Source organism: Streptomyces gottesmaniae, assembly GCF_031845845.1.
Classification (GTDB): Bacteria; Actinomycetota; Actinomycetes; order Streptomycetales; family Streptomycetaceae; genus Streptomyces; species Streptomyces akebiae.
The window spans coordinates 57,672-115,342 of record NZ_JAVRFJ010000031.1 but is presented as its reverse complement, the minus strand read 5'-3'; the positions used below and the strand labels follow the sequence as shown (position 1 = coordinate 115,342).

Annotated in this window: 39 protein-coding genes (2 of these 39 cut by a window edge); 14 read left to right on the top strand and 25 right to left on the bottom strand. The window is 72.1% G+C overall.

Annotated elements, in window-relative coordinates; genetic code table 11:
* Both hpf and RM704_RS30400 read left to right on the top strand, forming a co-directional pair.
* Nucleotides 1–105, top strand: partial view of a ribosome hibernation-promoting factor, HPF/YfiA family gene (gene hpf / locus RM704_RS30405; RefSeq protein WP_398683335.1) — the 3' portion only. Its footprint begins 588 nt before the window's first position; 105 of the gene's 693 nt are visible here — the last part of the coding sequence; its start codon lies off the left edge, out of view; it ends in the stop codon at nucleotides 103–105.
* Between the two features lie 205 nt (nucleotides 106–310).
* Nucleotides 311–1,060, top strand: coding sequence for a response regulator (locus RM704_RS30400; protein ID WP_033524936.1), 750 nt, complete (start codon nucleotides 311–313; stop codon nucleotides 1,058–1,060).
* Here RM704_RS30400 and RM704_RS30395 read toward each other — a convergent pair.
* Both RM704_RS30395 and RM704_RS30390 read right to left on the bottom strand, forming a co-directional pair.
* Nucleotides 1,057–2,247, bottom strand: coding sequence for a winged helix-turn-helix domain-containing protein (locus tag RM704_RS30395; RefSeq protein ID WP_033524937.1), 1,191 nt, complete (start codon nucleotides 2,245–2,247; stop codon nucleotides 1,057–1,059). The two genes, RM704_RS30400 and RM704_RS30395, sit on opposite strands and share 4 nt — an antisense overlap.
* 89 nt (nucleotides 2,248–2,336) lie before the next feature.
* A complete protein-coding gene (locus RM704_RS30390) occupies nucleotides 2,337–2,906 on the bottom strand; it encodes a GNAT family N-acetyltransferase (protein WP_033525032.1) in 570 nt (189 codons plus the stop codon).
* Between the two features lie 303 nt (nucleotides 2,907–3,209).
* On the opposite strand from RM704_RS30390, the gene secA reads away from it, so the two are divergent.
* The gene (gene secA, locus RM704_RS30385) at nucleotides 3,210–6,056 is read left to right on the top strand and encodes a preprotein translocase subunit SecA (RefSeq protein ID WP_033524938.1); all 2,847 of its coding nucleotides are present in this window, start codon (nucleotides 3,210–3,212) and stop codon (nucleotides 6,054–6,056) included.
* 138 nt (nucleotides 6,057–6,194) lie between these two features.
* Here the strand turns inward: secA and RM704_RS30380 are convergent, their stop codons facing one another.
* Nucleotides 6,195–6,728 carry an Rv3235 family protein gene (locus RM704_RS30380; RefSeq protein WP_033524939.1) on the bottom strand — a complete coding sequence of 178 codons (534 nt, stop codon included), beginning with the start codon at nucleotides 6,726–6,728 and terminating at the stop codon, nucleotides 6,195–6,197.
* 349 nt (nucleotides 6,729–7,077) lie between these two features.
* Here RM704_RS30380 and RM704_RS30375 point away from each other — a divergent pair, with 349 nt between their 5' ends.
* Nucleotides 7,078–7,593: a DUF6912 family protein gene (locus RM704_RS30375; protein WP_033524940.1), complete on the top strand. Its 516-nt coding sequence runs from the start codon at nucleotides 7,078–7,080 to the stop codon at nucleotides 7,591–7,593.
* Between the two features lie 103 nt (nucleotides 7,594–7,696).
* Entirely contained in the window at nucleotides 7,697–8,365 is a 669-nt protein-coding gene (locus RM704_RS30370) for an HAD family hydrolase (protein WP_033524941.1), read from the top strand.
* A 54-nt stretch (nucleotides 8,366–8,419) separates the two neighbouring features.
* Here the strand turns inward: RM704_RS30370 and RM704_RS30365 are convergent, their stop codons facing one another.
* Entirely contained in the window at nucleotides 8,420–8,986 is a 567-nt protein-coding gene (locus tag RM704_RS30365; RefSeq protein ID WP_033524942.1) for a DJ-1/PfpI family protein, read from the bottom strand.
* Between the two features lie 594 nt (nucleotides 8,987–9,580).
* Between RM704_RS30365 and RM704_RS30360 the strand changes: the two genes are divergently transcribed.
* Complete coding sequence (locus tag RM704_RS30360) at nucleotides 9,581–14,554, top strand: NAD-glutamate dehydrogenase (protein WP_033524943.1); 4,974 nt, start codon at nucleotides 9,581–9,583, stop codon at nucleotides 14,552–14,554.
* 67 nt (nucleotides 14,555–14,621) lie between these two features.
* Here the strand turns inward: RM704_RS30360 and RM704_RS30355 are convergent, their stop codons facing one another.
* Nucleotides 14,622–16,610, bottom strand: a complete 1,989-nt coding sequence (locus RM704_RS30355) for a serine/threonine-protein kinase (RefSeq protein WP_311591379.1) — start codon at nucleotides 16,608–16,610, stop codon at nucleotides 14,622–14,624.
* A 231-nt stretch (nucleotides 16,611–16,841) separates the two neighbouring features.
* The gene (locus RM704_RS30350) at nucleotides 16,842–17,885 is read right to left on the bottom strand and encodes a serine/threonine-protein kinase (RefSeq protein WP_192829538.1); all 1,044 of its coding nucleotides are present in this window, start codon (nucleotides 17,883–17,885) and stop codon (nucleotides 16,842–16,844) included.
* Between the two features lie 145 nt (nucleotides 17,886–18,030).
* Between RM704_RS30350 and RM704_RS30345 the strand changes: the two genes are divergently transcribed.
* On the top strand, nucleotides 18,031–20,994 hold the full coding sequence (locus RM704_RS30345) for a bifunctional glycosyltransferase/CDP-glycerol:glycerophosphate glycerophosphotransferase (RefSeq protein ID WP_052145792.1): 2,964 nt from the start codon (nucleotides 18,031–18,033) through the stop codon (nucleotides 20,992–20,994).
* On the top strand, nucleotides 20,991–22,085 hold the full coding sequence (locus RM704_RS30340; protein ID WP_192829539.1) for a glycosyltransferase: 1,095 nt from the start codon (nucleotides 20,991–20,993) through the stop codon (nucleotides 22,083–22,085). The genes RM704_RS30345 and RM704_RS30340 overlap by 4 nt, the downstream gene beginning before the upstream one ends.
* Nucleotides 22,086–22,105: 20 nt before the next feature.
* Here the strand turns inward: RM704_RS30340 and RM704_RS30335 are convergent, their stop codons facing one another.
* Both RM704_RS30335 and RM704_RS30330 read right to left on the bottom strand, forming a co-directional pair.
* Nucleotides 22,106–22,843 carry an ABC transporter ATP-binding protein gene (locus RM704_RS30335; protein WP_107072198.1) on the bottom strand — a complete coding sequence of 246 codons (738 nt, stop codon included), beginning with the start codon at nucleotides 22,841–22,843 and terminating at the stop codon, nucleotides 22,106–22,108.
* A 112-nt stretch (nucleotides 22,844–22,955) separates the two neighbouring features.
* Nucleotides 22,956–23,888, bottom strand: a complete 933-nt coding sequence (locus RM704_RS30330; protein ID WP_033524947.1) for an ABC transporter permease — start codon at nucleotides 23,886–23,888, stop codon at nucleotides 22,956–22,958.
* A 200-nt stretch (nucleotides 23,889–24,088) separates the two neighbouring features.
* On the opposite strand from RM704_RS30330, the gene RM704_RS30325 reads away from it, so the two are divergent.
* Complete coding sequence (locus RM704_RS30325) at nucleotides 24,089–24,727, top strand: TetR/AcrR family transcriptional regulator (protein WP_033524948.1); 639 nt, start codon at nucleotides 24,089–24,091, stop codon at nucleotides 24,725–24,727.
* Nucleotides 24,728–24,811: 84 nt separating this feature from the next.
* Nucleotides 24,812–25,312 (top strand): DUF6174 domain-containing protein, encoded by a 501-nt coding sequence (locus RM704_RS30320; RefSeq protein ID WP_033524949.1) that lies wholly within the window; start codon nucleotides 24,812–24,814, stop codon nucleotides 25,310–25,312.
* 34 nt (nucleotides 25,313–25,346) lie between these two features.
* Here the strand turns inward: RM704_RS30320 and RM704_RS30315 are convergent, their stop codons facing one another.
* From RM704_RS30315 to RM704_RS30280, 8 genes are all read right to left on the bottom strand, one after another.
* Nucleotides 25,347–26,423 (bottom strand): ADP-ribosylglycohydrolase family protein, encoded by a 1,077-nt coding sequence (locus RM704_RS30315; RefSeq protein WP_192829540.1) that lies wholly within the window; start codon nucleotides 26,421–26,423, stop codon nucleotides 25,347–25,349.
* A gap of 2 nt (nucleotides 26,424–26,425) precedes the next feature.
* On the bottom strand, nucleotides 26,426–27,076 hold the full coding sequence (locus RM704_RS30310; protein WP_192829541.1) for a hypothetical protein: 651 nt from the start codon (nucleotides 27,074–27,076) through the stop codon (nucleotides 26,426–26,428).
* Nucleotides 27,077–27,079: 3 nt separating this feature from the next.
* Entirely contained in the window at nucleotides 27,080–28,105 is a 1,026-nt protein-coding gene (locus tag RM704_RS30305) for a hypothetical protein (protein WP_033524950.1), read from the bottom strand.
* On the bottom strand, nucleotides 28,102–30,621 hold the full coding sequence (locus RM704_RS30300; RefSeq protein WP_311591378.1) for a hypothetical protein: 2,520 nt from the start codon (nucleotides 30,619–30,621) through the stop codon (nucleotides 28,102–28,104). Before RM704_RS30300 ends, RM704_RS30305 begins: the two co-directional genes overlap by 4 nt.
* On the bottom strand, nucleotides 30,618–31,052 hold the full coding sequence (locus RM704_RS30295; RefSeq protein WP_033524952.1) for a DUF6507 family protein: 435 nt from the start codon (nucleotides 31,050–31,052) through the stop codon (nucleotides 30,618–30,620). The genes RM704_RS30300 and RM704_RS30295 overlap by 4 nt, the downstream gene beginning before the upstream one ends.
* A gap of 197 nt (nucleotides 31,053–31,249) precedes the next feature.
* Nucleotides 31,250–32,233 carry a UDP-glucose 4-epimerase GalE gene (galE, locus tag RM704_RS30290; protein ID WP_033524953.1) on the bottom strand — a complete coding sequence of 328 codons (984 nt, stop codon included), beginning with the start codon at nucleotides 32,231–32,233 and terminating at the stop codon, nucleotides 31,250–31,252.
* A gap of 54 nt (nucleotides 32,234–32,287) precedes the next feature.
* Nucleotides 32,288–33,907, bottom strand: a complete 1,620-nt coding sequence (locus tag RM704_RS30285) for a glycosyltransferase family 2 protein (protein ID WP_033524954.1) — start codon at nucleotides 33,905–33,907, stop codon at nucleotides 32,288–32,290.
* A gap of 133 nt (nucleotides 33,908–34,040) precedes the next feature.
* Nucleotides 34,041–34,556: a MarR family winged helix-turn-helix transcriptional regulator gene (locus RM704_RS30280; protein ID WP_033524955.1), complete on the bottom strand. Its 516-nt coding sequence runs from the start codon at nucleotides 34,554–34,556 to the stop codon at nucleotides 34,041–34,043.
* Nucleotides 34,557–34,685: 129 nt separating this feature from the next.
* Between RM704_RS30280 and RM704_RS30275 the strand changes: the two genes are divergently transcribed.
* Complete coding sequence (locus RM704_RS30275; RefSeq protein WP_033524956.1) at nucleotides 34,686–35,099, top strand: organic hydroperoxide resistance protein; 414 nt, start codon at nucleotides 34,686–34,688, stop codon at nucleotides 35,097–35,099.
* A gap of 49 nt (nucleotides 35,100–35,148) precedes the next feature.
* Here the strand turns inward: RM704_RS30275 and RM704_RS30270 are convergent, their stop codons facing one another.
* The 9 genes from RM704_RS30270 to RM704_RS30230 all read right to left on the bottom strand — a co-directional run bounded on the left by RM704_RS30270 (nucleotide 35,149) and on the right by RM704_RS30230 (nucleotide 53,277).
* A complete protein-coding gene (locus RM704_RS30270) occupies nucleotides 35,149–36,786 on the bottom strand; it encodes a hypothetical protein (RefSeq protein ID WP_033524957.1) in 1,638 nt (545 codons plus the stop codon).
* 39 nt (nucleotides 36,787–36,825) lie between these two features.
* A complete protein-coding gene (locus RM704_RS30265) occupies nucleotides 36,826–38,220 on the bottom strand; it encodes a hypothetical protein (protein WP_052145793.1) in 1,395 nt (464 codons plus the stop codon).
* Nucleotides 38,217–40,457, bottom strand: coding sequence for a bifunctional glycosyltransferase/CDP-glycerol:glycerophosphate glycerophosphotransferase (locus RM704_RS30260; RefSeq protein WP_033524959.1), 2,241 nt, complete (start codon nucleotides 40,455–40,457; stop codon nucleotides 38,217–38,219). The genes RM704_RS30265 and RM704_RS30260 overlap by 4 nt, the downstream gene beginning before the upstream one ends.
* 4 nt (nucleotides 40,458–40,461) lie before the next feature.
* Nucleotides 40,462–42,633 carry a bifunctional glycosyltransferase/CDP-glycerol:glycerophosphate glycerophosphotransferase gene (locus RM704_RS30255; RefSeq protein WP_033524960.1) on the bottom strand — a complete coding sequence of 724 codons (2,172 nt, stop codon included), beginning with the start codon at nucleotides 42,631–42,633 and terminating at the stop codon, nucleotides 40,462–40,464.
* A gap of 142 nt (nucleotides 42,634–42,775) precedes the next feature.
* The gene (locus RM704_RS30250) at nucleotides 42,776–45,019 is read right to left on the bottom strand and encodes a bifunctional glycosyltransferase/CDP-glycerol:glycerophosphate glycerophosphotransferase (RefSeq protein ID WP_033524961.1); all 2,244 of its coding nucleotides are present in this window, start codon (nucleotides 45,017–45,019) and stop codon (nucleotides 42,776–42,778) included.
* A gap of 142 nt (nucleotides 45,020–45,161) precedes the next feature.
* Nucleotides 45,162–46,085, bottom strand: a complete 924-nt coding sequence (locus tag RM704_RS30245; protein WP_033524962.1) for a carbohydrate ABC transporter permease — start codon at nucleotides 46,083–46,085, stop codon at nucleotides 45,162–45,164.
* Entirely contained in the window at nucleotides 46,082–47,437 is a 1,356-nt protein-coding gene (locus tag RM704_RS30240) for a carbohydrate ABC transporter permease (protein WP_438828962.1), read from the bottom strand. Before RM704_RS30240 ends, RM704_RS30245 begins: the two co-directional genes overlap by 4 nt.
* A gap of 10 nt (nucleotides 47,438–47,447) precedes the next feature.
* Nucleotides 47,448–48,872 carry an ABC transporter substrate-binding protein gene (locus RM704_RS30235; RefSeq protein WP_033524963.1) on the bottom strand — a complete coding sequence of 475 codons (1,425 nt, stop codon included), beginning with the start codon at nucleotides 48,870–48,872 and terminating at the stop codon, nucleotides 47,448–47,450.
* A gap of 283 nt (nucleotides 48,873–49,155) precedes the next feature.
* Complete coding sequence (locus tag RM704_RS30230) at nucleotides 49,156–53,277, bottom strand: FHA domain-containing protein (protein WP_033524964.1); 4,122 nt, start codon at nucleotides 53,275–53,277, stop codon at nucleotides 49,156–49,158.
* A 506-nt stretch (nucleotides 53,278–53,783) separates the two neighbouring features.
* Between RM704_RS30230 and RM704_RS30225 the strand changes: the two genes are divergently transcribed.
* From RM704_RS30225 to prfB, 3 genes are all read left to right on the top strand, one after another.
* Complete coding sequence (locus RM704_RS30225) at nucleotides 53,784–55,520, top strand: serine/threonine-protein kinase (protein WP_078936910.1); 1,737 nt, start codon at nucleotides 53,784–53,786, stop codon at nucleotides 55,518–55,520.
* 245 nt (nucleotides 55,521–55,765) lie between these two features.
* Nucleotides 55,766–57,004 (top strand): serine/threonine-protein kinase, encoded by a 1,239-nt coding sequence (locus RM704_RS30220; protein ID WP_033524965.1) that lies wholly within the window; start codon nucleotides 55,766–55,768, stop codon nucleotides 57,002–57,004.
* Between the two features lie 271 nt (nucleotides 57,005–57,275).
* Nucleotides 57,276–57,671 carry the 5' end (the start) of a peptide chain release factor 2 gene (prfB, locus tag RM704_RS30215; RefSeq protein WP_033524966.1) on the top strand. The gene runs 708 nt beyond the window's last position, so only the first 396 of its 1,104 coding nucleotides appear in the window; it begins with the start codon at nucleotides 57,276–57,278; its stop codon lies beyond the right edge, outside the window.

The following is a 57,671-nucleotide window of genomic DNA, read 5'->3' as shown; positions in this document are numbered from 1 at the left end:
GTCTACCGGCGGCACGCCTACGACTACGGCGTCATCCACCTCAGCACGGACCCGATGGTCGCCCAGGCGCATGCGGACGCCGCGGGCGGCGCGCTCGGCGGCTGACCGCGCCGGGTGACAGCTGAGCCGGTGCCCCTGGAGCGCTTGTGCGCCCCCAGGGGCACCGGTGTGCGACCCCTCGTGGCCCGCTCTGTCACCGCAGTGTCGGCCGGGCATGAAATCATGGCCGAACCGGCCCCAACCGGCGGGCCGTTGCCTTGGATTGGCGATGGCACAGAAACACAGGCCACGGCCTTCAGGGGGAGGAACGATGGCGGACAGCAGCTTTGGACCGATGCGTGACGAGGGTGCCGACGAAGGCTCCGTCGGCATGGGATCCGCCGCGGGCTCCCCGCGCAAGGAACCGATCCGCGTTCTCGTGGTGGACGACCACGCGCTTTTCCGCCGCGGTCTGGAGATCGTGCTCGCCGCCGAGGAGGACATCCAGGTCGTCGGCGAGGCCGGTGACGGGGCGGAGGCGGTCGACAAGGCCGCGGATCTGCTGCCCGACATCGTGCTGATGGACGTGCGGATGCCCAAGCGCGGCGGTATCGAGGCGTGCACCTCCATCAAGGAGGTGGCCCCCAGCGCGAAGATCATCATGCTGACGATCAGCGACGAGGAAGCCGACCTCTACGACGCGATCAAAGCGGGGGCCACCGGTTATCTCCTCAAGGAGATCTCCACGGACGAGGTGGCCACGGCCATTCGCGCGGTGGCCGACGGGCAGTCGCAGATCAGCCCCTCGATGGCGTCGAAGCTGCTCACCGAGTTCAAGTCCATGATCCAGCGGACCGACGAGCGGCGACTTGTGCCGGCGCCCCGGCTGACCGACCGGGAACTGGAAGTGCTCAAGCTCGTGGCGACCGGGATGAACAACCGGGATATCGCCAAGGAATTGTTCATCTCCGAGAACACCGTGAAGAACCATGTGCGCAACATCCTGGAGAAGCTGCAGCTGCACTCCAGGATGGAGGCCGTGGTGTACGCGATGCGGGAGAAGATCCTGGAGATCCGCTAGGCGAGCGCTCGCTGCAGGGGCTCGCGTAGTTCCGGGGCGTCCACTCGTTCCACCCGTACGTCGGTGCAGTCGACCCAGGTCGCGGCCTCCAGGAGGGCCCGGGCGACTGCCGGGATCGCCTTGGGGCCGTCGAGGGTGACCTGTTTGGCGACCAGGGTGCGGCCGTCGCGGGCGGGGTCGACGCGGCCCACCAGACGGCCGCCCGACAGGACCGGCATCGCGAAGTAGCCGTGGACGCGCTTCTGTTTGGGGACGTAGGCCTCCAGGCGGTGGGTGAAGCCGAAGATGCGTTCCGTGCGGGCCCGTTCCCAGACGAGTGAGTCGAACGGGGACAGGAGCGTGGTGCGGTGGCGGCCGCGCGGGGGCGTGGCCAGGGCCGCCGGGTCGGCCCAGGCGGGCTTGGCCCAGCCCTCCACCGTCACCGGGACCAGACCTGAGTCGGCGACGACCGCGTCGAACTGCTCGCCCTTGAGGCGGTGGTAGTCGGCGATGTCCGCCCGGGTGCCGACCCCGAGGGCCTCGCCGGCCAGACGGACCAGGCGGCGTACGCACTCGGTGTCGTCCAACTCGTCGTGGAGGAGGTCCGCCGGGATCGCGCGCTCGGCGAGGTCGTACACCCGCTTCCAGCCGCGGCGTTCCACGCAGACCACCTCGCCGTACATCAGGGCGCGTTCGACGGCGACCTTCTCGCCGGACCAGTCCCACCACTCGCTGGTGAGCTTGGCTCCGCCCAGTTCCGTGGCGGTCAGGGGGCCCTCGGCGCGGAGCTGTTTGACGACGCGGTCGTAGGCGCCGTCCGGGAGTTGGTGGCCCCAGTGGGGGCGGGCCCGGTAGGCGCGGCGGCGGAAGGCGAAGTGGGGCCATTCCTCGATGGGGAGGATGCAGGCGGCGTGGGACCAGTACTCGAAGGCGTGGGGGCGTGCCGGAGAGGTGCCGGGGGAGGACGTCGACCAGTAGGCCCTGTCGACCGTGGCGCGGCCGACCGCGCCCAGGCGGGCGTACGGCACGAGCTCGTGGGAGCGGGCCAGGACCGAGATGGTGTCGAGTTGGACCGCGCCCAGGTGTCGCAGGACGCCGCGGACTCCGGATCTGCGGTCCGGGGCGCCGAGGAAGCCCTGTGCCCGTAGGGCGATGCGGCGGGCCTCGTCTGCGGTGAGTTCTGTGGTGGGGCGCGGGAGGGAGGTCATGCTCCGCAGGGTAGGGGAGGGGACTGACAGGTGGCGCTGAGCTGCGGGAACGGCCGCCCCGGCGGCACGACTGCCCGCAGGTGGGTCCGTCAGGGGCGGGCCGGTAGGTAGGGCGCCGTGGACGGGAGGCCCAGGTCTGAGGGGAGCAGGGAGGCGATCCAGCAGTCGCGACGGACTCCGTTGTTGTCGAGCGCGGAGCGGAGGGTGCCTTCGAGGGTGAAGCCGGTGCGTTCGGCGACCGAGCGGGAGGCGGTGTTGCCCACTTCGGCACGCCATTCGAGGCGGTCGAGGGCGAGGGTCGTGAAGGACCAGTGGGCGACGGCGTGGATGGCCTCCGCGATGTAACCGTGGCGCCGGTGCTCCTTGGCGGCCCAGAAGCCGATCTCGGCGGTGCCCAGGGAGCGCATCGTGATGCCGAGCATCCCCGCCAGTTCGCCCGAGGCCAGGAAGAGGCCGAAGGTGAACATCGTGCCGGTGGCCCAGCCCTCGGGAACAGCGCGTTCGACGAAACTCTCCGCGTGCTCACGCAGGTAGGGGGAGGGGATCGTGGTCCAGCGCTGGATGTCCGGGTCCTGCGCGGCCGCGTACACGGTGTCGGTGTCGCGCCGGTCCACGGTGCGCAGCAGCAGGCGCTCGGTGGTCAGGGTGACAGGGTCCATCGGGCGATTCTGCTCGGCGGAACGGAAGGGCGCCATGCCATTTCCATTGCGGCTGCCGCTGCGGCAGCGGGGCAGGCGGGCGCCACGGGGCGCTGAAAGGACGGTCACAATTCGCGCATTTCGGGGGTGGAAGGCGGCACCATCCGCAGCGCCCGCCCGTTGTCCTGGTAGCTGTCACTGCCAGACCTCCCGGCACGGCGGGGTCCTCGCTTACGATGGCCGTTGCTCAAGCTGTGATTGAAAACTGCCAACTGTCATTGAAACCGACCGTCCCAGGCCCGACCGGCAAGGAGACAAACCCCCGTGTCCGTCCTCTCGAAGATCATGCGTGCAGGCGAAGGCAAAATCCTGCGCAAGCTGCACCGCATCGCGGACCAGGTCAACTCCATCGAAGAGGACTTCGTCGACCTCTCCGACGCCGAGCTGCGAGCCCTCACCGAGGAGTACAAGCAGCGGTACGCCGACGGTGAGACCCTCGACGACCTGCTCCCCGAGGCGTTCGCCACCGTCCGCGAGGGCGCCAAGCGCGCTCTCGGCCAGCGCCACTACGACGTGCAGATCATGGGCGGCGCCGCCCTCCACCTCGGCTATGTCGCCGAGATGAAGACCGGTGAGGGCAAGACCCTCGTCGGCACGCTGCCCGCGTATCTGAACGCGCTGGCGGGCAAGGGCGTGCACCTGATCACGGTCAACGACTACCTGGCCGAGCGCGACTCCGAGATGATGGGCCGCGTCCACAAGTTCCTGGGTCTGAGCGTCGGCTGCATCCTCGCCAACATGACGCCGGCCCAGCGCCGCGAGCAGTACAACTGCGACATCACCTACGGCACGAACAACGAGTTCGGCTTCGACTACCTCCGCGACAACATGGCGTGGTCCAAGGACGAGCTCGTCCAGCGCGGCCACAACTTCGCGATCGTCGACGAGGTCGACTCCATCCTGGTCGACGAGGCCCGTACGCCGCTGATCATCTCCGGCCCGGCCGACCAGGCCACCAAGTGGTACGGCGACTTCGCCAAGCTGGTCACGCGCCTGAAGAGAGGCGAGCCCGGCAACCCCCTCAAGGGCATCGAGGAGACCGGCGACTACGAGGTCGACGAGAAGAAGCGCACCGTCGCCATCCACGAGTCCGGTGTCGCCAAGGTCGAGGACTGGCTGGGCATCGACAACCTCTACGAGTCGGTGAACACCCCGCTGGTGGGCTACCTGAACAACGCCATCAAGGCCAAGGAGCTCTTCAAGAAGGACAAGGACTACGTCGTCATGGACGGCGAAGTCATGATCGTCGACGAGCACACCGGCCGTATCCTCGCCGGCCGCCGCTACAACGAGGGCATGCACCAGGCGATCGAGGCGAAGGAAGGGGTGGACATCAAGGACGAGAACCAGACGCTCGCCACGATCACCCTGCAGAACTTCTTCCGCCTCTACAAGCGCCACGACCACAACGGCAAGGAACAGCCCGGCCTCTGCGGCATGACGGGTACGGCGATGACCGAGGCCGCCGAGTTCCACCAGATCTACAAGCTCGGCGTGGTGCCGATCCCGACCAACCGGCCGATGGTCCGCAAGGACCAGTCCGACCTGATCTACCGCACCGAGGTCGCGAAGTTCGAGGCGGTCGTCGACGACATCGTCGAGAAGCACGAGAAGGGCCAGCCGATCCTCGTCGGTACGACGTCGGTCGAGAAGTCCGAGTACCTGTCGCAGCAGCTCAGCAAGCGCGGTGTGCAGCACGAGGTGCTCAACGCCAAGCAGCACGACCGGGAGGCGACGATCGTCGCCCAGGCCGGCCGCAAGGGCGCCGTGACCGTCGCGACGAACATGGCCGGTCGTGGTACGGACATCAAGCTCGGGGGCAACCCCGAGGACCTCGCCGAGGCGGAGCTGCGGCAGCGCGGCCTCGACCCCGAGGAGCACATCGAGGAGTGGGCGCAGGCCCTGCCCGAGGCGCTCGCGAAGGCCGAGGAGGCCGTGAAGGCGGAGTTCGAGGAGGTCAAGGAGCTCGGCGGGCTCTACGTCCTCGGCACCGAGCGGCACGAGTCCCGCCGTATCGACAACCAGCTGCGCGGTCGTTCCGGCCGTCAGGGCGACCCGGGCGAGTCCCGCTTCTACCTCTCGCTGGGCGACGACCTGATGAGGCTCTTCAAGGCCCAGATGGTCGAGCGGGTGATGTCCATGGCGAACGTCCCGGACGACGTGCCGATCGAGAACCGGATGGTCACCAAGGCGATCGCGTCCGCCCAGTCGCAGGTCGAGCAGCAGAACTTCGAGACCCGGAAGAACGTCCTCAAGTACGACGAGGTCCTCAACCGGCAGCGCGAGGTCATCTACGGCGAGCGCCGCCGCGTCCTGGAGGGCGAGGACCTGCACGAGCAGATCCAGCACTTCATGGACGACACCATCGACGCGTACATCACCGCCGAGACCGCCGAGGGCTTCGCAGAGGAGTGGGACCTCGACCGGTTGTGGGGCGCCTTCAAGCAGCTCTACCCGGTGAAGGTCACCGTCGAGGAGCTGGAGGAGGCGGCCGGTGACCGGGCCGGGCTGACCCCCGAGTTCATCGCCGAGTCCATCAAGGACGACATCACCGAGCAGTACCAGGCGCGCGAGGCGCAGCTCGGCTCCGAGATCATGCGTGAGCTGGAGCGCCGGGTCGTGCTCTCCGTGCTGGACCGCAAGTGGCGTGAGCACCTCTACGAGATGGACTACCTCCAGGAGGGCATCGGCCTGCGCGCGATGGCCCAGAAGGACCCGCTGGTCGAGTACCAGCGTGAGGGCTTCGACATGTTCACGGCCATGATGGAGGGCATCAAGGAGGAGTCCGTCGGCTATCTGTTCAACCTGGAGGTCCAGGTCGAGCAGCAGGTCGAGGAGGTGCCGGTCGAGGACACGAAGCCGTCCCTGGACAAGAGCGACGCGGTGCCGGCGCAGGCGGGTGCGTCGCGCCCCGAGATCCGGGCGAAGGGTCTGGAGGCTCCGCAGCGGCGTGACCGTCTGCACTTCTCCGCGCCCACCGTCGACGGCGAGGGCGGCATCGTCGAGGGCGACCTCCCCGAGGACGAGCCGGTCCGCTCCGAGGCCGACGGCCTCACCCGCGCGGAGCGCCGCAAGCAGCAGGGGAAGACGAGCCGCCGCCGCAAGAAGTGAGCATGCGCTCCGGGAGGGGCGAGCGCGCTGCGAGGGCGTTCCGTGTGGGGCGCGAAGTGAGCAGCAGGCCGTGAGGCTGTGAAGGGCCGGGCATCTTCGGGTGCCTGGCCCTTCGTGTGTCTCGGCGTGGGCCGTGGCTCAGTCGTCGTCCGGGTGGGGGAGCCTCGGGCCGCCGAGTTCCACCGCTGTGCAGCGCCAGCGGTGGTCGGGGCCGTGTTCCAGGCGGAAGGCCATGGCGAGGATGCGCTCGCCCGCGCCGATGCGGGCGAAGACCTCCAGGGCGCCCTGGCCCGCCACGTAGTAGCCGATGTCCCGGACGACCGGGCGGGTGCCGTGAGGGCTGCGCAGGGGGCCGCGTTCGGCGAGCCAGGCCAGTTCGTCGTAGGCCCTTCCCGCCGTGTGGCGCAGCATGCTGTGGACCGGGCGGCCGCCGCTGAGTACGGCGAGGAGGAGGTCGGCGAAGCGGTCGGTGGGACGGGGCTGGGGGACGGGCCCCGTGAGGGGCGGGGTCGGGGGCGGCGTGGGTGCCGTGGGACCCGGGCGCTGGGGCGTGGCGAGGCGGCCGCCTCCCGGGGTCGTACGGGCGGGGGTGCGGCCGGGGCGGCGGGGGTCGTGGCGGACGGGCGGGCGGGTGCCGGGGTGGCGCTTGGTCCTGGTCATGACCTTGTTCATCGGGGATCCCCGTTCGTCGGTGAGGCCGCCGGGTACCAGTCGGTAACTTGGCGTTGGGGATCTTGTACGAGGACGGAGGGGGCGCTCGCAAGGGAGCGTCCGGGGCCGACGGGGGCCGCGAAATGTTCACCTATCAGGGTGACGGGGGCGGGGATCGGGCCCGGCGGGGCAAGGGTGTACCGGGTGAGGTGGCGGGCCCGGGGTGGACGCGTGCGGGGGGTCGGGTGGGGGCTCGAAAGGGGACGCCCGCACGTATCCTGAAGGTCCTTTGGAGGCTTCGCGAGGGCCGTCGACCTGCTCCGAGGTGCTCCGAGGCGAGCCGAGAACACGACTACGAAAGCGGACTGCCATGCGCGTCTACGTCCCCCTGACCCTTCCCGGGCTCGCCGAGGCGTACAAGACGGGTGAGCTGGGGGAAGGGGCGTTCGTCGCGTACGCCGTCACGCCCGCACTGCGGGAGTGGTATCTGTCCGACGACATCGAGGAACTGGAGTACGCGGCGTTGAACCGGGCGGCGCTCGCGTCGTTGCGGCTGGTGGCCGTGGATCCGGGGGCGGCTCGGCGGCGGGTCGTGGTCGCCGTGGATGTGGCCGACCGGGACGCGGTGGCCGACCCTGACCGGGGGCTCGATCCGGTGGCGCTGGGGGAGGTGCGGGTGGCCGGGCCCGTGTCGCTGAGCAAGGCCGCGGCCGTGCATGTCGACTCGGTGGAGGCCGAGGGGGAGATCGGGGAGGCCGCGGACGCGTTGGGGGCGGCGGACCAGGGGGACGACGACGCGCAGTTCATCGTGGACGGGGCCGATGACCATGAGCTGCTCTGGTACGCGACTCAGGAGATTCCGAACCTGGTGGGGTTGGGGGGCTGAGCTGTCCGGGGTGCGGTGAGCTTCTGGGCGGGATGGGTGCGCGGTGCCCGTTGCCGGGGCTGGGCAGGACTGCGTTGTCGGTGGTGAGGGGTACTTTCTCGGTATGGGGATGAACGGAGTCGGGGCGCATATCGTCTGGGACTGGAACGGGACCCTGTTCCACGACAACGAGGCGATCATCGGGGCGACGAACGCGGCCTTCGCGGAGTTGGGGATCGAGCCGATCACATTGGAGCGGTACCGGGAGCTGTACTGCGTACCGGTGCCGAAGTTCTACGAGCGGTTGATCGGGCGGCTGCCCACGGACGAGGAGTGGGAGGCCATGGATGTGGTCTTCCACCGGTACTACGCGGAGCACCGGGTCGGCTGCGGGCTGACCGAGGGTGTGCCGGGGCTGCTGACCGAGTGGCTTTCGGCGGGGCGCAGTCAGTCGATCCTCAGCATGTATGTGCACGAGGAACTGGTGCCGCTGGTGCGGGGGTTCGGGATCGAGCCCCATTTCGTACGGGTCGACGGGCGCACCGGGCCCTCCGGCGGCAGCAAGACCGAGCACATGGTGCGGCATCTGCGTCGGCTCGTGGGGGTGGAGCCGAGACGGACCGTGGTGATCGGGGACGCCGCCGACGACGCGGTCGCCGCCCGGCACGTCGGCGCGCAGGCCGTGCTCTACACCGGGGGTTCCCACAGCCGCGCCAGCCTGGAGGGGGTCGGCGTACCCGTCGTGGACACCCTTCAGGAGGCCGTCGCCGAGGCCGAGCGGCTCGCCGCCTAGCCCCGTCCCCGATCGCCCGACCCCCGGGCGCCCGGCGCGCCCGGGACATCCCGTCTACGTCACCGGCGCCTTCGCCCGCAGCACGGTGAGGAACTCCCGCATCCACCCGGAGTGGTCCGGCCAGGCGCGGGCGGAGACGAGGGTGCCGTCGACGACGGTCTCGGCGTCCTGGAAGGTGGCGCCGGCGGCCTGCATGTCGAGTTCGAGGGCGGGGTACGCGGTGACGCGGCGACCCGAGAGCGCGTCCACGGCGGCGGTGAGCAGCGGGCCGTGGCAGATCTGGGCGACCGGCTTGTCGGTGTCGAAGAACGACTTGAGGATCTTGCGCAGCTCGGGGTCGTTGCGGAGGTACTCCGGGGCCCGGCCGCCGGGGACGACGACGGCGACGTACTGACCGGGGTCGACCTCGGAGAAGGCCAGGTCGGCGGGCCAGGTGTAGCCGGGTTTCTCGGTGTAGGTGTCGTAGCCCGGTTCGAAGTCGTGGACCACGAAGCGGAGCGTCTTGCGGCTGGGAGCGGCGATGTCGACCTCGTACCCCTCCTCGCGAAGGCGCTGGTAGGGGTAGAGGACCTCCAGCGACTCCGCCGCGTCGCCGGTCACGATCAGGATCTTGGCCGTCATGGTGGGGCTCCCCTCGGTACCGCAGGGCTTCCTTCGTCAGGCTATGGCTTCCTGGGCAACGTGCATCCGGGGTGGAGGTTTGCCAAGGGGGTGTGCTGACGCGGAGTGCGGCGAAAGCGCGTATAAGCTCGGTTGCGCGGAGGTAAGCTCAAAAGTGCGCGACGGGTACTGTGCAGAACGTCAAAGTTCGACCCCCTGTTTTGTACACATACGGCTCATGACGTGCCCCCCGTCCGGAGGGATAGCCTTGTGGCGTGATCAGCGCGATAGTTCGCGGGGGCGTCGTCGTCCCTGCCCTGCGCCCGGTGAGCACGGACGACATCCGTGTCCGGGCGGCGGTCGCTGGTCCTCGCGGGCGGGAGGGAGCCACCAGGGCTTCCGGGACGCCAGGCGCACCCATGGGACGGACGGTGCCGAGAGCAGCGTCACACCCCTGCCGGGTGCCGAGAATGGCTGATTACCCCCCGCTCATCTCACCCTGCGGCATAGCGTCGAATCAGACCGGACACCCCGTGTCGTGGTGGCGCTTCGGAGGGGACGAGTTCGTACTTCCTTCTACGTCACGCAACGGCGCGCGACAGGAGCCAGAGGACAATGCAGACCAAGCTGGACGAAGCCAAGGCCGAGCTGCTCGAACGGGCCGCCCGGGTAGCTGAGAACAGCCCGGTCGGGGGGTATCTACCGACTGGGACGACGAGCGAGAGTACGTCCGACATCCCCGACCGGGAGACCGTGCTCGCGTTCCTCCAGCGCTACTACCTGCACACCGCCCCGGAGGACCTGAGCGGCCGCGACCCGGTCGACGTCTTCGGAGCCGCCCACTCCCACTACCGACTGGCCGAGAACCGCCCCCAGGGCACGGCCAACGTGCGGGTCCACACCCCGACCGTCGAGGAGAACGGCTGGACGTCCAGCCACTCCGTCGTCGAGGTCGTCACCGACGACATGCCCTTCCTCGTGGACTCCGTGACCAACGAGCTGTCACGGCAGGGACGCGGGATCCATGTCGTCATCCACCCCCAGGTCGTCGTCCGGCGGGACGTCACCGGCAAGCTCGTCGAGCTGATCATCGACCCCGCCGCCGTCGCCGCGGCGTCCGCCGCCGTGGCCGCCGGGGAGACGCTGCCGCACGACGCGCACATCGAGTCCTGGATCCACGTCGAGATCGACCGCGAGACGGACCGGGCGGACCTCAAGCAGATCACCAACGATCTGCTGCGCGTCCTGTCCGACGTCCGCGAGGCCGTCGAGGACTGGGAGAAGATGCGGGACGCGGCGGTCCGGATCGCCGACGGGCTGCCCGCCGAGCACACCGCCGACGACCTGCGCGAACAGGATGTGGAAGAGGCCCGCGAGCTGCTGCGCTGGCTGGCCGACGACCACTTCACCTTCCTCGGCTACCGGGAGTACGAGCTGCGCGAGGACGACTCCCTCGCCGCCGTCGCCGGTACCGGGCTCGGCATCCTGCGCTCCGATCCGCACCACGCCGGGCCCGACGACCACCCCGTCAGCTCCTCCTTCGAACGGCTGCCCGCCGACGCACGCGCCAAGGCCCGTGAGCACAAGATCCTCGTCCTGACGAAGGCCAACAGCCGCGCCACCGTCCACCGGCCGTCCTACCTCGACTACGTGGGCGTGAAGAAGTTCGACGCCAAGGGGAACGTGATCGGGGAGCGGCGCTTCCTCGGACTGTTCTCCTCCGCCGCCTACACCGAGTCCGTGCGCCGGGTGCCCGTCATCCGCCGCAAGGTCGACGAGGTGCTCGTCGGCGCCGGGTTCTCGCCCAACAGCCACGACGGCCGCGACCTGCTCCAGATCCTGGAGACCTACCCGCGCGACGAGCTGTTCCAGACCCCGGCCGACGAACTGCGGTCCATCGTCACCTCCGTGCTCTACCTCCAGGAGCGCCGACGGCTGCGGCTCTACCTGCGCCAGGACGAGTACGGGCGCTACTACTCCGCCCTCGTCTACCTCCCGCGCGACCGCTACACCACCGGCGTACGCCTCAGGATCATCGACATCCTGAAGGAGGAACTGGGCGGTATCAGCGTCGACTTCACCGCCTGGAACACCGAGTCGATCCTCTCCCGGCTGCACTTCGTGGTCCGCGTCCAGCCGGGCACCGAACTGCCGCACCTCAGCGACGCCGACAAGGACCGCCTGGAGGCCAAGCTCGTCGAGGCCGCCCGGTCCTGGTCCGACGGGTTCGCAGAGGCGCTCAACGCCGAGGTCGGCGAGGAGCGCGCCGCCGAGATGCTGCGCAAGTACGGCAACGCCGTTCCCGAGGGGTACAAGGCCGACCACAACCCCCGCGCCGCCGTCGCGGACCTCTGCCGCCTCGAAGCCCTCGAACAGGACGAGGACTTCGAGCTCAGCCTGTACGAGCCGGTGGGCGCCGCGCCCGACGAGCGCCGCTTCAAGATCTACCGCAAGGGCGGCTCGGTCTCGCTCTCCGCGGTGCTCCCCGTCCTCAACCGCATCGGCGTCGAGGTCATCGACGAACGGCCGTACGAGCTGCGCTGCGCGGACCGGACGACCGCGTGGATCTACGACTTCGGGCTGCGCATGCCGAGGGCGCAGGCCGGGAGCGTGGACTACGCCGGGGACGACGCCCGGGAGCGGGTGCAGGAGGCCTTCGCCGCCACCTGGACCGGGCAGGCCGAGAACGACGGGTTCAACGCGCTCGTGCTGAGTGCCGGGCTCACCTGGCGGCAGGCCATGGTGCTGCGCGCGTACGCCAAGTACCTGCGGCAGGCCGGGTCCACCTTCAGCCAGGACTACATGGAGGACACCCTCCGCAACAACGTCCACACCACGCGGTTGCTCGTGTCGCTGTTCGAGGCGCGGATGTCTCCGGACCGGCAGCGCGCCGGGCGGGAGATCGTCGACGCGCTCCTCGAAGAGGTCGACGCCGCGCTCGACCAGGTCGCCAGCCTCGACGAGGACCGGATCCTGCGGTCCTTCCTCACCGTCATCAAGGCGACGCTGCGCACGAACTTCTTCCAGGAGGCGGCCGGCGGCAAGCCGCACGACTACGTCTCCATGAAGTTCGACCCCCAGGCCATCCCCGACCTGCCGGCGCCGCGGCCGGCGTTCGAGATCTGGGTGTACTCGCCGCGCGTCGAGGGCGTGCACCTGCGGTTCGGGAAGGTCGCCCGAGGCGGGCTGCGCTGGTCCGACCGGCGCGAGGACTTCCGCACCGAGATCCTGGGCCTGGTCAAGGCGCAGATGGTCAAGAACACCGTCATCGTGCCCGTCGGCGCCAAGGGCGGCTTCGTCGCCAAGCAGCTGCCCGACCCGTCGGTGGACCGGGACGCCTGGCTGGCCGAGGGCATCCGCAGCTACAAGACCTTCATCTCCGCGCTGCTCGACATCACCGACAACATGGTCGCGGGCGAGGTCGTACCGCCGGCGGACGTCGTACGGCACGACGAGGACGACACCTATCTCGTCGTCGCCGCCGACAAGGGCACCGCGACCTTCTCCGACATCGCCAACGAGGTCGCCGAGAGCTACAACTTCTGGCTCGGGGACGCCTTCGCCTCCGGCGGCTCGGCCGGCTACGACCACAAGGGCATGGGCATCACCGCGCGCGGCGCCTGGGAGTCGGTCAAGCGGCACTTCCGGGAGCTGGGGGTGAACACGCAGGCCGAGGACTTCACGGTCGTCGGCATCGGTGACATGTCCGGTGACGTGTTCGGCAACGGCATGCTGCTCAGCGAGCACATCCGGCTCGTCGCCGCCTTCGACCACCGGCACATCTTCATCGACCCCAGCCCCGACGCGGCCACCTCGTTCGCCGAGCGCCGCCGCGTCTTCGAGCTGCCCCGCTCCAGCTGGGCCGACTACGACACCGATCTGATCTCCACCGGCGGCGGCGTCTTCCCGCGCACCGCCAAGGCGATCCCGATCAACGGCCACATCCGGGACGCCCTCGGCATCGAGGAGAAGATCTCCAAGATGACGCCGGCCGACCTGATGAAGGCCATCCTGAAGGCCCCGGTCGACCTGCTGTGGAACGGCGGCATCGGCACCTACGTGAAGGCGTCGACCGAGTCGCACGCCGATGTCGGCGACAAGGCCAACGACGCGATCCGGGTCGACGGCGCCGATCTGCGCGTCCAGGTCGTCGGCGAGGGCGGCAACCTCGGCCTGACCCAGCTGGGCCGAATCGAGTTCGCGCAGAAGGGCGGGCGGGTCAACACCGACGCCATCGACAACAGCGCGGGCGTGGACACCTCCGACCACGAGGTGAACATCAAGATCCTGCTCAACGGCCTGGTCACCGACGGCGACATGACCGTCAAGCAGCGCAACAAGCTGCTCGCCGAGATGACCGACGAGGTCGGCCGGCTCGTCCTGCGCAACAACTACGCGCAGAACACGGCGATCGCCAACGCCCTCGCCCAGTCCTCGGACATGCTCCACGCCCAGCAGCGCTTCATGCGCCACCTGGTCCGGGAGGGCCACCTCGACCGGGCGCTCGAATTCCTGCCCACCGACCGGCAGATCCGCGAGCGCCTCAACACCGGGCACGGCCTCACCGGCCCCGAGACGGCCGTCCTCCTCGCCTACACGAAGATCACGGTTGCCGAGGAGCTGCTGCACACCTCGCTGCCGGACGACCCGTATCTGCGCAAGCTGCTGCACGCGTACTTCCCGACCGCGCTGCACGAACGGTTCCCCGAGCACGTCGAAAGCCACCCGCTGAGCCGGGAGATCGTCACGACGCTGCTGGTCAACGACACGGTCAACACGGGCGGTACGAGCTTCCTGCACCGGCTGCGCGAGGAGACCGGGGCCTCGCTGGAGGAGATCGTCCGGGCGCAGACCGCCTCCCGTGCGATCTTCGGTTCGGGTGCGGTGTGGGACGCGGTCGAGGGCCTGGACAACAAGGTCGACGCGGCCGTCCAGACCCGGATCCGGCTGCACTCCCGCCGCCTGGTCGAGCGCGGCACGCGCTGGCTGCTCAACAACCGGCCGCAGCCGCTGGAGCTCAGCGGGACCATCGCCTTCTTCAAGGAGGGTGTGCAGCTGGTCTGGGGTGAGCTGCCCAAGCTGCTGCGCGGCGCGGACCTGGAGTGGTACCAGAAGATCTACGACGAGCTGACGGGCGCCGGGGTCCCCGAGGAGCTGGCCACGCGGGTCGCGGGCTTCTCGTCGGCGTTCCCCACGCTCGACATCGTCGCCGTCGCCGACCGGGTCGGCCGGACGCCGATGGAGGTCGCCGAGGTGTACTACGACCTCGCCGACCGGCTGCGTATCGCCCAGCTCATGGACCGCATCATCGAGCTGCCGCGCGCCGACCGCTGGCAGTCCATGGCTCGCGCGGCGATCCGCGAGGACCTCTACGCGGCCCACGCCTCCCTCACCGCCGAGGTCCTCTCGGCGGGCAACGGCTCCTCCACGCCGGAGCAGCGTTTCAAGCTGTGGGAGCAGAAGAACGCGGCGCTGCTGGGCCGGGCGCGCACGACCCTGGAGGAGATCCAGGGCTCCGACGCGTTCGACCTCGCCAACCTGTCGGTGGCGATGCGGACGATGCGGACCCTGCTGCGCTCGCACTCCTAGGGGTACGGCGAAGGGGGCGCCCCAGCCGCTGGGGCGCCCCCTTCCGCGTGCGTCGCTGTCGCCGGGGTTACTCGGTGATCTCCCAGAGGGTCAGCTTGCCCTGCACCGTGGGGACTTCCCAGCTGTACTCGCCCGGGGTCAGCCCGGTGATCTCGTACATGGCGAGGTTGCCCTGCTTGGTGATCGTGCAGAGCTTGACGCCCTTGTCGATCTCCGCGTCCTCGCCGAAGTGACCGGAGTCCATGCTGGAGGGCAGAACGTCCGTTCCCGTGCCCTCGGCGCACTCCTGCGGCGTCGTGCCCGCGCTCTTGCCCATCGTCGTGTCGAAGTACCAGAAGCTGTTGTCGAGGTACATGTCCTTCAGGGCGTCGACCATCTCGTCCTCGGTGTCGACCTCCGGCTTGTCGAAGTCGACGTTGACGTAGGACGAGCCCGCCGGGGTGCGGAGCGTGAAGGACTTGCCCTCGAAGATGGCGGTGTACTGGGCGTTCGCGGGGATCGTGGGGGACGCGCTCGGGTCCGTCCCGTTCCCTTCGCCGCCCTGGTCGCCCGAGCCGGAGCCGGAGTCCTCGCCGGTCCCGGTCGGGGACGGGCTCGGCGAGGAGACCGCCTTGTCGTCGGTCTTGTCGCCGCTCCTGCCGCCGTCCTCGCCGGCGCCGCTCGTCGAGGTGCCGCCGTCGTCGCCTCCGTCCAGCACGTACACGGCCGCGGCCGCGCCCGAGCCGGCCACGAGCACGAGAGCCAGTGCGACCAGGGCGGCCTTCAGGCCACGGCGGCTCTTTTTGGGCGCGGCCGGAGCGGGGGCGGGTGCCTGCGGGGTGAGGTTGTAGGTGTCGGGGGCCGGGGGCGGATAGCCGTAGCCGGGGGTAGGGGCCGGGGTCTGGCCCTGGGCCGGTGGGCCGAAGCCGGTCGGCGGCGGTGTCGGGGCCGGCTGGGGCACGCCCTGGGTGGCGCCCTGGGCGTAGGCGTGGCCCTGGGCCGCCGGGTCGTGGAGCGGGGCCGCGGGAGGCGTCGGAGCGGCGGTCGGGGGTGCCGCCGGGGGCGTGATGGGGGGCGCGGCCGGCAGCCGGGGTGCCGTCGGCTGGGGCGGGGCCTGGGCGGACAGTTCGCGGCGGGCGATCTCGGCGGTGAGCGGTTCCGGGAGCCAGCCGGTGAAGTCGCTGAGGCCCCGGCCCGCCGACTCCTGGCAGAGCGCGGCCAGTTCCTCGGTGCCGATGCGCTCGGCCGGGTCGGCGGTCAGGCAGCGTTCCAGCAGGGGGCGCAACCGGTCGTCGTAGCCGTCGAGCCTGGGCGGGCGGTGCGCGGTGTTGGCGATCTGCGCGGCGATGGTGATGGCGCCGCCGTCGCCGTACGGGTGGCGTCCGGTGGCGGCGACCGCCGCGATCAGGCCGAGCGAGAAGACGTCGGTGGCCGGAGTGACCTGCTCGCCGAGGGCGTGTTCCGGCGACATGTACTGCGGGGTGCCGATCAGGCCGCCGGACTGGGTCAGGTGGGTGGCGTCGGCGGCGCGTGCGATGCCGAAGTCGATGACGTACGGGCCCTGGGAGCCCAGCAGGATGTTGCTGGGCTTGAGGTCGCGGTGGATGACTCCGGCGGCATGGATGGAGGTGAGGGCGCGGGCCGCGCAGCCGACGAGCTGGAACACGGCGGGCAGGGGGAGCGGTCCGAAGGCCACGAGGGCGTCGTGCAGGGAGATGCCCGCGATGAACGCCGAGGCCAGCCAGGGGAGTTCGCCGGTGGTGTCGTGGTCGACGACCGGGACGATGTGATAGCCCTGCACACGGCGGGCCGCCTGGACCTCCTGCTCGAAGCGGCGGCGGAAGTCGGCGTCCTGGCCGTACTCGCGGCGGATGACCTTGAGGGCGACGGGCTGGCCGCCGCGCGTGTGCGACAGGTAGACCGTGCCCATGCCGCCCTCGCCGATGCGGGCCTGAAGGTGGTAGCCGGCCGTCTCTCGTGGGTCCTGCGGTCCCAGAGGGCTCAGGATGTCGCCGGTGCTGCTGCTGATGGGAGCCTCCCCCGGTGCGGTGCCGAACTCCGGTGCCGGTGCGGGCACTTGGAGCGGTCCGAAGCTTATACGGCACTTATGACACTTGGGGTGGGTGTTGCGGTTCCCGGGAAATTGGGGGCGCGGTGGGGGGTGGGGTTGCCTGTTTCGTCGGCGGGTGCGGGTGCGTGGGGGTTGCTCGCGCAGTTCCCCGCGCCCCTGAAAGCCCAGGCCCTGCGGGCCTGGAAGACCACGGCCGGCGAAGCCCCCACCCACCCGCACCCGACAGCGCACCCCGACTCACGGCTCTCGGCGCACCCGGCGGCGCCATTCCTCGTCCCTCACAGTGATCGGGGCCGTCGGCGGGAGGCGGCGGGCCGTCGGGGCCTCCGAGATGTGGGGGGTCGGGGTCGTCGGCGCCTCCGTCAGGGACAGCGTGCGGAAGGCGGTCTCGATGATGGTCACCGAGGTGGCGACAGGAGCCGGCAGCCAGCCCGTGAAGTCGCGGACGTCCCGGCGGGCCGCCCCCGCGCAGTGCTCGGTGACGGCGGCCGCGGAGGGGCGGGAGGCCGGGTCGGCGGTGAGGCAGCGGCGGATGACGTCGACGAGGGGGCGGTCGATGCCGTCCAGGGCGGGTGGGGTGACGTCCGTGGCGGCGATGCGCGTGGCGATGGCCAGGGGATTGCCGCGCCCGTAGGGATGGCTGCCCGTCGCGGCGACCGCGGCGATCAGGCCCAGCGCGAACACGTCGGACGCGGAGGTGACCCGGCGGCCGAGCGCGTGTTCGGGGGACATGTAGCGCGGGGTGCCGATCAGGCGTCCGGCGGTGGTCAGGGTCGCCGCGCCCGCCGCCCGGGCGATACCGAAGTCGAGCAGCCAGGGCCCGTCCGCGGCCAGCAGCAGGTTGGCGGGCTTGACGTCGCGGTGGATCACCCCGGCGGTGTGCACGGCGTCCAGCGCGTACGCGGCGCAGGCCAGCAGCTGCAGGACCGTGGCGACGGGCAGCGGGCCGTGGGTCTCCAGTGTCTGGTCGAGGGGGACACCCGGAACGTAGTGCGTGGCCAGCCAGGGGCGCTCGGCACCGGCGTCGTGGTCGACGATCGGCACCAGGTGGTAGCCGGAGACCCGGCGCCCGGCGGCCACCTCGCGGGCGAACCGTTCACGGAAGGCGGGGCTGCTCGCGTACTCCGGACGGACCAGCTTCAGCGCGACCGGCTGGCCGCCGCGGCTGCGGGAGAGATAGACGGTTCCCATGCCGCCCTCACCGATCCGGGCGTACAGCGGATACCCGGCGATCTCCCGCGGATCCTCCGTCCGCAGCGGCTCAGGTACCACCCCACGCATCGACCGCCCCCTCCGCTCAGCCCGTCTCCGGAGCGTATCGCGGTAACGACCCGTCAGAGGCGGATGAGGCAACCCGCGTACCGGCGACGACATCTACCCGAGTGGCCCTCGACCGCACCACGGTCTATAGAGGGTAGAAGCAGGGATGTACGGAACGAACGGGATTGATGGGGTGAACGCGGACGTGGACCAGCGACCCGCCGTATCCGTCGTCGTGATCGTCTACAACGACGAGGCCAGGCTGCCCACGGCCGTCCGCTCGGTGCTGGAGCAGACGCTGCGGAGCGTGGAGGTCGTGATCGTCGACGACCACAGCACGGACGGCTCCTACGAGGTGGCCGCCCGCCTCGCCGCCGAGCACCCGGACCGCGTGCGCGCGTACCGGCTGCCCGAGAACAGCGGCGGCTGCGGCGCGCCCCGCAACGCGGGCATCCGGGAGACCCGGGGCGAGTACGTCGTCTTCCTCGACAGCGACGACGTCCTGGAGCGCAACGCCTGCCGGAACTTGCTGGAGGCCGCCGAGAGCACCGGCGCCGACCTCGTCTCCGGCCTCTGCGTCCGCGTCCACGTGGACACCCGCAACCGGAAGGAGGTCCCGTGGTACCCGTGGCTGTACACCCGCACGCGTACCCTCGACTCCGTCTCTGAGCTGCCCGACCTGCTGGTCTACGACACCCTGTCCACCAACAAGTGCTACCGCCGGGACTTCCTGGTCGAGGGCGGGCTGCTGTTCCCGGTCGGCATCCACTACGAGGACCTCTTCTTCTCCGCCCAGGCGTACGCGGCCGCCCGCCGGATCGCCCTGATCCCCAACCGGGTCTACGACTGGAACGTGGTCGAGAAGGCGCAGTCCAAGTCGATCAGCAACCGGCGGGCCGAGATCGCCAACTTCGCGCACCGGATGGAGATCCACCGCCGGGTGGACCGGCTCCTCGCCGACAAGGGCATGGCGGAGCTGAAGTTCCACAAGGACGTCAAGTTCCTCAAGCACGACCTGGTGCTGCACCTGCGTGACCTGCCCTTCCGGGACGCGGCCTACCGCCGGGAGTTCGCCGGACTGGCCCGCGCCTATCTGGCGTCGATCGACCCGGCCGCGTACGACGAGGTCGAGCCCATCCACGCCGTCTGCGCGTATCTGCTGCGGAGGGGCGACTGGGACAACCTGCTGCCGGCCGTGGACACGCTCACCAACCGCGACAAGGTCTCCGCGCCCCTCGTCGAGCGCGACGGGCGGATCTACTGGTGCGCCGAGCATCTGGACGCCCCGGGGGAGGAGGGGGAGTTCGCGCGCCGGATCCTGGACGTCACCGAACTCGGCTACCACGCCCGACCGGTCGGGAAGCTCTTCCTGCGCAACGAGCTGACGCAGTACGAGGAGTCCGCGGGCGCGTCGGGCGCGGGCAGGGGCGGCGGCCGTATCCGTCTCGCCGGGCGCGTCACCAATCCCCTCGGGGTCGTCCCGGCCGACGCCAGGCTCTCCGCCTCGTTGGAGTTCTACGCCCGCCGCCCCGGCGTGCGCTTCCAGACCTTCCGGGTGCCGGTCGCGTGGGTCCGGCACGACGGTCCGTACCTCACATGGCAGGCCGGCGTCGACGTCTCCCGGACGCTCCGCCCGCTGGGCATCGTGGACGCAGTATGGGACGTACGCCTCCACCTCGACGTCGACGGCGAGCGCACGACGAGTCGGCTGACGGCCGCCGAGCCGGGGCTGACGGGTGGCGCGTTGCCGGTCCGGCCGCGGCTCACCCGGCTGGTCGCCGACCGGGTCGAGCCGCAGGTCTCCGCCCGCGGCCACCTTGCGTTCCGCCTGGTCCCCGACAAGAAGGCCACCGTCCTCGTCACCCGGGGCCTTCGGGGCACGCCCGGCAAACTCGCCAAGTCCGGCTACCGCAAGGCGAAGGCGCTGCGCAAGAAGGTCACCTCCGGAGACACCAAAATCCGCCTTTATCACGAGGTTTTCCAGCGCATGCCGAGGCAGCGGCGTCTGGTGGTGTTCGAAAGTCACCTCGGTCGCCAGTACAGCGACAGCCCCCGGGCGATCTACGAGGAGATGCGCCGCCAGGGTCTCGACTTCGAGGCGGTGTGGTCCTACACGGGCCGCCCGACCGGTTTCCCCGCCGACGCCACCCTCGTCCGGCGCTGGTCGCTGCCGTATCTACGGGCGCTGGCCCGCGCCGAGTTCTGGATCGACAACCAGAGCTTCCCGCTGAAACTGACCAAGCGTTCCGGCACGACCTACCTCCAGACCTGGCACGGCTCCGCGCTCAAGCGCATGGGCTTCGACGAGCCCGGCTGGAAGCTCAAGACCCGCGCCGAGCAGGCCGAGCAGCAGCGCACCCTCGACCGCTTCGACCACTTCCTGATCCGCTCGGAGCACGACGTGCGCACCCTCGCGAAGGCCTTCCGGCTGCGGGAGAAGGTGCTGCTGCGGGTGGGCTATCCGCGCAACGACGCGCTCGCGCGATCCCGGGAGACGGACCGGAAGGGCGGGACGGACGGGAAGGCCCGGACGGACCGGCGCGCGCTGCTCGCCGCCGAGTTGGGCATCCCGCCCGTCCTCGCGGACAAGAAGATCCTGCTCTACGCCCCCACCTTCCGCCACCAGGGACAGCGCCGCTTCGCCCTCCCCTTCGACGTGGAGCGCTTCGCCGAGACCTTCGGCGACGAGTACGTGCTGCTCGTCCGCGCCCACTACCTCAACCACGTCGTGCTCCCGCCGTCGGTCCGGGGCCGGGTCGTCGACGTGTCCGGCCACCACGACGTGACCCCCGTCCTCGCCCTCGCGGACGCGCTGATCACGGACTACTCGTCGGTGATGTTCGACTACGCGCTGCTGGACCGCCCGATGTTCTTCTTCACGTACGACTACGAGGAGTACGTCCACGAGGGCCGAGGCACCTACTTCGACCTCCTCGAACGCGCGCCGGGCCCCATCGTGCGCACGGAGGACGAACTGCACACCGTCCTGCGTGATTCCTCGCTGGACGAGCAGACCCTCAAGTACGCCGCCGCGCGGGAGCGGTTCACGGCCGACTTCGGCGAGTACGACAAGGGGACGGCGGCCCGCAGCGTCGTCGACCAGTTCTTCTCCGAGTGGAGGCGCAAGTGACCGGGGCGCGGGACGTCTTCCTGGTGTCCAACAGCGTGGACGAGACGGGCGGCGTGACCAGTTGGTCCCATCACCTGGCCCGTCTGCTCACCGAGCGGGGCCACCGCGTCCATGTCATCGGCATCACCACCCCCGAGGACCCGTACCCCCTCGGTGAACTCCCGTACGCCACCACCCGGTTGTACGACGGCCAGCCGCCGGCGCCCGGCCGGGCGCGCGACGCGAGCATGCGGGAGAGGGCGACCGTGCTGACCGGCCTGTTCCGGGCCGCGCGGCCCGGCGGGGTCGTCATCGTGACCCAGGTGTGGGCGATGGAGTGGGTGCGGCTCGCCGACACCGGTGGGCTGACCGTCATCGGGATGAGCCACGAGTCCTTCGAGACCTCACGCCGCTCCTCCCGCTTCCGGCGGGTGCTCACCCACTACCGGGACGTCGACCGCATGCTCGTCCTCACCCGCGAGGACGCCGACCTGTGGATCGGGGCGGGACTCAACAACGCCTCGTACCTGCCCAACGCGGTGCCGTGGATGCCGGAGGTGCCCTCGCCGCGCACCGGGAAGGCCGTCATCAGCATCGGCCGGCTCAGCGACGAGAAGGGGGTCGACATGCTCCTCGACACCTGGGCCGAGGTGGCGCCCCGCCACCCCGACTGGACGCTGCTCGTCTACGGCTCCGGCGAGGACGAGGAACTCCTCAGGAAGCAGTGCACGGCCCTCGGTCTCGACGACTCGGTGGCCTGGATGGGCCGTACGCACGACGTCCCGGGCGCCCTGCGCGGCGCTTCGGTCTTCGCGCTGTCCTCCCGGGGCGAGGGCTTCCCGCTCGCCCTGATGGAGGCCATGGCGATGGGTGTCCCCTGTGTCGCCTTCGACTGCGCGCCCGGCGTCCACGAGATCGTGCGCGACGGTGAGGACGGTCTCCTGGTCCGCCCCGGCAACACGGGTGAACTGGCCCGCAAACTGGACCTGTTGATGACCGACAAGACCTTGCGGGACCGGATGGGCGACGCGGCGAGGGAGAACATCCGCCGCTACGGGACGCAGGAGATCGTGGACCGGTGGGAGGCGCTGTTCGCCTTCCTGGAGAGGTGAACAGCGCGATCAACCAAGACCTACTTCTTCCCGCCGGTGAACTTCTCGTACTCCTTCAGCACCTCGTCCGTGGGCCCGTCCAGGCGGAGCTCCCCCCGCTCCAGCCACAGCACCCGGTCGCACGTGTCCCGGATCGACTTGTTGTTGTGGCTGACCAGGAACACCGTCCCCGCGTGCTTGCGCAGCTCACGGATCCTCGCCTCGGAGCGCTTCTGGAAGGAGCGGTCCCCCGTAGCCAGGGCCTCGTCGATCAGCAGCACGTCGTGGTCCTTGGCGGCGGCGATGGAGAACCGCAGCCGGGCCGCCATGCCGGAGGAGTACGTACGCATGGGGAGCGTGATGAAGTCCCCCTTCTCGTCGATGCCCGAGAAGTCGACGATCTCCTGGTACCGCTCCTTGACCTGCTCGCGGGACATGCCCATGGCGAGCCCGCCGAGGTGGACGTTCCGCTCACCGGTGAGGTCGTTCATCAGGGCCGCGTTGACGCCGAGCAGGGACGGCTGGCCGTCGGTGTAGATGCGCCCGTTCTCCACGGGGAGGAGCCCGGCGACGGCCTTGAGCAGGGTCGACTTGCCGGAGCCGTTGGTCCCGATGAGCCCGATGGCCTCGCCCCGGTACGCGGTGAAGGACACGTTCCGCACGGCGTGCACCTTGCGGACGCCGGCCGCCTTCTCGGCCTTCTCGCGCCGCAGGATGCGGTTGAGGGCGGCGGTCGCGGTGCCGCGCCCGGCCCCCGTGCCGTTGACGCGGTAGACGATGTCGACGCCGTCGACGACGACGGTCGGGACGGGCTCGGGGGCGGCGGTGCCGGGGCCGGTGGCCGGGTCGGCCTCCCGCCGGGTGCCGGGAACGGTGGGGTTGATGACGGTGTCAGCCACGGCCGTACGTCTCCTCAGCCTTCCAGAAGTAGATGAACCCGCCGACGCCCGCGAGGAGCGCCCAGCCGGTCGCGATCGCCCAGACGTGCGGCGGCAGGTGGCCCGCGTGGAAGCTGTCGATCAGCGCGAACCGCATGAGGTCGATGTAGACGGCGGCCGGGTTGCACTCCAGCAGCAGATGCACGAACGCCGGGATGTTCCGGTCGGCGAGCATGTGGTCGATGCTGAACATCACGCCCGACGCGTACATCCAGGTGCGCAGCACGAACGGCATCAGCTGCGCGATGTCGGGGGTCTTGGCGCCGATCCGCGCCATCACCATCGCGACACCGGCGTTGAACACGAACTGCAGCGTCAGCGCGGGGATGATCAGCACCCACGACATGGCGACCGGCACCCCGAAGGCCAGCAGGATCACGACCAGCGCCGCCATCGAGAACAGCAGTTGCTGGAGCTGCTGCAGGCAGTACGACAGGGGGAGCGAGGCCCGGGGGAAGTGCAGGGCCCGGACCAGGCCGAGGCTGCCGGATATGGCCCGGGTGCCCGCCATGATCGAGCTCTGGGTGAAGGTCCACACGAACACGCCGGTCACGAGGAACGGGACGTAGTCCGGCACGCCCTTCTTGGTGCCCATGAGCAGGCCGAAGATCAGGTAGTAGACCGCCGCGTTCAGCAGGGGGTTCGCGATCTGCCAGACCTGGCCGAGCTTCGCCTGGCTGTACTGCGCGGTCAGCTTCGCCGTGGCGAACGCGGTGATGAAGTGCCGCCGGGCCCACAGCTGCCGCACGTAGGCGGCGAGCGAGGGGCGGGCCCCGCTGACGCTGAGGCCGTACCGCTCGGCCAGCTGGGCGGGGGTCTCGGCGGCACGGGCGGTTCGGGGGGTGTCCGCCGTGGTCGGGGGCGGTGTGTGGAGGACCTGGCTCACATCCGCTGCTTTCGCTAGTGAGGTCGCTGGTGGGGGGCGTCCCGCGTACCCGGCCTCGTGCTCGGCCGCGTCTCATGGCTTCTTGCGTCGCCCTTGCCCTGCTCTTACGTCGGGACGGGACCGTATCGTCGCAACGTGAGAGTAAGCCGATTCGACGTCGGAACGCAACCGTTTCGTCGTCACGGCCTATGCTGTGAGCCATGACGACGAACGCCGACCCCTCCGAGGGGCAGCCGCCGCCACGGCCGCGCCGCCGGGCCCCTGCGGGGGCGGCCGTGCTCCGCGAGGACGTGACGGAGGCGATCCGGGCGGCGGTCTTCGAGGAACTGGCGGCCGTCGGCTATGCCCGGATGTCCATCGAGGGCATCGCGCGCCGCGCGGGCGTCGGCAAGACGGCGGTGTACCGCCGCTGGCGCTCCAAGCTGCACCTCGTGCTGGATCTCGTCTCCGCGGTGGCGGTCCAGGGGCTGCCGATGCCGGACACGGGCTCGCTGGAGGGCGACCTCCGGCTGCTCTACGAGGTCACGTCCCGCGCGCTGCGCCACCCGGTCGCCGGCCAGATCATCCCCGACCTCCAGGCCGAGGCCGCCCGCAACCCGGAGATCGCCGAGGCGATGCAGAAGGCGCTGCGGGAGGGTCAGCAGAGCGTGGCCACGGGGATCGTCGCGGCGGCGGTCGCCCGGGGCGAGGTCCGCGCGGGCGTGGACGAGGACCTGGCCCTGGACGTGATCTCCGGTCCGCTGTACTGGCGGTCGGTGGTCGTACGGGCGCCGAAGCTGCCGAAGGGGTATCTGGAGAGCCTGACGCGGGCCACGGCGGGGGCGTTGCGGGCGCTGTAGGCGCTCTGGGCGGCAGGGGTGCTGAACTGAACGTTCCGCGGGCGGGTGGCGTCCTAGTCACAGTCGCTCAGGAATGGGGTCGCCGTGACTCACTTACGCTCCCGTGCTCGTTCCGTCCTCCTGGCCGCCGCGCTGATCGCGGGGACGGTGGGGACGATGGGCATGACCGCCGCCTGTGACGGCGGGACGTCCTCGGAACCGAAGGGCCGCGCCTCGCCGGCGCCCACGACGACACGGAACGCCGTCATGTGGCAGGAGCCCGCCTCGTACGTCTACACCCTCACGTCGACCTCGCAGGCCCTGGCGGGGAAGTTCCGGGTGACGGTCCGGGACGGCAAGGTGGCCGACGCCGTCGGCCTCGACGAGAACAGCCGGTCGCTGGTGAAGCAGGGGCCCGACCGAATCCCCAAGATCGGTGACCTGTTGGACATGCTGGAGAAGGCGTGGGAGGAGCAGGCGGACACGGCGGAGGTGAAGTACGCCGTCGGCGGGCACCCCGCGCGGATCACCCTGGACGTGGACGAGAACGCCGTCGACGACGAGGCCGAGTACGTCATCACCGGCTACGAGCCGGGCGCCGGTTGAGGTCGAAGGTCGTCGAGGTCGTCGAGGTCGAAGGTCAGTGGGCGTTCCGGGTCGCCAACTCCATTGCCAGGTCGCTGAGTTCCGGTGTACGCAGCACCCGCTCCCCGAACCCCGGCAGGGGTACGTGCAGGGCCTGGAGCCAGCGCTCCGGGACGGCCTCGACGCCGTACACCGCGCCCGCGAGCCCGCCGGTCACCGCCGCGACCGTGTCGGTGTCGCCACCGAGGTCCACGGCCGCGCGTACGGCGTCCTCGTAGGAGTCGGTGGTCCGTACGGCCCAGACGGCGGAGCCCAGGCAGGGCCAGACGGCGCCGTTGAACTCCGTGGCGTCGTCCGGGTGCCAGTCGGGGGCGAGGACGACCGCGTAGCGGGCGCGGTGGTCGGGGTGGAGTGCGGCCAGGGTGTCGGGGACGGCGGCGAGCGGGTCGCCGCCGTCCAGCGCGATGCGTAGCAGCTCGTGGAAGGCGGCGGTGCCTTCCCAGGCGGCCGGGTCGCCGTGCGTGAGTGCGGACAGCCGTCGGGCCGCGTCCATGGTGCGGTCCCGTCCGTCCCCCGCGAAGTACACGGCCGAGGTGGCGGCCCGCATCAACGCGCCGTTGCCCGCGGCCCGCAGGTTCACCTGGCAGTGGCGGGCGGCGGCGAGGTCCCAGCCGTCGCCGCTGGTGAGGACGTCCTCGGTCTGGATGCCGAGGTCCTTGGGGCCGGAGACGGCCCAGCGCTGGAACCGCCGGAACACGTCGGGCAGGTCGAGCCCACCGCGTTCGACGAGCGACTCCCCGACGAGGACGGCCATCTGCGTGTCGTCGGTCGCCTCACCCGGGTCCCAGCCACCACCGCCGCGCATCTCCCCACCGTGCCCGGCCTTCGGGAACCGCGCGGAGAAGGCCCCCTCGGGCCCGAACTCGAAGGGCGCGCCGAGCGCGTCCCCGACGGCGGAGCCGAGAACCGCCCCGAGGGCGCGCTGCGTATCAACTGGGTTCAAGGGGGCCTGCCTTGAGAGGGGGAGGAGGGCGTGGAGGGGCGTGGGGGTGGTGGTGAGGTGGATGGTGTCGTCGGTGTCGGTGTCGGTGTCGGTGCAGATGTCGGTGTCGGTCCCGGCAGGTGTGGTCATGGTCAGAGGAGGTCCGTCAGGTCCGGGCCCCGGCCGTCGATCACGTCCGGGCGCTTGACGCCGTGGCCCTCGGCGGTGCCGAAGTACGTCGGGTCGCCCGGCTCGGCGGGGACGTGCAGCAGGGCGTCGAGGGACCGGAGGGCGGCGGCGAGGCGCGGGGCGTTCCGTCGCTCGACGTCCGGGTGCGGGGCGCCGTGGAAGTCGCAGGGGCCCCAGATGTCGTGGAAGACGGCGAGTTCCGCCCAGACGCCGGGGACGTCGGGCGCCACCGTCAGTTCGACCAGGCGGTGTTCCCCGTGCTTCTCGCCCGTCGCGTCGATCCACGTTCCGGAACCCAGGACGAGGATGCTCCCGACCGACGCGTCGGGGAAGCCGACGGGGCGGCTCCGCTCGACGCGCCGGGGCAGGTCCTCGTCGTCCAGCGGTCCCAGGAGCGACATCCGGGTGACGAGCCCGGTGCCGCCGCTGCCGTACACGAACCAGTCCCATTCGAGGCTCTCGGGTACGAGCAGGTCGTGCGCGCGCAGTACGGCGGACATCCCGGCCGCCACGGACAGGGCGGAACCGAGCAATTCCGGGCCGCGGGGCGCGGCACCGTCGAGTTCCCACGTCCAGGACGCGCACGCGCTGGGGGAGCGGAGCAGGGTCGACACAGGTCAGTCGCCGTGGGTGGCGAGTTCACGCAGGTCGTCCAGTGGGAGGGCGCGGGGCTCGGCGGTCGGGGGGACGTGGCCCGCGACCGGATCGGCGGGGGTGCGGGCGCAGGCGGTGAGAGCCTCGCTCGGGGTCAGGCCCCGCTCGTACGACTCGTGCAGGCGGTCGAGCCAGACGAGGCCCGCCTTGTACCCGTCCTCGCCCGCGGCGTCGCGGGGCTCGAAACTCGCGGCGGCATCGGCGTCGGAGGCCCAGAGGTAGCCGAGGACACCGCCCTGATCGGCGACGACCGGAACGTACCGGACCTGCCCCGCCCTGGACCGCTTGTAGCCCACGGAGTCGAAGACGGGACCGTGCCGGAAGACCTCGGTACGCCTCGGGATCTCGAAACGGGACCACACGTCGGAGGGCGAACCGTCCGGCTCGAAGAAGTTGTCGACGCCCGTCTCGGTCGGCCTGCCGAAGTACGTCGGGTCGTCCGGGTCGATCTCCGCTTCCAGCGCCTCGGAGAGGTCGCGCAGCGCCGCGGCCAGTCGTGGGTAGTTGGCGGCGTGCGCGTCGGCCTGGGGGCGCCCCTCCAGGTCGTACGGCATCCAGGCGTCCGAGAAGGTCCTGAGGTCGGTGGTGACGTAGTCCAGGAAGGCCGAGGCGCCGAGCACGAACAGCCGCTCCTCGTGGCTCTCGCCACCCGTGCCGGGGATCCGTACGACACCGCGGCAGACGATGTCGGCGTAGACGGCGCCGATCTCGCCGGGACGCAGCTCCCCCTCGATCCGGGCGGCCAGCGTCCGGATCTCGTCGTCGGCGGACCGTACCTCGCCGAGCGGGAGGTCGCCCTCGTAGAGCCGGTTGGCCGAGCCGCCGGCCTCGTGGACGGACACATGGACCGTCGGCGGGCCGACGGCCAGCCTGTGCCGCGCGAGGACGGCATGGGCGCCGAGCAGGGCCCGCAGGCACTCCACGACATCGCTTCCGCCGTCGGTGTCGCGTCCCCAGGTCCAGCGGGCGACAGGGGTACTGGCGATCACAGTGCTGCCTCCGGCATGAACGTACCGTCGGGCGGGATCCGCATGACCCCGTCCTCGACACGGATGATGAACTGCACGTCGGTCTTCCCGTACACGTCGGTGAGCCGCTGTGCTGTCCGCATGGCCGCATGGTCGGCCATCGTGCCCTTCGTGTCGACCACGAACGTCTTGAAGTCGGCACCGGACTGCGCCAACTGCTGCATGTTGTCGAAGATCTTCTTGACGGTCTTCTTGGGGTTCGCGACTTCCTTGAACTGGTAGCCGTGGACGTTTCCGGCCGCGTCGCGGGCCATGACGTCCAGGTCCGTGCCCTCGCCGGTCCTGACGCCGGGCTTGATCTCGAAGCCACCCTTGACCTCGAAGGAGATGTCGCGGACGCCGCTCTCGTACAGCCGGTTGCCCAGCCGCAGCTGCTCGATGCCGCCGGACATCTTGTCCGCGTGGGCCAGGCTGGAGACCGTCTGGTCGAAGCCCGCGGAACCGTCGAAACGGCCGGACGCGATGGTCTCGGCGATCTCCCGGCCGGCGGGGTGAGCGGCCAGGTTGTCCAGCACCCGCTCCAGGTCGCCCGGCTTGACCTTCGTGCCCCGCATCTGCTGACGGACCTGATCCTCCAGCTGACCGCCGCGCTCGAACGGCTGAGGGTCGCCGTCCGGCCGCTCCCAGCCACCGGGGTCGTTCACCCCGTCGTCGCCGGCGCCCGTGCCACCGCCCGGCGGATCCTGCGGAGGCCCACTCCCCGGGCCGTCGCCACCGCCGCCGGGTCCGTCCGCACCGCCGCCGCCGGGTCCGCCGGCACCGCCACCGGGTCCGTCCGCACCGCCGCCGCCGGGTCCGTCCGCACCGCCGCCGCCGGGTCCGCCGGCACCGCCACCGGGTCCGTCCGCACCGCCGCCGCCGGGTCCGTCCGCACCGCCGCCGCCGGGTCCGTCCGCACCGCCGCCGCCGGGTCCGCCGGCACCGCCACCGCCCGGCGTCTCATGACTCCCCGCCGGGCCCCGGCCCAGGTCGTCGGTCCGCCCGCCCGGCAAGCCGGTGTCGCCCACGCGCCCGGTACCGCCCAGGTCGTCCCCCACGCGCCCCACAGCCGCCGTACCGTCGCCCACCTTCGCACCCGCGCCCACCAGCTCCGGCTCGGGCCGGGAGACATCGGCGCCGCGCTCCGCCGCCGTGCCCTCGTGCCTGATGGCGTCCAGGGACTCGCGGACCGTGCCGTCGGCGTTGTGGACGACGAGGGTCTGGGTGTCGAGGTAGACGACCTCGCCCTGGGGCGTCTCCATGCGGACGCTGTTCTCGGGGGTGAGGCCGGCCGGGAGGTCGTCGGCGATGTTGGGCGGGTCGGCGATCTGGTACGTGCCCTCGCCGAGCCTGATGTGCGTGCCGTCGGTGATGCCCCGCAGGCTCGCCATGACGTCGCTGATCTTCACCGCCGTCGCGCCGACGCCCTTGGTGAGGTACGTCATCGGGTCGACGATCTTGCCCGCCTTGCCCGCGAAGGAGATCGCCTTGGCGATGGCGCCGGCCTTGCCCGCGCCGGCGACCGCTCCTCCCGCGCCGCCCGTGAAGATCGTGGTCAGGACGTTGAACGTGACCGCCCCGGCCGCCCGGGCCGGGTTCCTGCCCCACTCGTCGTACGCGATGAGCGCCTTCCCGGTCTCCACCACGGCCGTGCGGGAGTCGCGCAGCCAGGACGGCAGCTTGTCGTCGGGGGCCAGCCAGTAGGCGGCGCCCACCACCGGTACGGCCGTGATGACGATGCCCGTGGCGAGCTTGCCGAGACCGACCCAGGCCTGGCCCGCCGCGTCCCAGCCGTTGAAGCCGACCAGGGTGCCGAGGCCCTTGATCGTGCCCCACACGCCGTCCACGACGAAGCCGACCGTGAAGTCCCAGGCGTGCTCGTGGATGTAGTACCAGGGGTTGGACTCCTCGACCGGGTCGCCCCAGGGCAGACCGCCGGCGTTGTTCAGGTCCTCGCCCCGGTAGCCGTACATGTTCTCTTTGTTCGAGCCGTCGTTGACGACGAGCGCCTCGCCGCCGACCAGCGCGACGATCTTGTTGTAGCAGTCGCGTTCGGCGGCCTGGAACGCGGCGTACGCGGCGTTGATGTCCGAGCGGCGGTTGTTGTTCTCCTCGACGAGGTCGCCGTCGGCGCGCCATTCGTCGTCGCCCTCGATCTTCGCGCGGAACGCGATCGCGTCCCGGCGGAGCTGGTCGAACTTCTGCTTGAGCGGGCCGACGGCGGCGGCGTACGTGTCCAGCGCCGAGGCCACGGTCTCCAACTCGGTGGCGAACTCCTCGCCCTTGGCCGCCACCGGCGCGGTCGTGGCGAACAGAGCCTCCGCCTCGGGTGCCTTGTAGTACGCGGAGAGGCCGCCGAAGCGGGTGTGGATCGCCGAGCCCGAGTCCTTCAGGGAGGCGCCGGCCGAACGGACGCCCGCGATGCTCAGGTCCAGCTGCTCCAGGTTGCCCGTGAACTCGGGGACCTCCTCCGGGATGACGGGGATGTCGTCGCTCACTTCGGCCCCTGCCCGCCGTTCCCGTCGACACCCGGCGGTGGCGGTACGACCGTCGCCTTGAGCGCGTTGGCCTGGTGCGTGGCGGCCATGTCCAGGTCGCCGGTGACGTAGGCGTTGGTGGCGTCGGCCGCGCCCTGCACGGAGTCGATGGTCCGCTGCGCCATGTACGACAGCTTCTGCTGCCGCTCCTGGAGGTACTGGCTCAGCGCCGCCGCGACCGGTCCGACCGGCACCCGCGGGGTGCCCGCGACCACCGGTCCGATCATGGGTCCGTTGAACTGCCCGCCCGGTACGGCCGTTCCGGCCGACTCGGCCGCGCTCGCCATGTTCGTCACCAGCGAGTTGGCGGCCTTCTCCAGGCCGCCGGCCGCCTCACCCGTCGATTTCAGCGTGGTCTGCACGTTGATCGGATCGATGTCCCAAGCCGGCACCGTCGCTACCCCCGTAACGCCCTGTCGGACACGTCGTACGTACGTCGTTCGCCGAGGAGTTCCTCGTCGCCGCCGAGCAACTCCTCGGTGGCTTCCCCTAGTACACACGAGCAAACGGCACCGGACAGTTCCCGCTTCACGTCGATTCCGTCACAGGCGCTACAGCCGGTACGGGCGCTGCGGCCATGACGGGGGCGCTACCCCCGCGCCGGCCGCAGGGTCCATCCGGCCCACGCCGAGGAGATCATGTCCTCGACGCCGTACCGCGCCTTCCAGCTCAGCTCGGTGGCGATCCGGTCCGCCGAGGCGACGACGCGCGGGGGGTCGCCGGGGCGCCGGTCGACGACCACGGGCGCGAGGTCGTGGCCGGTGAGCGCGTTGATCCGGTCGATCATCTCGCGCACGGAGACGCCCTCCCCGCGCCCGATGTTGAGGGTGAGGTCCGTGCCCGGCGCCTCGCGCAGCCGGCGTGCGGTCGCCACGTGGGCCTCCGCGAGGTCGACGACATGGATGTAGTCCCGCACACAGGTCCCGTCGGGGGTCGGGTAGTCGGCGCCGAAGATCCGTGGCGGGGCACCCTCGGAGAGCTTCTCGAAGACCATGGGGACGAGGTTGAAGACGCCGGTGTCGGCCAGTTCGGGGGTCGCCGCGCCGGCCACGTTGAAGTAGCGCAGGGAGGCCGTCGACAGGCCCGTCGCCCGGCCCGTGGCCCGTACCAGCCACTCGCCGACCAGCTTGGTCTCGCCGTACGGGCTCATCGGCGCGCACGGGGTCTCCTCGGTGACGAGGGCCCCGTCCCGCGCGGCGGACGGCATGCCGTACACGGCGGCGGAGGACGAGAAGACGAAGGACGCGACCCCGGCGTCGGTCACGGCGGACAGCAGGGTGCGCAGGCCCTCCACGTTCTCCCGGTAGTAGTGCAGCGGCAGTTCGACGGACTCGCCGACCTGCTTCTTCGCCGCGAGATGGACGACGCCGGTGACGCGCCGGTCCCGGATCACCCGGGCCAGCCGCTCCCCGTCGAGGGTGGAGCCGATCTCCAACGGGACGCCCTCGGGCACCCGTTCGGCGAGCCCGGTGGACAGGTCGTCGTAGACGACGGCCTCCTCGCCCGCGTCGAGCATCGCGCGCACCACGTGCGCCCCGATGTATCCGGCGCCACCGGTGATCAGCCAGGTCATGGACGACCGTCCCCTCGTAGTCAAGACGATGATGTGGTGAAATCGGGTCGGCTCTCAGTGAAGCAGGCGTTTGAGGCGACGGCGGACGACCTCGGTCAATCCTCGCCAACCGGGCGCGACTCGCACCGCGAGCGCCCCGGCGTGGGTCGCGTACGGCTGCACGAGGAGCACTCCGTGGCGCGCGCTCGGCAGTGCGCTCCGGCGCAGCAGCCCGGCGCCCGCGACAGCGTGCGCGGTGGTCTCGCGCCGGCTGCCGTCCGCGAACCGCAGCCGCAGCCGGAGGTCCCACGTGCCGCTGCCCAGCGCGGTCAGGTCCAGCGGCAGTTCCGCCGTCCAGCTGTCGACGTCCGAGGCGTCCGTCCCGCTGTCGCCCTCCGCCTCGGCCAGCAGGGGCGCCGTGCCGGTGAAGCCCACGCGTCCGTCGTCGCGTTCGGTGAACTCCGCCTCCACGGTCCGGGGCCCCGCCTCCGCCATCCGCCCGTACAGCTCGTGGAGCCGCAGCCGGAGCACCGTCCCCCGCGTGCGGGGCCGCAGTTCCGCGTCGACGGCGGCGGGCAGCAGCTCCATGGGGCGGACGAGGAGATGGTCCAGCTCCACCTGCGGCAGGTCGGCGGACCAGACGGGCGAGCCGTCGCCCGCGCGCGCGTAGGGCGGGGTCAGCCGGGCGGGGCGGGCCGACATCTCCTTGAGCCGGGGCAGGTCGCGCGGCTCCTCGGCGGCGAGGATCACCCGGGCGACGACCCGGCCGGGCGCGGGCGCCGGGGCGAAGTCGCCCTCGTCGAAGGTGGCCAGGTACGCGCGTGTCAGCGCCCACCACTCGCGCCGGTACTCCGCCCCGCGCAGCTCCAGCTCCCGTGCGTACATCCGCAGGGAGTGGTCGAGGAAACGCGTCCGTACGGCCCGTGCGGGGCCCTTCTCGCCGGCGCCCAGCAGGATGTCGTACGACAGCCGGTCGGCGTCGAGGCGGGCCCGCCAGTTGGCGATGTCGGAGCGGTCCAGGGAGATGGACAGCCGGGTCGCCGACCGGCGCACGTGCCAGACGTACACCGGGTCGGGGACGAGCGCGACGCGCGGCGCGGCGGCCAGGACGCGCGCGCCGAACACGAAGTCCTCGTACGGGAAGCGGCCCTCGGGGAAACGGATGACGCGCTCACGCAGGAAGGAGGCGCGGTAGAGCTTGTTGACGCAGAGGGTGTCGTGCACCAGGCGTGCGCGCTGGGACGAGTGCTCCACCAGCGTGGGCTGGGCGTACAGCTCGGGCTGCCAGGGGGTCTCCCGGCCGGACGGCAGCTCCTTGCGCACGCACAGCCCCGACGCGACCGGCGCGTCGTGCTCCAGGGCCGCCCCCAGCAGCGCGTCCACGGCGCCGGGCGGGAGTACGTCGTCGCTGTCCAGGAACATCACGTACGGCGAGGTCGCGACATCCAGCCCGGTGTTGCGCGGGGTGCCGCAGCCGCCGCTGTTGACCGGGCGCCGGACCACCCGCAGACGGGGCTCGTCCCCGGCGAGCCGCTCCAGCAGTTCCGCGCTGCCGTCCGTCGAGCAGTCGTCGACGGCGATCACCTCACGGACGGCCGGCCCCTGGGCGAGGGCCGAGCGCACGGCGTCCCCCACATGGGCCGCGTCGTCGTACCCGATGACGACGACGGAGACCTGCGTCTGCTGAAGAGCCATGGTTGCCCCGCACCTGTGAGAGGTATGTGTGCAAATCTTCCCCTAAGGGCGGCTTCGCGGCCCCGTGGGGAAGATGGCACGCGGGAGGCTGGGGTTCCGCGTGAGGTTGTCGGATTCTGTGCGTGTCCGGTGGTTACCCGGCCGGTTCCGCGAGCGCCGCCTCGTCCAGCGCGGCCGTCAGGCGGTCCAGGCGGTCGCGCAGATCGCGGATGTCGTCGAGGTCGAGGGTCGTCGCCGAGACGATCCGGCGCGGCACCGCCAGCGCGCGTTCCCGCAGGGCCGCGCCCTCCTCGGTCGGCCGCACCACCACCGAGCGCTCGTCGCGCGCGCTGCGTTCGCGCCGGACGAGGCCGGCCGCCTCCAGGCGCTTGAGCAGCGGCGAGAGGGTCCCGGAGTCGAGGCGGAGGTGCTCGCCCAGCTTCTTCACGGGCAGCTCGCCCTGCTCCCACAGAACCAGCATCACCAAATACTGCGGATAGGTGATCCCGAGGTCCTTGAGGACCACGCGGTAGACGCCGTTGAAGGCGCGCGAGGCGGCGTGCAGGGAGAAGCAGATCTGCCGGTCGAGGCGGAGGAAGTCCTCCTCGGAGACCTGCCCGGAGACCTCCTCGGAGATCCCCTCGGGCGCGGGGACGGGGCTCGTGGTCATGGATCCAGGGTAACTCCTGCTCGCCATTTAGTTGTGGGCAATTGAATTGTGTGCTCTACTTGAGTCCGTGAACGGCGGTCGGACCGGACCGCCGGACGTGACAAGACCTGTGAAAGGGATGGTTCTCCCATGGACGCGCTCTACACCGCTGTCGCCACCGCCACCCACGGCCGCGATGGTCGCGCCGTCACCAACGACGGCAAGCTCGACCTTGACCTGGCCCTCCCGGTGGAGCTCGGCGGCAACGGCCAGGGCACCAACCCGGAGCAGCTCTTCGCCGCCGGCTACGCCGCCTGTTTCGCCAGCGCCCTCGGCCTCGTCGGCCGCACCGCCAAGGTCGACGTCAGCGACGCCGCCGTGACCGCCGAGGTCGGCATAGGCAAGGAGGGCGAGGGCTTCGCCCTGAAGGCCACCCTCCGCGTCGAGCTCCCCGACACCGTCGACGAGGCCACCGGCCGCAAGCTCGTCGAGCAGGCCCACCAGGTCTGCCCCTACTCCAACGCCACCCGCGGCAACATGCCGGTCGAGCTCGTCGTCGAGTAGGGACGCCCGCGCGGCTCCGCCGTGTGGGTGTGACAGGCCCGCCGGGCCGTCACGCGGATCGCTCCGTACCCCCCTGCGGAGCGATCCGCGCCAGCACCTCCCCGGTCCGAGGACTCCAGTCCACGACGACCGCCTCCCGCGGCACCTTCTGCCGCCGGGTCAGCAACAGCCACCGCACCCCGTACCGCCGTGCGACGACCGCACGCCGCTCCCGCGTGGACGCCGGATCCAGGTACGCCCGCACATCGGCGTGCCGCCGGGCCCGGTCCCCCTCCTCCAGCGCGGGATCGGGCCAGGTCGGCGCCGCCATGTTCACCCCGTACCCGGGGAGCGCGCGGGCCGCTGAGTACCCGTCGGTGATCAGCGTCTCGCCCGCCCGCACATGCCGCGCCGCCCAGTCGTACGACGGCCAGCGCGGCGGCTGCTCGAAGCCGACGGGGTCCAGCGCCCGGGGCACGACCGCCCCGGCCTGGACGGTCAGCAGGCCCACGCAGGCCCCGCCGGCGGCGGCCCCGCCCAGGACCCGCCGGGCCCAGCCCCACGGCCGGGGCGCCGCCAGTTCCACCGCCAGGGCGAACTGCGCCGGCACCGCGGCGAGCCCCAGCACCCGCCCGTACGTGTAGTGCCCGCTGACCCAGCCGTACGCCACCGTCAGGCACTGCGCCGCGCACATGAGCACCAGCGGGTCCCTCGGGGACCGGCGCCCCCGCGCCCACAGCGCCGGCAGCCCGAGCAGGGCCAGCCAGAGGTTCCCCGCCGCGCTCTCGTACAAGAGGCGGTGGACCCCGTCCACGCCCGGGTGCCCGGCCAGCGACAGGACGGCGTAGTACGGCCAGGACACCGCCACCGCGAGGGTGGCGGCCCCCGCCGACGCCCATCGGGCCAGCACCGGGCGCGACCATCCGCGCTGCCAGGCCGCCACGATCGCCACGGCCCCGACCAGCGAGGCCACCGCCGTGATCGGATGCACCAGCATGATCAGCCCGTACAGCGCCCCGAGCCCGGCGTACGCCCAGACGCTGCCGAGTCCGCTCGGTCCGACGTACCGCACCGGCCCGGAGGAAGCGCCGCCACGCGCGCGTGCCCCCGTCCACGCCCAGGCACAGAACGTCAGCCCGGTGGCGAACGCCGACGGATAGCCGAGGTTCACGGTCAGCGACATCAGCCCGAGGAAGCCGCTCCACAGCACCCGCTCGGTGCCCCACAGCAGCGTCATGAACAGCACCGCGAGGACCGGCGCCCACGGCCGGGGCGTCAGCACGCGCACGAAACGGCCGATGCCGGTGAGCAGCACCAGCAGGTTCACCGGCCCGGCGAGCTTCACCAGGGACCAGCCGCTCAGCCCGGTCAGCCGCGCGAGCACACCCTGGGCGACGGCGTACGGGGAGTAGTACGGGCTGCCCGCGCCCGGCAGATCGGCGGTCGGGTGGGCCGGGTTCAGCAGGTCCCAGCGCAGCCGTTCGACGACCGCCGCGTGCTGACCGGCGTCGCAGCACAGGGGCACCCGCCAGTACGCCAGCGTCATGACCAGCCAGAACAGTCCACCCATGACGGCGTACGGTGTGGGTCGGCGGGACAGCCGGGTACGGCCGCCGCGCAGCGCGGTGGCCCCGAGCGCGCCACGCCGACGGCGCCGGACACGTGGCTGCGCACCGGGATCAGGAGAGGTGTGGGCTGTATGGGGCATTTGCCGTGTATTCCCGGTGTGACCGCACGGGTCAACGGCTCAGCTCGCGGTCACCACATCGAGTGAGTCGCGGGTGGTGGTGATCCGCTCCAGCAGCAGCGGCAGCCCCAGTACCGGCAGCAGCCACGCCACGACGATCAGCCGGTCGCCCCAGAGGGTGATGTCCGGATGCCCGGCCTGGTTGACGATCCCCGTGCACGCGGCCGCGAGCACGAACCAGCCGAACACCGGTCGCCGGCCCAGCGCACCCCACGCGCCCGCCACCAGCGCGGCGAGGAACAGCGGCTGGGTCAGCTGCCGACGCCCCCACTCCGCCCAGAAGTTCGCCTCCAGGCGCAGGAACTCCGGCCACGGCCGGGCCCGGTCGGGGCGCGTGAAGTGATCGGTGAGCAGGTCCTGAAGGCTTTCCGCGGACGCCGGGTAGCGCAGCAGCGCGGCGAGCGCCGGGGTACCCACCACCGCGCACGCGGACACGGCCCCGACCGCCAGGACCCACGGCTCGACGGCCCGCACGCATCGATCGACGACCCGCAGCCACGGCTCGAACGCCCGCGGCCCCTCCTCGACGGGCCCGCGCCCCGCCCGTTCACCACCGCGTGCGCGCCGTTCACCACCGAGTCCGCGCCGCGCGGCGACCACCCCGCACGCCCCCGTCAGACACACCCCCAGGAACAGCGCCTGCGAATGCTTCACCGTGAACAGCGCCGCCAGGGAACCGGCCACCAGCAGCACCCCCGCCCGCACCCGGCCCTCCCTCGCCAGGGCGCACCCCCAGAGCGCCGTCAGCGTCAGGGCCAGCAGCACCCCCTCGGTCATGGGCCGCATGGCGGTCGCGCCGCAGGGGAGCACGTAGTAGAGGGCCTGTCCGGTGAGGGCGACGGGGACGGGCGCGCGCACGGCCCGCAGGACCAGGAAGGCGAGGACGCCCCCGGCCGCCGCGATCAGCACGCTCGCCAGCCACACACCCCACAGGACCCCGAACACCGCGACGAACGGGGCCAACAGCACCGGGTACCCGGGCCGCACCTCGAAGATCCGCAGGAACCGCTCCGAGGTGAACGGCGCGATGGGGACGCCCGACTGCCCGGCCGCCAGCCGCCGGTCCACCTTGCGCCACAGCTCCCGCCGGCACTCCTCGGCGACCCGTACGGCCGGGCTCGGCGCCCGGAACCGCACCACGTCCACGCGCTGCTTCCGCTCGGCCGCCGCCGCCCGGCTCCCGCAGTAGTGGTCGATGGTCCCGGCCGCCGACTCGCGCACGCTCGCGCCCCCCAGCGTGAGGGCGTACGAGACGTAGTTCTTGGTGTCGGGGGTGGCGCGCCCGGTGACGCTCGCCAGCTGGAGCAGCGCGAAGACGGCGGCGAGCAGCAGCACCCACGCCCGCGCGCGCGTCGCGAGGACCCGCGCCCGCCCGCCGACCGTGGGAGCCCTCATGACGACAGCGGGAAGGCGGCGGCAGCCGCCGAGGACGCGCTCGGTCGGGGCGCCGGCACCGTGCCCGCCGTCTCGCCCAGCATCAAGGCCCGTACGACCCGCTCGGACGCCCGCCCGTCGTCGAACTCGCAGTACCGCTTCCGGAATCCCGCCCGCAGCCGCGCCGACTCCCTGTCCCGCCACTGCCCGGAATCGAACAGCCAGGCGAGCTCCCGGTAGGAGCGGGAGACATGGCCGGGCGGGTCGGCGGTGAGGTCGAGGTACATGCCCCGGCTCGCGGCGAAGGCGTCGAGGTCGTCGGCGTGGACGACGATCGGACGGTCCAGGTTGGCGTAGTCGACCATCAGGGCCGAGTAGTCCGTGACCAGGACGTCCGAGGCGAGCATCAGCTCCTCCACATGCGGTTCGTCGGTCGCGTCCACGACGACACCCCGCCGGTGCAGCTCGGTGAGCCCGAACCCGCGCGCCGGGCCGTCCGCGAGCGACGGATGCAGCCGGACGACGAGGGTGAGCGCCTCGCCCAGGCTGCGCCGCAGGTCGGCGGCGAACCGGGCGAGGTCGAACCGTTCGACGTGGCCGCCGCGCCGGTAGTCGCGGGGTGTGGGCGCGTACAGCACGACCGTGTGCCCGGCCGGGACGCCCAGCCGCTCACGGACCGCCGCGCCGCTGCCCGGCCCGGCGTTGACGAGGACGTCGTTGCGCGGGCTGCCGGTCCGCAGCGAGGTGAAACCGCACGGGTACGCCCTGCTCCACACCAGCTCGGAGTGGCGGTTGGCGACGAGGCTGTGGTCCCAGCGGTCGGCCCGCCGCAGCAGCTCCGGCACGTCCACGCCGAGCCGGGCACCCGGCTTGTGCAGCAGGTCGGCGCCCATGAACTTGAGCGGGGTCCCTTGATGGGTGTGGACGTGCACGCTGCCCGGCCGCTTGCTGGGGGCGCCCGGCCAGTCGGCGTTGCCGACGAAGTACGTCGCCCGCGCGGCCAGCCGCAGATACTCGGGCGAGCCCGGCGTCACGTACTCCACGCCCGGCGGCAGCGCCGCCACCCGCTCCGGCCGCACCACCCACACCCCCCGGACGTGCGGCGCGAACTCCCGGGCGGCCTGGTACACCGCCGCCGGGTCCCCCAGCACCCCGCGATGCGAGAACGCCGAGTACAGGGCCAGATTCGGGTCAAGCGGCAGCCGCTCGTGCGCCAGCGACCAGCCCCGCCCGATCCACTCGGCGCCGGCCGCCCACAGGCGCTCCCCGCGTACGCCGAGCGCGGTACGGGCGCGGGCCGCGCACCGCCGGGCGCGGTAGACGGCCCAGCCGCCCTCCAGTACCCGGTACGCGGGGGCCGGGGAGTCGTCGACCGACTCTTCCCCCGACCGGTGCTTCCGGTACAGCGCCGCCGTCCGCCGGAAGAACTCCGCCTGGTCGCCGGACGGCACCCGGTCCGGCGCGGCGAGGATGTCCAGGCAGTGGCCCGCCATCGCGTTCCGCACCCGGGAGCGCCAACTCGTCAGTTCAGGCCGGGAGTTCAGATGGGCGAAGACCCGTTCGTACTGGTCGTGCACGTCGAAGTGACCCCGTCCGGTGGTGGACAGGAGGGTGCCCCGAGGCCGTTGCCGGTAGGACACACAGATCCGGTCCAGCGTGGCGATCCGCTCGGCGCCGAGCAGTACCGGGAGCGTCCAGGCCGTGTCCTCGTAATGGCCCGGCGGGAACCGGAAACTGTGCGCCTCCAGGAACTCACGCCGGTACGCCTTGTTCCACACGACCGTGGGCAGGTCGAGGAGCTCCGGACGCTCCGCGAGGGTGAAGGTGCCCTCGCCCACCGCGCTCAGCAGGTGCGCGTGGGCGTCGCGGCGCGTCTCGCCCCACCAGTACGTGCGGGCGTGGTCGAAGACCAGCACATCGGGGTCCCCGGCCTCGTCCAGCCGGTCCGCCAGCGCGCGCAGGGCACCCGGCGCGAGCGTGTCGTCACCGTCGAGGAAGAGGACGAAGTCACCGCCGGCGTACGGCAGTCCGGCGTTGCGGGCGCGACCCGGTCCCACGTTCGCGGGCAGGTGCAGCACCCGTACCCGCGGATCGCGGGCGGCGTACGCGTCGAGGATCTCGCCGCCGCCGTCCGGTGAGCAGTCGTCGACGGCGATCACCTCCACGTCCCCGTACGACTGCTCCAGGGCCGAGTCGAGACACTCGCGCAGCTGGCCCCGGACCTCGAAGACGGGGACGACGACACTGAAACGGGGCATGTCCTCAGCTCCTCACGAGGGTCGCGGCGGTCGCCGTCGGGGCCGGGGCCGGGGTGCGCCCGGCGAGCGGCACGACCGGCGGCAGCGCCTCCGGCCGCTCGCCGAGGAACACCCGCCGTACGACCCGCTCCGCCGCCCGCCCGTCGTCGAACTGACAGAACCGCTCCCGGAAGACCGCCCGCAGCGCGTCGGCCTCCACGTCCGCGTAGGAGCCGTCCCGGAACAGCTCCGTCAACTCCCGTTCGGTGCGCGCCACATGACCGGGCGGCGCGGCCGGCAGATCGAAGCAGACGCCCCGGGTCTCGCGGAACACCTCCCAGTCGTCCGCGAGGATCACGAGGGGCCGGTCGAGGTGGGCGTAGTCGAACATCAGGGACGAGTAGTCGGTGATCAGGGCGTCGGCCGCGAGACAGACCTCCTCGACGGAGGGGTGCGCGGTGACGTCGACGATCCGGCCGCCGCTCCCGCGAGGGGCGCCGGCGGCGGAGCGGTGGTGCGCCCGCAGCAGCACCACGAACTCCTCGCCCACCGCCTCGCAGAACGCCTCCAGATCGAACCGCGTCCCGTGGCCGGGGGCGTGTGCGCGGTGGGTGGGGGCGTAGAGGAGGGCCTTCCTGCCCTCGGGCACACCCAGTGCGCGCCGGGCGCGCGCCACGTCCTCGGCCGTCGCCGTGCAGAGGACGTCGTTGCGCGGACAGCCGTACTCCAGCTGTTCGTACCTCCCGGGCAGGGCCCGCTCCCAGGTCTCGGTGGAGTGCCGGTTGGCGGAGAGGGCGAAGTCCCAGTGGTCCACGTGCCCGAGGAGAGCGGCCGCACCGGCGACACCGTCGGATCCGGCGGCCACCACCGGATACGCGCACCGGTCCAGGCCCGTCGCCTTCAACGGGGTGTCGCTCCGGACCCGCAGGTGGACGCTCCCGGGGCGCTTGACGACCGTGTCGGGGAAGGCGTCGTCGTCGACGACGTACGCGGCGCGGGCCAGCAGCCGCCAGGCACGCGGGGTGCCGAGGACGGCGTGCTCCGCCCCCTGCGGAACCCGGTCCACCGCGTCGGCCGCGACGAGGAAGACCGAACGGACCCGGGGGGCGAGTGCGCGGACCTTCGCGTGGAGGGCGGTGAGGTCTCCGCCGACGCCACGGCCCCGGTGCGCGCGGTACACGGCGAGGTTCCGGTCCAGCGGCAGACGGCGCTGGACGGCGTACAGGGCGCGGGCCAGGGGCGTGCGGGGGCGGGGGAGCGCGGCCAGGGCTCCGGCGGCGGCCCGTCGGGCGGCGTGCAGGACCCGGAACCCGGCGTACGAGCCGTTCGCCAGCAGGCGGTGCTGGAGCCCGAGGTGGCCGGCGGGCAGCTGGAAGCCGGTCGGGCGGTGGAGGCCGTAGAGGTGGCCGGCACGGCGGAAGAAGGCGCGGCGGTGGTGGGCGGGCAGCAGCTCCGGGTGCGCGAGACTCCGCAGCACGATCGCGAAGAGCTGCCCGAACAGCGCCTCCGACAGCCCCTGCCCGGCCGCGGCCCGGGCGAGCACCAGCTCCACCTGGTCGAGGAGTTCCAGGTGGTTCTCGCCAGGCGCGTACAGGCGGCTGCCCTGTCGCCGCAGCAGATGGCGTACGCAGACCGTGTCCCGCAGTTCGGCCGTGCGGTCGGCGGCGAGGGCGACCAGGCCGTTCCAGCCGAGGTCGGTGAAATGGCCGATGGGGAAGATGAGTTGCCGTTCGCCGAGGAAGTCCCGCCGGTAGGCCGCGCTCCACGCGGGGGCGTCCGGGCGTCCGGACGGGCGCACGACGGTCGTGCCGCCCTCCCACCAGTGCGTCCGTTCGTGCGCGAAGAGCAGGACGTCCGGGTCGTCCGTCTCGTCGAGCCGGTCGGCGATCGCCCGCAGCGCGCCCGGCGCGAGCGTGTCGTCCCCGTCCAGGAAGAGGACGTACGTCCCGTGCGCCGCGGCCAGGCCCGCGTTGCGGGCGGCGCTCAGCCCGCCCGCCGGCGGCGACTCGACCGGGGCGACGCGGGTGTCCCGGACGGCGTACGCGGCGCTGATCGCCCCGGCCGGTGAGCCCGCCGCCGTCTCGTGCACCGGAATCAGCTCGAAATCACCGAACGGCTGACCGAGAACCGACTCCAGAGCGAGCGGCAGCCGCCCTTCCACGCCGTACGTGGGGACGATGATGCTGAAGCGGGGCATTCTTTCCTTTCGGGGTGCGTCATCGGGTGCGAGTGGGTGGGGGCTTCTCGCGCAGTTCCCCGCGCGCCTGAAAGGCCTGCGGCCTTTCTGGGCGAAAAGCACGGGATGGGGGGCGAAGGGGCGCAGCCCCTGGCGGACGGGACTACGTACCCAGCAGGTCGTCCGCCCCCGCACGGGCACTCGCGGCGGACGGCACCGGATGCCGCTCGGACAGCGGGACGAAGTCACCCGGCGGCGTGTCCTCGCCCAGCACCACCCGCCGCACCACCCGCTCCGCCGCCCGCCCGTCGTCGTACGGACAGAACCGCTCCCGGAACGCCGCCCGCAGCTGCGCCGACCGCGACCCCCGCCAGTGCCCCGTCGCGAAGATGTCGATCAGCTCGTCCTCGCTGCGCGCGACCGCCCCCGGGGCGCACGCCCGCAGATCGAAGTACGTACCGCGCGCCGCCTCGTACGCCTCCCAGTCCTCCGCGTGGATCACGATGGGCCGGTCGAGATTGGCGTAGTCGAACATCAGGGACGAGTAGTCCGTGATCAGCGCGTCGGAGGCGAGGCAGAGGTTCTCCACGCTCGGATACCCGGTGACGTCCAACAGCCGGCCGTGCGCCAGATCGCTCAGCGGGGAGTCGTACGCGTGATGCGCGCGGGCCAGGACGACGAAGCGCGGCCCGAGTTTGCGCAGTACCCGCTCCAGATCCAGATGGGCGCGCTGCGAGTGCCGGTAGTCGCGGTGCGTCGGGGCGTACAGGACGGCGACCGCTCCCTCGGGCACACCGAGGTGTTCGCGCACCCGGGCCACGTCCGTCGCATTCGCCCTCAGGAAGACGTCGTTGCGCGGCGAGCCGTATTCGAGGGTGGTGAACGGGGAGGGGTAGACCCGCTCCCAGACGAGCGTGGAGTGGCGGTTGCCGGACAGGACGTAGTCCCACTGGTCGCTGCCGCGCAGTACGTCCTCGAAGTCCGTGCCGCGCGCCGCCGCCGGCCGGTCCCGCAGGTCGAGCCCCATGTGCTTGAGCGGGGTGCCGTGCTGGGTCTGGAGCAGCACCTGGCCGCGCCGCTTGACCAGCCGCCTGTCGAAGTCGACGTTGTTCACCAGGTACTTGGAGCGGGCGAGCGCCGTCCAGTACGCCATCGAGCCGGGGAGCACCCGCCGGGTCGCCACCGGGAGCGTGTGGTGGTGCTCAGGGCGCGCGACCCACGACGTGCGCATCCCGGGCACGTGCGTCCGGAACGCGTTCTCCAGCGCGGCCGGGCTGCACTCGTAGCCCCGGCCCCCGTACGCGGCGAACACCGCCCGGTCGGCACGCAGCGGGAGCAGACGCTGGACGCGGTAGTGCAGGCGCAGGCCGGCGGCGCGGAACAGCCCGGCCAGGCCCCGCACCAGACGTCCGACGCCCCGGCCCAGCCGCGCTCCGGCCCACAGGGCGCGGTAGAGGCGCGGGCTGCCCAGCCGCAGGAGCGCGTGCCGGAGCCGGGCGCGGGCGCGGAGGGGCGCGCCGGGGGTGCGGTAGCGGGCGCAGTGCGTGCGGACCGTGCGCAGGAACTCGGCGCGCGCCTCGCGCGGCAGCCGGTGGCGCCGGGAGAACACCGAGGTGAGGTGGTCGAGCATGCGCCGGAAGAGCACCGGACGCCACTGGGCCAGCTCCGGCCGCTCGTCGAGGTAGGCGAACACCCGGTCGTACTGCTCGAACACGTCGAAGTGACCGTGCGTAGTCGCCCCGAGGAGGCTGCCGTGGCGGCGCCGACGGTGGTGGACGCAGACCCGGTCGAGGGTGGCGACGGACTCGGCCGCCATCAGGACGGGGTACGTCCAGGCCGTGTCCTCGTAGATGCCGGGCGGGAACCGGAAGTCGTGGTCCTCGACGAACTCCCGTTTGTACGCCTTGTTCCACGCCGCCGGGCGCACGGTGAGCAGACCGGGACGGTCGTCGAGCCGGAACGGGGCCGGGCCCTGTTCGGTGAGCCGACGGTCACGCGCGTCGTGGACCGGCTCGCCCGACCAGGAGACACGTGCGAAGTCATGGACGAGGACGTCCGGTTCGCCGGTCTCCTTGACGCGGTCGGCGATCGCCTGCAGCGCGCCCGGTGCGAAGGTGTCGTCGGCGTCGAGGAAGAGGAGGTAGTCGCCCCTGGCGTACTCCATTCCCTTGTTGCGGGCGGCACCGGGCCCCGTGTTCTCCCGCAGGCGTACGGTGCGCCGTACGCGCGGGTCGCGGGCCGCGAACTCGTCGGCGATCGCCCCGCAGTCGTCGGGCGAGGCGTCGTCGACGACGATCAGTTCGAGGTCGGTGAAGGACTGGGACAGCACAGAATCCAGGCATTCGTGCAGGTACGCCTGAACCTTGTACGCGGGAACGATGACACTGAACCTGGGCAAGGAGGACATCCATGGGTCGGCGCGGGCATACTGCCCGGAAACGGCCGATCGGATGATTTGGTTACGGTGCGTGTTCCATACGGGGGATTCTCAAGGGAGTTGGGGGCGCACGGGTGCGTTCCGCGGTGCGCGCGCCCCCAGTTGACGGCCGTCACTTCACGGCGCCCGCCATCACCCCCGACACGAACTGCCGTTGGAACGCGAAGAACACGGCCAGCGGGATCACCATCGAGATGAACGCGCCCGGCGCCAACACCTCGATGTTGCTGCCGAACTGCCGTACCTGCTGCTGGAGCGCCACCGTCAGCGGCTGGGAGTCGGAGCTGGAGAAGACCAGCGCCACCAGCATGTCGTTCCACACCCACAGGAACTGGAAGATCCCGAGCGAGGCCAACGCCGGTGCGGCCAGCGGCAGGACGACCGTCGTGAACAGCCGTACCTCGCCCGCCCCGTCCAGCCGCGCCGCCTCCAGCAACTCCCTCGGGATCTCCGCGAAGAAGTTCCGCAACAGGAAGATCGCGAACGGTAGTCCGAAGCCGACGTGGAAGAGGACCACACCGATGATGTCGCCGAAGATCCCGAGGTCCCGGAAGAGCCCGGACAGCGGGATCAGCGCCACCTGCACCGGCACCACCAGCAGCCCCACCACGCCCATGAACCACCAGTCGCGGCCCTTGAAATCCAGCCAGGCGAAGGCGTATCCGGCCATCGCGCCGATCAGGACGACCAGCAGTGTCGCCGGAACCGTGATCCAGACCGTGTTGAACAGGGCGTTCGTGATGCCGTCGTTCTCGAGCAGCGACTCGTAGCTCTTGGTGGTGAGTTGGGCCGGGGCCGAGAACACCTTCCACCACCCGGAGGTGGCGATGTCGGTCGGGTCGCGGAACGACGAGACCAGCAGTCCGAAGGTGGGCACCAGCCAGAACAGCGCCACGAGGAGCAGGAACACACGCAGTGCGCCGCCCGCCGCGCCGCTGGCGAGCCGGGCGGCGACGGAACGCTTGGCGCGGTCGGGCGCCTCGCGCGCCGGAGTCCCCGGCGCGGGGGCCGGGGCGGGGGTTTCGACAGTCGTCACCGCTGGCGCTCCTTCCTGAGACGCCGGATGTTGACCCACATCACCGGCAGCACGAGCAGCAGCAGGACCACACCGATCGCGCTGCCGAGACCGAAGTCGCCCCCGCCGCCGTACGACACCAGATAGAGCTGGAGGGCCAGGACATTGGCTTCGTCCTGGGTGGGCTGCGGCGCGATGATGTAGACGAGGTCGAACACCTTCATCACATTGATCACCAGCGTGACGAGGACCACCACCAGGACCGGCGCGAGCAGCGGCACGGTGACCTTCCGGAACACCTGCCACTCGTTCGCCCCGTCCACCCGGGCCGCTTCGAGCAGATTGCGGTCCACCCCGGCCAGCCCGGCCGCGATCAGCACCATCGCGAAGCCGGCCCACATCCAGACGTACGACCCGATGACGGCCGGGGTGACCAGGGCCGGCCCGAGCCAGTCGATGCCGTTGTAGGGCGCCGCGAAGTTCGAGCCCGGCAGCCTCAGTCGAGCCCCGTCGGCGGATTCCGGCAGGCTGAAGGTGCCGTCGGAGCCGCTGGTCGCGGTGGCGACGACCTTGCCGTCCTTCACCGCCTCGACCTCGACGCCCTTCAGCGCCTTCTCACCCGGGTCGACGGCCCCCTTCTCGCCACCGCCACCGAGCCGGAAGTCCAGCCAGACGGTGCCGGTGACACCGTCGCCGGTGGCGGCCTTCGCGTCCTGCGCGTCGCCGGGCAGGCTGTTGGGCGGGATACCGACGAGGGGGAGCAGCGCCGGGGTGCCCGCCCGCACGGTCGCCTCCGTGGTGAACGAACCCCCGCCGGACGCCCGCAGATCGCTCACCTGGGCGTTGGGCCGTGCCTTCGGATACACGGAGTCGTCCACGAACACGTCGTGCACGGACGTCACGACCGCGTTGGCGACGCCCTGGTCCGGATCCTGTTCGTACACCAGCCGGAAGATGATGCCCGCGGCCAGCATCGAGATTGCCATCGGCATGAAGACGATCAGCTTGAACGCCGTTCCCCAGCGCACCCGTTCGGTCAGCACCGCGAAGATCAGACCGAGCGCGGTGACGAGGGCCGGGGCCACCGCGACCCAGATCGCGGTGTTGCGTACGGCGACGAGGGTGGAATCGTCGGAGAAGATCTCCGCGTAGTTGTCGAGGCCGACGAAGCCCGAGCCGTCCGCGTCGAACAGGCTTCGCCAGACCGAGTACCCGATGGGGTAGACCACGAGCGCGCCGAGCAGCACCAGCGCGGGCAGCAGAAACAGCACCGCCACCCACAGCCGGGTACCCGTCACGCTCTTGCGCGGTGCGGCGGGGGGCGTCGGCAGCGCGCCGACGCCCCCCGCCGTCTTCGTCACGGGGGACGACATGAGGTCGCCGTCAGCCGTTCCCGTAGGCCTTGGCCGCGTCGGTCTCCAACTGCTTCTGGGCACCGGCCACGTCGTCGGGGTCCTTCAGGAAGTCCTGAAGGTCCTTCCACTCACCGACGCCCTGGGTGCCGCCGAACGCCGCCGGGGCCTGGTCGGACATGTCGAAGCGGAAGTCGTCACCCGCCGCGAGCAGCGCCTTGGCGATCTCCCGGGTCACGTCGTCCTTGTAGCTTCCCTGGTCCATCTCCTTGTTGGGAGACAGGAAGCCGCCCTGTGCCGCCCAGATCTCCGCCGCGTCGGTCGAGGCGAGGAAGGTGAGCAGCGCCTGCGCGCCCTCGCCGTCCTTCAACGCCACGGCCGCGTCGCCGCCGGTGACCACGGGGGAGTCGTCGCCGACCGCCGGGAACGGGAAGACCTTGGCGTCCGTGCCGATCTCGGCGTCCGTGTCCCCGTTGATGGTGACGGCCACGAAGTCACCCTCGAAGACCATGCCGGCCGGGGCGTCCCCGGTGAAGGTCTGTGTGATCGACTTCGGGTACTCCGTCTGCAGCGCGCCGGACGCCCCACCCGCGATCAGCTCGTCCTTGCCCCACAACTCCGCGAGCTTGGTGAGGGCTTCCTTCACCGAGGGGTCGGTCCACTTGATCTCGTGCTTGGCCAACTGGTCGTACTTCTCCGGCCCCGCCTGCGACAGGTAGACGTTCTCGAACCAGTCGGTGAGCGTCCAGCCGTCGGCGCCGCCGATGGAGACGGCGGGCGAGCCGGCGTCGGAGAGCGTCTGCGCCGTCTGCAGGAACTCCTCCCAGGTCTTCGGCTCCTCGGTGATCCCGGCCGCCTCGAAGGCGGCGGTGTTGTACCAGACGAGGGACTTGTTGGCGGCCTTCGCGTAGACGCCGTACTGCTTGCCCTCGTACGCGCCGAGGTCCTTCCAGCCGTCCGAGAAGTTCTTGTCCAGCTGGGCCTGGGCCGCGCTGCCGAGCGGCTTCACCCAGCCCTTCTCGGCGAACTGGTGCAACACGCCGACCTGCGGCAGGAACGCCACGTCCGGCGGTTTGCCGCCCTCGATCTTCGTACCGAGGAACGTGGAGGTGTTGTTGCCGGTCGGCACGAACGTCACCGAGGCGCCGGTGCGTTTCTCGAACTCGTCCAGCACCTTCTGGAAGTTGTCCAGCTCCGGGCCGGTGAAGACCGCCGCGACCTCCAGCTTCTGGCCGTCCAGCTTGGGGAGGTCCACGGTGGCCTCGCTGCCGCCGTCGTTGCCGTTGCCGGCGTCGTCGCCCTTGTCGTCGTCACCGCCGCACGCGGTGAGGGAGAGGGCGAGGACGCCTGCGGCGAGGACCGCGAGGGCCCTGGACGTGGGGGGATGGGTGGGCTTGCCAAGGGGATTGGGCTTGCGTGTGCGAACAATGCGACCAATGCGGTGGATGTTGCGCATCTCTGACCCCGTTCTCCGTGCGTCGTCGAACGTAGAGCGCTGTCCCGTGCGCTCTGGTCTACGCCGGGTGCTCGGGGGCGGCAAGAGCGCCTGCCGTGTCAACGTCTTGATCGTGACCGCGTCGTGACCATGACTCGGCCGGGAGGGGCAGGTATGGGTGCGCCGTGGGGGCCGTGTGCGTGCGCGCCGTGAGGCGTCTCTTCGGTGGCGGGTGGCCGGTCCGTCGTGGTTGCTCGCGTGGTTCCCCGCGCGGGTTCCCGCGCCCCTGTGGGGCCTGCGGCCATCAGAGCAGGGACGGTACCCCCGCCGCCGAGACCTCCCGGGCCGCGCGGTCCAACGCGCTGGCCAGCAGAGCCAGATCCGTCGGGCCGTTGCCCAACTCCCGTACCGGGCGGCGTGCGGGCGGGTCGCCCATCCGCGTCCAGTCGAGCGGGACGACGGTCGGCCGGAGGGTGGCCGTGCGAGGGATGCGCCCCGTCACCCGGCCCGCCTGGAACGGCGTCGTACGACCCCCTTCGCCCCGCAACTCACCGCGCCCCGGCGCCGGTTCGTCGGGCCCCGGCACCGGCGCGCTCAGCACGACCCGCCCGCCGCCCGCCCGGCCCAGCTCGCTCTCGCCCTTCGGCCCGCCCCCACCGGTCGTGGCCACGAGATGCACTCCGAGCCGCTCGCCCTCCCGGGCCACCGCCTCCAGGGCCCGGACGACCGACCCGGCCGCCGGCCGCCCCGTGGAACCCAAGGGGGGTGACAGCAGCGCGTCGAGGTCGTCGACGATCACGACGAGCCGGGGGAGTTCCGAGGCACGGCTCTTCCCGGCCCCGCCCCTGCCGTCCTGTTCGGGGTTTCTCCGGCTCGGCCGCAGCCGCAGGGTGGAGCTGGAGGACGAGTCGAGGTCGGCGGCCCCTGCCGATGCGGCCGCCTGCGCGGACCCGCGCCCCGGCGCGCCCGGCCCGGAGGATCCCGCCCCCGGGGCCGCGGACCTCGCCGACCCGGACCCCGCCGTCGTCGAGGTCGCCGAGGTCGTCGAGGTCGCCGAGCGCTGCGGGACGATACGGCCCGAGACCTCACGCCGCGTGTGCCACTCCACGAACCCGAGCCCGCCGAGCAGTTCGTGGCGTCGCTTCAGCTCGGCGATCAGGGACTGGGCGAACTCCCGCATCCGGACAGGGTCGTTGGCCGTCAGATGGGTCCCCACATGGGGCAGGTCCGTACAGACCCCGAGCCCTTCCCCGGCCCGGCCCCCGCCGGCGCCACCGGCACCGCCGTCCCGCCCGTCGACGAGGACGATGCCCAGCCGGTCGGGCCGCTCGGCGGCGGCGAGCGACGCGGCGATCGCCCGCAACAGCTCCGTACGGCCGCTGCCGACCGGCCCCTCGATCAGCAGGTGGGGACCCTCGGAGACGAGGTCCACGGAGACGGGCCCGCGCGGCCCGGCGCCGAGCACGGCCCAGGCGCGCCCCCCGAGCGCCGTCGTGTCGTCGCCGGCGTCGGCCCAGCGCGCCATCAGTGATGCCGGTGTGGCGCGCGCGAGCCCCAACTCGTCCAGCAGCCGCGCCGACTGCGGCAACGGCGCCGACACCCGCGTCTGCCGGTCGCCGGGCGCCCCGTCCGTCCGCAACGGCGCCAGCGCCCGTGCGAACCGCTCCGCCCACGCCGCCGACACCGCGTCCAGCGTGGCCACCGTGCCCTGGTTCAGCAGGCCGGGCGCGTCCCGCGCGTCGAGCGGGGGGAGGTCCTGGGTGCCGGGATGCGTCCGCTCGTCGGCACCGGAGAGGGCGCTGCCCGAGAGGTCGATGGCGAGGTGCGTACGGCTCACCACGGCGGGGTCCGCCTGAGCGGAGCCACGGGCGCGGTCGGGCCGCCCGGGACGCTCCACGTGGTCGGGGCGGGGGCGACCCGGTGAGGCGTCGGACGCCGTACCGCGCGCGTGGTCCACGGGCTCCCGCGACGCGGCACCGGAGTCCACGCCCCGCGCGGTCGCACCGGCGTGCGCCGCTCCCGAACGCCCGGCGGGTCCACCGGACCCCGGCCCCGGCACCGGGCCCGCCCCCGCACCTCCGGACCTGGGGCCCACCGCCGTATCCGCCGTCCGCGTCGTGCCCACCGCACCGGTCGCACCGGTCGCACCGGAACCGCTCACCGCGCCGTACCCGGCGGAGGTGACGCGCAGCAGGCGCAGCGCCGTGGCGACGTCACCGCTGAGCAGGGCGACGGCCCCGCACGCGCGGAACGCGGGGGAGACCTCGCAGGCCGCCGCGTACGTCTCCGTCACCGGTGAGGCGGGCGAGGCGGACTCCGTCTCGGCGAGGCACACGACATGGATCCCGGCGACGGGCCCTTCGTGCGCCAGCCGCACCACGGCCTCGCGCACATCAGCGCCGCCGGGGTCCCCGTCCACGATCACCACCGTGTAGGGCCCGGCGAAGCCGCCGCCCGCCGGTCCGTCCTCCCGGGCCCACGAGGGCCGTCGCGCGCCCCGTCGCCCCGAGCCACTCTCGGCCGGGCTCGTCGCCCCGGCCGTCGTGCGTCCGCCGTCGGCGCCCGGTGTGCTCCCGGGCGCGCGGCCCGCCGTGTCCGCCGCGTGGTCCTCCACGCGGCGCAGCAACTCGTCCAGCCGGGCCGTCGTCTGCTCGCGGTCGTAGGCGAGGAGGAGGCGGCAGTCCTGGCCGTGGGCGGGGCGCAGATGGGGGAGCCAGCCGAGCCAGGACCAGTCGGTGGTGCGCTCCTCGGCGGAACGGGAGCGATCCGCGGTGATCAGGACCAGTTCCAGGGTGTCGGGGGAGTGCAGCGCGGTGAGCTGGGCCACCACCGCGCGGGTCAGCCCCATCAGCCGGGGGCGCGGTCCGGCCAGCCCCAGCGCGCCGACCTCCCGCAGCCCGGTGGTCACCGGCACCGCCGGCAACAGGCCCGATCCGTCCGGCGCCGCCCGGTCCGTCGTGCCCAGCCGCACCGTCAGCGCCTCCGGGTGCCCCGGCCCCCGCTCCCACAGCCGGGCGCCGGGCCCGAGCGCGGTGAGCAGCAGGGCGGCGAGGTCCGGCCAGGTCTCCGGCAGCCGCTCCCCGGCCGACGCGAGCACCGAGGCCAGCGCCCCCCGCTCGTCCTCGTCGTACTCCGCGTCGTACTCGTACGGGTCGTACTCGTCCCCCGACTGCGCCCGCCCCCCGGTCAACCGCCGTGCCCAGGCTCCGAGCCCGCCCCGTTTGCGCAGCCCACGCGGCACCTCGGTCCCCCGGAGGGGCGTGCCCTTGCGCGTACCGGACTCGGGTCCTTCGGCGCCGTTCCCGAAACCGCCGTCGCCCGAGCGGCCGTCACCGGACCCGCCGTGCCCGAGACCGCCGGGCTCACCTGCTCCGCGCGAGCCCTGGACACCGCCGGGACCGTGGACACCGCCGGGACCGTGGGCGTCGCGGGGACGGTCATGAGCCTCGTCCCCGAGCGCGCCCCCGCCGTCCTCGCCGGCGCCCTCGCGCACGAGCCCCCGGCCCGTACCCCCGGCCGTGCCGGGCCCCGCACTCCCCGTCGTCCCGGTCGTCCCCGTCGTCCGCTCGATGCCGGGCACCCCACCCTGCCCCGGCACCGTCCGCCCCGCGACACGCCCATGCCCGGAACCCTCGGCCCCCGGCGCTCCCGCACCCCCACGAGCCGCTCCGCCGGAGCCGGAGTCGGCACCAGACCCGGAATCAGCGCCGGAGCCGGAGCCGCTGTCACCACCAGGCGCCCCCGCCCCCACCGTGATCCGGACATGCCCCTCACCGTCGGGTGCCGTACCGATCCCGCGCGCTCCCGAGGACGAGGCCAGCCGGAGGGCGGACTCGCCGATGCGCAGGAGCGCGCCCGGGGCCAGGCGGACCGGGCGGTCGCCGACGCGGGTGCCGTCGAGGGTGGTGCCGTTGGTGGAGCCGAGGTCGACCACGGAGACCCGGCCGTCGGCGGAGAGGGTGACCGCGCAGTGGAGGCGGGAGACGTCCGGGTCGTCGAGCGGGACGTCGGCGTCGGCGGAGCGGCCGATGTGGATCCTGCCGCCGTGCAGCAGATGGACGCCGCCGGCGTCGGGACCGGCCACCACGTGCAGCTGTGCGGCGGCCTCGTCGACCTCGGGACCCGGCTCGGAGGGGGCGCCCAGGGAGAGCACCGCGCCGTCGATGAGGGGCGGCTCGCCCAGGGTGCAGCGCTGGGTGTCGAGGCGCTCGGCACCGGCGTACAGCACGACCTGCCCGCCGCCGACCTCCCGGCTGCGCTCCAGACGCTCCGCACCGCCCTCCCCGACGGCGGAGGCGAGGCCCGAGGCCACGGCGGCGAGGGCCGTCCCGGCGGGCGCCGTGACCAGCACGTCGCAGGCCGTGGCCCGTCCTCGCGGCTCGGAGGGCGGTCCCAGCGGGTCTACGACGGTCAGCCGGATCTGCATCGCCGTCAGCGGTCCCTTCCGCGCGGGCACCCGACACCACGAGGACGAGACTGCGCGGTCCCCACCGCAGACTTCCCCCACCGCTTCACGGGCACGTCGGCCAGTACTGGAGGCATCCTCGCACCTGCCACTGACAACGCGCCCGCCGCCCAGCGTCAAGTGATCTTGATTGGTCGGCTCTGCCCCCAAAAATGCCTGACCAGTGCCCGCCATTTGATCACTTGAGATCGGTCACGTCCGTATCGCGGCCGTATTCGGGATCGGTCACGTCCGCATCCGGAACCCGACAGACCCCCGCACGGCAACCAACCGCCCATGAGGGAGCGTCTTTCCACCGAACGCACACGGGTACCCGTACGTACTCAAGCCACAGCAAGCGGACAGAGTGGGCAGGAAGAGTCGGGAAGTGAACAGCCCGGTCCCGTGGACGGCCGCACTACAGTGGTCGGAACGTCCGCGAGAGGCCAGGGCGTGACCAGGCAAGCAAGCAACAGGGAGCGCATGACGTGCGGCCGGTAGGCAGTAAGTACCTCCTTGAGGAGCCGATTGGACGCGGCGCCACAGGCACGGTCTGGCGCGCCCGCCAGCGGGAGACCGCCGGGGCCGAGGCGGCCGTACCCGGTCACCCCGGAGAGACCGTCGCGATCAAGGTCCTCAAGGAGGAGCTCGCGAGCGACGCGGACATCGTGATGCGGTTCCTGCGGGAGCGCTCCGTCCTGCTCCGGCTCACCCACCCGAACATCGTGCGCGTCCGGGACCTCGTCGTCGAGGGCGATCTGCTGGCCCTGGTCATGGACCTGGTCGAAGGCCCCGACCTGCACCGCTACCTCCGGGAGAACGGCCCGTTCTCGCCCGTCGGCGCGGCCCTGCTCACCGCCCAGATCGCCGACGCGCTCGCCGCCAGCCACGCCGACGGCGTCGTCCACCGCGACCTGAAGCCCGCGAACGTCCTGCTCAAGCAGGACGGCGGCGAGATGCACCCGATGCTGACGGACTTCGGCATCGCCCGTCTCGCCGACTCCCCGGGCCTGACCCGGACCAGCGAGTTCGTCGGCACGCCCGCGTACGTCGCCCCCGAGTCCGCCGAGGGCCAGCCGCAGACCTCCGCCGTCGACATCTACGGCGCCGGCATCCTGATGTACGAACTGGTCACCGGACGCCCGCCGTTCAACGGCCAGTCCGCGCTCGAAGTGCTGCACCAGCACCTCAGCGCCGAACCGCGCCGCCCCTCCACCGTCCCCGACCCGCTGTGGACGGTCATCGAGCGCTGCCTGCGCAAGAACCCGCGCGAGCGGCCCAGCGCCGTCAACCTCGCCCGCGCGCTCCGCATCGTCGCCGAGGGCGTCGGCGTGCACGCGAACTCCATGCAGATCGCCGCCGCCGACGGCGTGGGCCACATCCTGGCCCCGGACCCGGCGCCCGCGCAGGTGCCGGGGGCCCCCGAGCCGTTCGGCTCGGCCGACCCGACCCAGGTGCTGCCGCACGGCGCGGGCTCGTACGACCCGAACGCCGCGACCAGCGTCCTCCCGCACACCTCGGGCCCGGCGGGCTCGGGCGACCCCACCACCGTGCTCCCGCACACCGGCGGCGCCGACCCGACGTCCGTCATGCCGCCGGTCCCGCCGCACGACCCCGGCGGGCAGTCGCCCGACCAGCCGCACCCCTGGCAGAACCAGCTCCGCGCGGCCCGTGACCGCAACGAGCAGACGCAGGTCCAGTACCTCGACCCCAGCGAGGACCCGCTGCGCCGCCGCCCCCAGCGGCAGGCGGGCCGTCCGCAGCAGCCGCCGCAACAGCCCCAGCAGCCGCCGCGCCGACAGCAGCGCCCGCCGCAGGGCGGCCCCGGCCCCGGGTACGGCCACCCGCAGCAGCAACAGCCGTACGCGCCCGCCCCCGCCCCCGCGCGCCGGCCGCAGCACCGGCAGCCGGAGCGGTACGCGCCCGCGCCGCAGCCCCAGCAGCCGGCGCCCCGGCCCCAGCGTGAGCCCCGGCCACCCCGTGAGCCGCGCCGGCGCAGCGCCAACCCGATGCGCATCCCGGGGCTCGGCTGCCTCAAGGGCTGCCTGTTCATGATCGTCCTGCTCGTCGTCGGCGGCTGGCTGATCTGGGAGTTCACACCGCTGCAGGAGTGGGTCGGCACCGGCAAGAGCTGGTGGGCCCAGCTCTCGGACTGGGTCGGCGAAGTGGGCAAATGGATCGGGGACTTGAGCAACGGCTCCGGTTCGGGGGGCTCGGGGCAGTAGAGCGCCTCATGGCTCGGGGGCGCGGGGAAATGCGCGACCAGCCCCCACGCACCCGCACCCGCCGACGCACCCGATCTCCCACCCCCTTCGCGTACCCCGCACTCGGCGGAGCCCCGCGCGGAGCCCCGCGCGGAGCCCACCGTGGGGACTTGTCGACATCTGAGGGGTGATTTCCGCCTCGGCGGTGAAGGTTGGGTCCCCGGGCGCGTAGCTTTGTCGCCAACACGCGGCCTGTAGGAGCAGTCTTGGGACGGAAGATCGGAAGCCGGTACACCGCGAACCAGATTCTGGGGCGGGGCAGCGCCGGCACGGTGTGGCTGGGTGAGGGCCCGGAGGGCCCCGTCGCCATCAAGCTGCTGCGCGAGGACCTCTCGTCCGACCAGGAACTCGTCAGCCGCTTCGTCCAGGAGCGCACCGCGCTGCTGGGCCTCGACCACCCGAACGTGGTCTCCGTGCGCGACCTCGTCGTCGACGGCAACGACCTCGCCCTCGTCATGGACCTCGTCCGGGGCACGGACCTGCGCACCCGCCTCGACCGGGAGCGGCGCATGGCCCCCGAGGCCGCGGTCGCCATAGTGGCCGACATCGCCGACGGCCTGGCGGCGGCGCACGCGGCCGGCGTCGTCCACCGGGACGTGAAGCCGGAGAACGTGCTGCTGGACATGCAGGGCCCGCTGGGCCCCGGCGGCGCGCACCCGGCGCTCCTCACCGACTTCGGGGTCGCCAAGCTGATCGATTCTCCTCGGCGCACCCGCGCCACGAAGATCATCGGAACACCGGACTATCTCGCCCCCGAGATCGTCGAGGGTCTGCCGCCCCGCGCGGCCGTGGACATCTACGCCCTCGCGACCGTGCTGTACGAGCTGCTGGCCGGGTTCACCCCGTTCGGCGGTGGCCACCCCGGCGCGGTGCTGCGCCGCCATGTCACCGAGACCGTCGTCCCGCTGCCCGGCATCCCCGAGGAGCTGTGGCAGCTGCTCGTGCAGTGCCTCGCCAAGGCGCCGGCCTCGCGGCTGCGGGCATCGGAGCTGGCGGCCCGGCTGCGGGAGCAGCTGCCGCTGCTGGCGGGAATGCCGCCGCTGGACGTCGACGAGCCGGGGACGGAGTCCGGCGACGAGTACGAGGAGGCCCCCGCCGAGGCGGAGGCGCCACGGGAACGGGTGCGGCGCGGGGCGGTACCGCTGGTGCCGGGGGCCAAGCCGGACTCCAACCGGGACACCCATACGTCGATGCGGGTGCCGGGGCCGGACGAACTGGCGGGCGGTGCGCGCGGGACGGCGCGGGTGCCCCGGCCCACGGGTGCGCCGCGGCCCGGGTCCGCGCGGAACCGGGGGAGTGCGGTGCGCCGGCGGCGGATCACCCTGGGTGCGGCGGCGGTGGCACTGATCGCCGCGGTGGGGGTGGGGGCGTGGGCGGCCACCTCGGGCGACGACGACGGGGGAGCGCCGACGGACACGAGAAACTCGGCGCCGGGGAATCCCTGACCGGTGCGCCTCCGGGCTCGGGGCTCGGGGGTGCGGGGTCGTGGGCGACCGTGGGCCCGGTGGGGCTTCCCGCCCGGTTCCCCGCGCCCATGAAAAGCCGGGGCTGCGCCCCATGCTTTTCACCCCACGGCCCCGTCGCCATTCCCCCCACGGGGCCGTGGTCTTTCGGGCCCGCGGGGCCTGATCTTTCCGGGGCGCGGGGAACCGCGCGAGAGGCTCCGCCCACCCCGCGGCCGGAGAACCCACTCGACAGAGCCGTTACGCTGGGGGCGTGGCAGTCGTCGATGTATCCGAAGAGCTGAAGTCCCTCTCCTCGACCATGGAGTCGATCGAGGCCGTTTTGGACCTCGACAAGCTGAGGGCAGACATCGCCGTGCTCGAGGAGCAGGCGGCCGCGCCGTCCCTGTGGGACAACCCGGACGAGGCGCAGAAGATCACCAGCAAGCTCTCCCACCTCCAGGCCGAGGTCAGGAAGGCGGAGGCGCTGCGCGGTCGGATCGACGACCTCGGTGTCCTCTTCGAGATGGCCGAGGAGGAGGACGACCCGGACACCCGAGCCGAGGCCGAGTCGGAGCTGGTCTCCGTCAAGAAGGCGCTGGACGAGATGGAGGTCCGCACGCTGCTGTCCGGCGAGTACGACTCCCGTGAGGCCCTCGTCAACATCCGG

Excerpts from the sequence above, each read along its gene's own strand:
- RM704_RS30370 (WP_033524941.1), top strand. The coding sequence starts at position 7,697 with ATGGGGATGAACGGAGTCGGGGCGCATATCGTCTGGGACTGGAACGGG.
- RM704_RS30280 (WP_033524955.1), bottom strand. The coding sequence starts at position 34,556 with ATGACCACGAGCCCCGTCCCCGCGCCCGAGGGGATCTCCGAGGAGGTC.
- RM704_RS30285 (WP_033524954.1), bottom strand. The coding sequence starts at position 33,907 with ATGGCTCTTCAGCAGACGCAGGTCTCCGTCGTCGTCATCGGGTACGAC.
- RM704_RS30255 (WP_033524960.1), bottom strand. The coding sequence starts at position 42,633 with ATGCCCCGCTTCAGCATCATCGTCCCCACGTACGGCGTGGAAGGGCGG.
- RM704_RS30390 (WP_033525032.1), bottom strand. The coding sequence starts at position 2,906 with ATGGACCCTGTCACCCTGACCACCGAGCGCCTGCTGCTGCGCACCGTG.
- RM704_RS30325 (WP_033524948.1), top strand. The coding sequence starts at position 24,089 with ATGACGACGAACGCCGACCCCTCCGAGGGGCAGCCGCCGCCACGGCCG.
- RM704_RS30265 (WP_052145793.1), bottom strand. The coding sequence starts at position 38,220 with ATGAGGGCTCCCACGGTCGGCGGGCGGGCGCGGGTCCTCGCGACGCGC.
- RM704_RS30260 (WP_033524959.1), bottom strand. The coding sequence starts at position 40,457 with ATGCCCCGTTTCAGTGTCGTCGTCCCCGTCTTCGAGGTCCGGGGCCAG.
- galE (WP_033524953.1), bottom strand. The coding sequence starts at position 32,233 with ATGACCTGGCTGATCACCGGTGGCGCCGGATACATCGGGGCGCACGTG.
- RM704_RS30375 (WP_033524940.1), top strand. The coding sequence starts at position 7,078 with ATGCGCGTCTACGTCCCCCTGACCCTTCCCGGGCTCGCCGAGGCGTAC.
- RM704_RS30230 (WP_033524964.1), bottom strand. The coding sequence starts at position 53,277 with ATGCAGATCCGGCTGACCGTCGTAGACCCGCTGGGACCGCCCTCCGAG.
- RM704_RS30250 (WP_033524961.1), bottom strand. The coding sequence starts at position 45,019 with ATGTCCTCCTTGCCCAGGTTCAGTGTCATCGTTCCCGCGTACAAGGTT.
- RM704_RS30400 (WP_033524936.1), top strand. The coding sequence starts at position 311 with ATGGCGGACAGCAGCTTTGGACCGATGCGTGACGAGGGTGCCGACGAA.
- RM704_RS30240 (WP_438828962.1), bottom strand. The coding sequence starts at position 47,437 with ATGTCGTCCCCCGTGACGAAGACGGCGGGGGGCGTCGGCGCGCTGCCG.
- RM704_RS30365 (WP_033524942.1), bottom strand. The coding sequence starts at position 8,986 with ATGACGGCCAAGATCCTGATCGTGACCGGCGACGCGGCGGAGTCGCTG.
- RM704_RS30380 (WP_033524939.1), bottom strand. The coding sequence starts at position 6,728 with ATGAACAAGGTCATGACCAGGACCAAGCGCCACCCCGGCACCCGCCCG.
- RM704_RS30350 (WP_192829538.1), bottom strand. The coding sequence starts at position 17,885 with ATGCGTGGGGTGGTACCTGAGCCGCTGCGGACGGAGGATCCGCGGGAG.
- RM704_RS30345 (WP_052145792.1), top strand. The coding sequence starts at position 18,031 with ATGTACGGAACGAACGGGATTGATGGGGTGAACGCGGACGTGGACCAG.
- RM704_RS30360 (WP_033524943.1), top strand. The coding sequence starts at position 9,581 with ATGCAGACCAAGCTGGACGAAGCCAAGGCCGAGCTGCTCGAACGGGCC.
- RM704_RS30270 (WP_033524957.1), bottom strand. The coding sequence starts at position 36,786 with ATGCCCCATACAGCCCACACCTCTCCTGATCCCGGTGCGCAGCCACGT.
- RM704_RS30315 (WP_192829540.1), bottom strand. The coding sequence starts at position 26,423 with ATGACCACACCTGCCGGGACCGACACCGACATCTGCACCGACACCGAC.
- RM704_RS30395 (WP_033524937.1), bottom strand. The coding sequence starts at position 2,247 with ATGACCTCCCTCCCGCGCCCCACCACAGAACTCACCGCAGACGAGGCC.
- RM704_RS30235 (WP_033524963.1), bottom strand. The coding sequence starts at position 48,872 with ATGCGCAACATCCACCGCATTGGTCGCATTGTTCGCACACGCAAGCCC.
- RM704_RS30275 (WP_033524956.1), top strand. The coding sequence starts at position 34,686 with ATGGACGCGCTCTACACCGCTGTCGCCACCGCCACCCACGGCCGCGAT.